The organism is Coleofasciculus sp. F4-SAH-05 (genome assembly GCF_040222985.1).
In the GTDB taxonomy this organism is placed as follows: Bacteria; Cyanobacteriota; Cyanobacteriia; order Cyanobacteriales; family Coleofasciculaceae; genus Coleofasciculus; species Coleofasciculus chthonoplastes.
This window is the reverse complement of record NZ_JAVKBY010000064.1, coordinates 1-50332: the sequence shown is the minus strand read 5'-3', so window position 1 is coordinate 50332 and position 50332 is coordinate 1. Positions and strand designations below refer to the sequence as shown.

Annotated in this window: 41 protein-coding genes and 1 pseudogene; 27 read left to right on the top strand and 15 right to left on the bottom strand. The window is 46.1% G+C overall.

Annotation, left to right across the window (positions count from 1 at the left end):
• Positions 1-428 precede the first annotated feature (428 nt).
• The gene (locus RIG27_RS08130) at positions 429-1379 is read left to right on the top strand and encodes a hypothetical protein (RefSeq protein WP_446344075.1); all 951 of its coding nucleotides are present in this window, start codon (positions 429-431) and stop codon (positions 1377-1379) included.
• A gap of 170 nt (positions 1380-1549) precedes the next feature.
• Here RIG27_RS08130 and RIG27_RS08125 read toward each other — a convergent pair whose 3' ends face one another.
• The 5 genes from RIG27_RS08125 to RIG27_RS08105 form a co-directional block, all read right to left on the bottom strand.
• A complete protein-coding gene (locus RIG27_RS08125) occupies positions 1550-2317 on the bottom strand; it encodes a DUF928 domain-containing protein (protein WP_446344073.1) in 768 nt (255 codons plus the stop codon).
• 13 nt (positions 2318-2330) lie between these two features.
• Positions 2331-4661, bottom strand: coding sequence for a CHASE2 domain-containing protein (locus RIG27_RS08120; protein ID WP_446344071.1), 2331 nt, complete (start codon positions 4659-4661; stop codon positions 2331-2333).
• 139 nt (positions 4662-4800) lie between these two features.
• On the bottom strand, positions 4801-5715 hold the full coding sequence (locus RIG27_RS08115) for a DUF1822 family protein (RefSeq protein WP_446344069.1): 915 nt from the start codon (positions 5713-5715) through the stop codon (positions 4801-4803).
• A 47-nt stretch (positions 5716-5762) separates the two neighbouring features.
• Complete coding sequence (locus RIG27_RS08110) at positions 5763-6413, bottom strand: sigma-70 family RNA polymerase sigma factor (RefSeq protein ID WP_446344067.1); 651 nt, start codon at positions 6411-6413, stop codon at positions 5763-5765.
• Between the two features lie 155 nt (positions 6414-6568).
• Entirely contained in the window at positions 6569-6766 is a 198-nt protein-coding gene (locus tag RIG27_RS08105) for a hypothetical protein (protein ID WP_446344065.1), read from the bottom strand.
• A 29-nt stretch (positions 6767-6795) separates the two neighbouring features.
• On the opposite strand from RIG27_RS08105, the gene RIG27_RS08100 reads away from it, so the two are divergent.
• Positions 6796-7074 (top strand): hypothetical protein, encoded by a 279-nt coding sequence (locus RIG27_RS08100; protein WP_446344063.1) that lies wholly within the window; start codon positions 6796-6798, stop codon positions 7072-7074.
• A complete protein-coding gene (locus RIG27_RS08095) occupies positions 7040-7258 on the top strand; it encodes a DUF6812 domain-containing protein (RefSeq protein ID WP_446344061.1) in 219 nt (72 codons plus the stop codon). Before RIG27_RS08100 ends, RIG27_RS08095 begins: the two co-directional genes overlap by 35 nt.
• Here RIG27_RS08095 and RIG27_RS08090 read toward each other — a convergent pair.
• From RIG27_RS08090 to RIG27_RS08080, 3 genes are all read right to left on the bottom strand, one after another.
• A complete protein-coding gene (locus RIG27_RS08090) occupies positions 7215-8282 on the bottom strand; it encodes a tetratricopeptide repeat protein (RefSeq protein WP_446344059.1) in 1068 nt (355 codons plus the stop codon). The two genes, RIG27_RS08095 and RIG27_RS08090, sit on opposite strands and share 44 nt — an antisense overlap.
• A gap of 243 nt (positions 8283-8525) precedes the next feature.
• A complete protein-coding gene (locus RIG27_RS08085) occupies positions 8526-9002 on the bottom strand; it encodes a Z1 domain-containing protein (protein WP_446344057.1) in 477 nt (158 codons plus the stop codon).
• A gap of 301 nt (positions 9003-9303) precedes the next feature.
• Positions 9304-10434 (bottom strand): tetratricopeptide repeat protein, encoded by a 1131-nt coding sequence (locus RIG27_RS08080; protein WP_446344055.1) that lies wholly within the window; start codon positions 10432-10434, stop codon positions 9304-9306.
• A gap of 497 nt (positions 10435-10931) precedes the next feature.
• On the opposite strand from RIG27_RS08080, the gene RIG27_RS08075 reads away from it, so the two are divergent.
• The 4 genes and pseudogenes from RIG27_RS08075 to RIG27_RS08060 all read left to right on the top strand — a co-directional run bounded on the left by RIG27_RS08075 (position 10932) and on the right by RIG27_RS08060 (position 12849).
• Positions 10932-11321 carry a hypothetical protein gene (locus tag RIG27_RS08075; RefSeq protein WP_446344053.1) on the top strand — a complete coding sequence of 130 codons (390 nt, stop codon included), beginning with the start codon at positions 10932-10934 and terminating at the stop codon, positions 11319-11321.
• A 160-nt stretch (positions 11322-11481) separates the two neighbouring features.
• A pseudogene (locus RIG27_RS08070) lies at positions 11482-11646 on the top strand (PP2C family protein-serine/threonine phosphatase); the annotation flags it as partial.
• A gap of 197 nt (positions 11647-11843) precedes the next feature.
• Positions 11844-12437 carry a DUF6272 family protein gene (locus RIG27_RS08065; RefSeq protein WP_446344051.1) on the top strand — a complete coding sequence of 198 codons (594 nt, stop codon included), beginning with the start codon at positions 11844-11846 and terminating at the stop codon, positions 12435-12437.
• A 58-nt stretch (positions 12438-12495) separates the two neighbouring features.
• On the top strand, positions 12496-12849 hold the full coding sequence (locus tag RIG27_RS08060) for a slr1659 superfamily regulator (protein WP_446344049.1): 354 nt from the start codon (positions 12496-12498) through the stop codon (positions 12847-12849).
• A gap of 1093 nt (positions 12850-13942) precedes the next feature.
• On the opposite strand, the gene RIG27_RS08055 is transcribed toward RIG27_RS08060, so the two are convergent.
• Positions 13943-15901, bottom strand: a complete 1959-nt coding sequence (locus RIG27_RS08055; RefSeq protein ID WP_446344047.1) for a BamA/TamA family outer membrane protein — start codon at positions 15899-15901, stop codon at positions 13943-13945.
• 287 nt (positions 15902-16188) lie between these two features.
• Between RIG27_RS08055 and RIG27_RS08050 the strand changes: the two genes are divergently transcribed.
• From RIG27_RS08050 to RIG27_RS08005, 10 genes are all read left to right on the top strand, one after another.
• A complete protein-coding gene (locus tag RIG27_RS08050; RefSeq protein WP_446344045.1) occupies positions 16189-17982 on the top strand; it encodes a sodium:solute symporter family protein in 1794 nt (597 codons plus the stop codon).
• Between the two features lie 51 nt (positions 17983-18033).
• On the top strand, positions 18034-18198 hold the full coding sequence (locus RIG27_RS08045; RefSeq protein WP_446344043.1) for a hypothetical protein: 165 nt from the start codon (positions 18034-18036) through the stop codon (positions 18196-18198).
• A gap of 383 nt (positions 18199-18581) precedes the next feature.
• Positions 18582-19073: a GNAT family N-acetyltransferase gene (locus RIG27_RS08040; RefSeq protein ID WP_446344041.1), complete on the top strand. Its 492-nt coding sequence runs from the start codon at positions 18582-18584 to the stop codon at positions 19071-19073.
• A gap of 144 nt (positions 19074-19217) precedes the next feature.
• Complete coding sequence (locus RIG27_RS08035; RefSeq protein ID WP_446344039.1) at positions 19218-19976, top strand: HEAT repeat domain-containing protein; 759 nt, start codon at positions 19218-19220, stop codon at positions 19974-19976.
• 5 nt (positions 19977-19981) lie between these two features.
• Positions 19982-20191, top strand: a complete 210-nt coding sequence (locus RIG27_RS08030; protein ID WP_446344037.1) for a hypothetical protein — start codon at positions 19982-19984, stop codon at positions 20189-20191.
• Positions 20192-20399: 208 nt separating this feature from the next.
• A complete protein-coding gene (locus RIG27_RS08025) occupies positions 20400-21905 on the top strand; it encodes a pentapeptide repeat-containing protein (protein WP_446344035.1) in 1506 nt (501 codons plus the stop codon).
• Between the two features lie 118 nt (positions 21906-22023).
• The gene (locus RIG27_RS08020) at positions 22024-23814 is read left to right on the top strand and encodes an AAA-like domain-containing protein (RefSeq protein ID WP_446344033.1); all 1791 of its coding nucleotides are present in this window, start codon (positions 22024-22026) and stop codon (positions 23812-23814) included.
• 416 nt (positions 23815-24230) lie between these two features.
• On the top strand, positions 24231-25412 hold the full coding sequence (locus RIG27_RS08015) for an aldo/keto reductase (protein WP_446344081.1): 1182 nt from the start codon (positions 24231-24233) through the stop codon (positions 25410-25412).
• A 215-nt stretch (positions 25413-25627) separates the two neighbouring features.
• Positions 25628-26431: an EAL domain-containing protein gene (locus tag RIG27_RS08010; protein ID WP_446344031.1), complete on the top strand. Its 804-nt coding sequence runs from the start codon at positions 25628-25630 to the stop codon at positions 26429-26431.
• A gap of 121 nt (positions 26432-26552) precedes the next feature.
• The gene (locus tag RIG27_RS08005) at positions 26553-28334 is read left to right on the top strand and encodes an autotransporter domain-containing protein (protein ID WP_446344029.1); all 1782 of its coding nucleotides are present in this window, start codon (positions 26553-26555) and stop codon (positions 28332-28334) included.
• 7 nt (positions 28335-28341) lie between these two features.
• Here RIG27_RS08005 and RIG27_RS08000 read toward each other — a convergent pair whose 3' ends face one another.
• Entirely contained in the window at positions 28342-30621 is a 2280-nt protein-coding gene (locus RIG27_RS08000; protein ID WP_446344027.1) for a CHASE2 domain-containing protein, read from the bottom strand.
• A gap of 80 nt (positions 30622-30701) precedes the next feature.
• Entirely contained in the window at positions 30702-31523 is an 822-nt protein-coding gene (locus tag RIG27_RS07995) for a DUF928 domain-containing protein (protein ID WP_446344025.1), read from the bottom strand.
• A 311-nt stretch (positions 31524-31834) separates the two neighbouring features.
• Between RIG27_RS07995 and RIG27_RS07990 the strand changes: the two genes are divergently transcribed.
• The 3 genes from RIG27_RS07990 to RIG27_RS07980 all read left to right on the top strand — a co-directional run bounded on the left by RIG27_RS07990 (position 31835) and on the right by RIG27_RS07980 (position 36412).
• Positions 31835-33583: an NAD+ synthase gene (locus RIG27_RS07990; protein WP_446344079.1), complete on the top strand. Its 1749-nt coding sequence runs from the start codon at positions 31835-31837 to the stop codon at positions 33581-33583.
• A gap of 103 nt (positions 33584-33686) precedes the next feature.
• A complete protein-coding gene (locus RIG27_RS07985) occupies positions 33687-34376 on the top strand; it encodes a PEP-CTERM sorting domain-containing protein (protein WP_446344023.1) in 690 nt (229 codons plus the stop codon).
• Positions 34377-34555: 179 nt separating this feature from the next.
• Positions 34556-36412: a response regulator gene (locus tag RIG27_RS07980; RefSeq protein ID WP_446344021.1), complete on the top strand. Its 1857-nt coding sequence runs from the start codon at positions 34556-34558 to the stop codon at positions 36410-36412.
• Here the strand turns inward: RIG27_RS07980 and RIG27_RS07975 are convergent.
• Positions 36409-36756, bottom strand: coding sequence for a hypothetical protein (locus RIG27_RS07975; protein ID WP_446344019.1), 348 nt, complete (start codon positions 36754-36756; stop codon positions 36409-36411). The genes RIG27_RS07980 and RIG27_RS07975 overlap by 4 nt on opposite strands.
• Positions 36687-37421 carry a WecB/TagA/CpsF family glycosyltransferase gene (locus tag RIG27_RS07970; protein ID WP_446344017.1) on the bottom strand — a complete coding sequence of 245 codons (735 nt, stop codon included), beginning with the start codon at positions 37419-37421 and terminating at the stop codon, positions 36687-36689. The genes RIG27_RS07975 and RIG27_RS07970 overlap by 70 nt, the downstream gene beginning before the upstream one ends.
• A gap of 501 nt (positions 37422-37922) precedes the next feature.
• Between RIG27_RS07970 and RIG27_RS07965 the strand changes: the two genes are divergently transcribed.
• Positions 37923-39146, top strand: coding sequence for a U32 family peptidase (locus tag RIG27_RS07965; protein WP_446344015.1), 1224 nt, complete (start codon positions 37923-37925; stop codon positions 39144-39146).
• Here the strand turns inward: RIG27_RS07965 and RIG27_RS07960 are convergent.
• Positions 39143-39307, bottom strand: a complete 165-nt coding sequence (locus tag RIG27_RS07960) for a hypothetical protein (RefSeq protein ID WP_446344013.1) — start codon at positions 39305-39307, stop codon at positions 39143-39145. The genes RIG27_RS07965 and RIG27_RS07960 overlap by 4 nt on opposite strands.
• Here RIG27_RS07960 and RIG27_RS07955 point away from each other — a divergent pair.
• The 6 genes from RIG27_RS07955 to RIG27_RS07930 all read left to right on the top strand — a co-directional run bounded on the left by RIG27_RS07955 (position 39288) and on the right by RIG27_RS07930 (position 49839).
• The gene (locus tag RIG27_RS07955; protein WP_446344011.1) at positions 39288-40496 is read left to right on the top strand and encodes a U32 family peptidase; all 1209 of its coding nucleotides are present in this window, start codon (positions 39288-39290) and stop codon (positions 40494-40496) included. The genes RIG27_RS07960 and RIG27_RS07955 overlap by 20 nt on opposite strands.
• A gap of 142 nt (positions 40497-40638) precedes the next feature.
• Positions 40639-41349, top strand: coding sequence for a tRNA1(Val) (adenine(37)-N6)-methyltransferase (locus RIG27_RS07950; RefSeq protein ID WP_446344010.1), 711 nt, complete (start codon positions 40639-40641; stop codon positions 41347-41349).
• A 341-nt stretch (positions 41350-41690) separates the two neighbouring features.
• Positions 41691-42464 carry a carboxy-S-adenosyl-L-methionine synthase CmoA gene (gene cmoA / locus RIG27_RS07945; protein WP_446344008.1) on the top strand — a complete coding sequence of 258 codons (774 nt, stop codon included), beginning with the start codon at positions 41691-41693 and terminating at the stop codon, positions 42462-42464.
• A gap of 309 nt (positions 42465-42773) precedes the next feature.
• Positions 42774-46343: a helicase-related protein gene (locus RIG27_RS07940; protein WP_446344006.1), complete on the top strand. Its 3570-nt coding sequence runs from the start codon at positions 42774-42776 to the stop codon at positions 46341-46343.
• Positions 46340-46945: a hypothetical protein gene (locus tag RIG27_RS07935; RefSeq protein ID WP_446344004.1), complete on the top strand. Its 606-nt coding sequence runs from the start codon at positions 46340-46342 to the stop codon at positions 46943-46945. The genes RIG27_RS07940 and RIG27_RS07935 overlap by 4 nt, the downstream gene beginning before the upstream one ends.
• Positions 46942-49839 carry a DUF1156 domain-containing protein gene (locus tag RIG27_RS07930; protein WP_446344002.1) on the top strand — a complete coding sequence of 966 codons (2898 nt, stop codon included), beginning with the start codon at positions 46942-46944 and terminating at the stop codon, positions 49837-49839. The genes RIG27_RS07935 and RIG27_RS07930 overlap by 4 nt, the downstream gene beginning before the upstream one ends.
• 403 nt (positions 49840-50242) lie before the next feature.
• Here RIG27_RS07930 and RIG27_RS07925 read toward each other — a convergent pair.
• The coding region (locus tag RIG27_RS07925) for a zinc ribbon domain-containing protein (RefSeq protein ID WP_446344077.1) at positions 50243-50332 on the bottom strand (90 nt) is incomplete at its 5' end.

Below are 50332 nucleotides of genomic sequence, written 5' to 3'. Positions count from 1 at the left end.
CAATCTTTTTCCATAAATACGTCTTGAACTATATAATTATTCTCTACCTTGTCTACTTTTCTTCTCTACCTTGTCTACTTTCCTTCCTTGTCCTCCTTGTCTTGTCCCCACCCTCAAGTAAAAAACCTACACCTGTCAGGGAGAGGGGCTGGGGGTGAGGGGTTGAGCTTAAGTTGACACCAATGACCGACGTGCGCCCTTTATTCAATAACGCCTTTGAACCCAAAGTTTTCAATACGTTCAGTCGATTCAAAAATAGTTCCTACCTGAATATCGGTGGGTTAAGGCGGATTGTTCATTAAAAGATGAGTACCTTAATTAAACTCCCGCCTAACCCACCCTACGACATTTAAAATAAGACTCTTTCTTTGATAGAATCTTTGGGTACCTAAAGTTGAGTATTTTCAGCGTCCATGTTTACCCAAACCATGATTAATCGAATCGCTACCCCATTCGCTATCAGTGGATTCATCTTATCCATTCTTACCAATACCGCCACCGCCGCCACGACGCTAGACAATAATGATAGCGTTAGGGGGTTTATCCAAACCAACTCTTCCAGCTTCCGCTATCGCAACGACTTGATCCCCAACGCCCCGATGGAAACCGCTGCTGGTGAAGAATACCGATTTAATGCCCAACAAGGAGATACCGTTCGCATCAATGTTAAGCCCGAAGACAGCAGTAGTCTCTCACCCATTTTAGTTCTGAGTTCTTCACAAACAGGAAACCAAGTCCTCTACAATGACAAAACCAATCTTTTGGTTTATCAAGTACCCATGAGTGGCGAATATAAACTTCTGGTATTAGGTCGAAATAACACCCGAGGCAGATATACGGTGTCCATTTCAGGAATTACACCTGGACTTATTGCCGACAATCCCTCAAATCAAACTCCAGATGAACGGAAACAATTATTACAAAATGATTTTGGATTGAGAGTCTTGGAAAACTGTCCATCGGCGACGGGTTCGTTAGTGGTTGTGTCGTTTCCGGAATCGGATCAAACCTATACCTATTGCGCCAATCCTAACCGTTTCCTCCAAGCTGGACAGTATACCTACGACGCAAGTACGGAAACCTTAAAGCCGGGACGCCCGGGAACTCAAACCGCCTCAAATCAAACGACCGATCCCCGCCAAGAAAAATTGGAAGACGAGTATGGATTAAATGTACTAAATACCTGTCCTCCAGCAACCAATTCTTTAGTCGTTATCTCCTATCCCGAAGATGGACAAACCTATCGCTATTGTGCCGATCCTAACCGGGTTTTTCCGGCAGGTAACTATACTTACAATGCCAGTACTCAGAGTTTAAACCCTGTTAAAAAACCAGAAGCTTGTACCGTACAAGTCGGGGGTATTTGTATTGTTCGGTAACGGATAGCAAAAACTGTTCTTGTTTCTAGTGCAAGAAGGCAGAAATAACGCCAGCAGCTAATATCTTCCCCAGCTTCCAGACGTAGCATGCTACGTCTCTACATGCTTCCTCAGCTTCCCCGGCTTCCAGACGTAGCATGCTACGTCTCTACATGACTCTCCCAGATTCCCTATTCCCGGTTTCCTAAGATTTCATCAGAATCGCCAATGGGTTGAACTGAACCTGCGATCGGTTCTTTTTTGAGTTCCTCCAAATCTATGGCTCTTAATAAATAACGCCAAGCCAGAGGAAATTCATAGATTTGGACTAAATCGACTGAGATATCGTACCAAAGACGATTATCTCGATAAAATTCTATCCGATCCATCACCCAAGCCGTTGCTATCTTAGTTTCTAAACGCTGAGGATCAAGCCGTTCAATCACGCCTTGATGCCAAATGATTTTAGATGAATCTGTCGGATCATTAGTTGCACAATAAAGGGTGAATTGCCAACTATACTGTTTATTAACGTCTAGGGGATTGGCTGTCGTTGGTAGGCTAATCCTGACAAATCCTGGTGTTTCCGGAAGCTGGAAATTAACCTGATAGGTTCGATTTCCTTGCTGTAAATCTTCTAGAAAGAAAGCTCCTCGATTAATCATGTTACTCTGATAGGGAATATAAAACCAAAATGTGGGATATTCTTTTAAGGTAAAGCCGGAAAACTTGACGCCGGAGTCGGTAATGGGTAATAACGGTGTAAACGGTTGTTCAGTCTGTTCACAAGGTCCACGAGTTCCGGCAGGTTTGCGATCATCATTCGGTCTATCCCGAACGGGTGGATCTTGTTTAATATTTGCTATTTTTTGAATAGGATGTGCTTGAACCAGTGGTCGATGAATTGTCAATTCAAGAACTGTTATCGCCAAGATTAAAGCAAGTTTGCGTGCAATCATAGGTTTAAGGGGTTTAATCGGATCGCGGCGTTTTAAATGCCTGGTAAGCCACCAGACTTCCACTTGTCGCGAATACAGCTAGCGTTGCTGGAACCATGGGTAATATATTGCCAGTTTGAATGAAAATAAACCAGCTAATACCATTAATCATTATCATAGAGACTCCCACTGCTAATACCAGGCGTAATAGAGAATCCCGATAGTACCATGCGATCGCACCTCCAATAACTGACCCAATCCAAACACAGACGAGCTCCCCCCATAGAGGCAAAAACGCCAGCAAGGGGCGTTCTCCCACAGCCGCATTAATAATCTGACTAACCATCTGACTATGCAGGAATAGCCCCCGCATTTCATGATTACCCGGTGTTCGGAATTCATCTTTAATTGTCGGATCGGTAATGCCAATTAAAATTATTTTATCCTGCAAAAAATCCGGATTCACGCGATTGGCAAAAATATCACTCAGCGTTACTCGTTCTACCATGGTTTTTGGCAATTCTGGGGAACGATAATTAAGTAAGACTTGAAACCCTTCTAATCCGATACCACGCTGGTAAAATCCGGGGTTGGCATTTAAATTTGTTAACGTCACTGAACCCAATTTCCACCGATCTTCGGAAATAAATTCAGGTGAGATTCCCTCGGCTTGCAGATAGTGTAGGGCTAATTGAAAACTCAGGGAATAGAAGGTGGAACAAGAGGATACGGCTGGCGGTTTCATGGCGATGAGATGACGCCGAACAATCCCATCTGGATCAACAACAATATCAGCAAATCCTAAGCGTTCCTTGGGGACTTCAGGGGGCGCAGCAACGCCTTCGGGGATTTGGGGAGAGGGGATAACACAGATGGGAATCACGCGATCGCTCTTTTGCAGATATTTTACCAATTCATCCCGCCCTTCCCCCTCGGGGCGATCGCGAAAGATATCTAAGCCGATGGCGCGGGGTTGATAGGTTTGGAGTTTTTGCAATAGTTTCAACAAGGTGCGATCGTGTAGCGGATATTCACCCCCTAAATTGTTGATATCTTTAGCCGTTACCTCAACCATCAATAACCGAGGATCAAGGGATGGCGGGGGACGCATTTCCAAGAGTTGGTCAAAGGCTTGCTGTTCAGTCGATTGTAACCAACCTAGCGATCGCACTCCCATGACTAAACTGGTAACCATGACACTCGCACCCAGTACCAATTGCCAACCTCGCCGTTTCCGCTGAACGGGTTTGGCGGTAGTGTCGTTAATCCAGTCGTTCCAGGTTGGCGGAACTTGGGTAGGATTCTGGACAATTACGGGTAACCAACTCGCACAAGGGAATTGACTCTCTAATCCCTGCAATCTTTCTCTGGCGTCTCTGACAGCTAAATAGAAGGGTTGACCTTGAGCAAAGGCAGTGAGAAAATACTTCAAGAACTCTTGCGCCACGCGATCGGGAACTAATTCCCGCATGACAATCATTTGTGGAATCTGGATATCATCTAGTTGTCGGGCTAAACCTAAGCCATCGCATGAGTTGAAAATAGCCAGTTTTAATCCTCGTTCTACGGCTTTTCTTAGCGCATACCAGAGTTCATTAATCGTTAAACTATCGGTTTGATTAATATAAATCCGCCCGGTTTCCCCTTCGGTTTCACTATGTCCGGCAAAAAAAATGATGTCCCAATGGTTTTCCCAAAGTTGGTCATTAATCTCTCGGCGGCTTTTTTCGACTAAAAATTTAATATCTGTATGGGGTAAACTTTCAAGTAATTTGCGATCGCTTTCAATATCAATTCCCTGGCTATGACCAAGAATGGCTAAAATTTTTACTTTAGACGTGCGGTGATTTGAGGTGAATTGGGGAGGACGTTCAAACTGAGGATCAGTTAACGCCAGTTCCGCTTTCGGATAATGGTCAAAAAAATCCCACAAATGCCAAGGAAGTTTTTGTAAGTGCGGATCACTGGTGGATACTAGGAAGCGAATCGTATCCTGAGGACTAAGGGCTTCCCGTAACCGTCGATCCAGGGGGCGAAACCCTTCCCCATCTAACCAGGTTCGCAAGCGATCGCCTAATTCATTGGCGGAGTCTTGACAGTCTCTCAGGCGCTGGCTTACTGAACCATCATAGATAATTTTTTTCGGTTTAATTCGATAGGGGGCGCTAATGCACCGATACTTATGCTGCCAATGAGACTGGATGCGATCGGCAAATTCAGGCGCTGCATTTAATACCCCTTTGAGTTCAATATCTGGGGGGGATTCATCCCAACCAATGGCTAATGTGACCCGAAATCCATGGCTTTGAAAATCACCATCAAGTTTCAAAATTACTAATTTTTTGTGGGTGGTGTCATTTGTCATTTTTCAGGGAACAGGGAATAGGGAACAGGTACTAACGATGAATATAGCTATTTTGTAAAACTTAAAACTGGGGCGGGTTTAGTGTCAGGTTTAGTGTCATCAGGGTTAGGTAAGAAATGATAGTAGTCGAAGGGTCTATTCAAATGATAAAGGTTTCCGTCATGCTGATATCAGCTAACGATACCCTAACTTTGAAGCATTCTCCGGGTTCTCCACTAAACTGTAATTGAATTTGCTTTGTGCTTCTGGCTTCAGCTTGCATTACGCTTTCTCCCCTGTCATCCAGAATCATCAGTCGCAAATTTTTAGGCAGATAGGTTTGACCGTTAGTTGGATAGATTTCAACCGAAATATCCAGTTCTGATCCGGAGTTTGGTATCAAATTTATGACTAATATGACTTGTTCATCATCATATCGTCGTCCTAATGTCAGCCGCTTCCCGCGTGTGATTTTTAGATCGGATGGTTCGGATAAGTGGGTGGCTATTTGCGTATACGTTCTAAAATTAAAAGCGAGTTCTGTTGGCGAAGAGTCGAATAATGTTTCGACAGTCTGCCAACCGGCATCAAAAATATTTTGTAGCCATTGACTAAGTTGTATCGGTTGTTGAGATGGGTTAAGATGGTCTAATAAATGTTCCAGTGATATAAGTTGACTTAGGGGGACTTCCTCGGTTTTAACGCTGGGTAAAAATCCCAGTAACTTGGCTTCAGTTAAGGCTTGATTGAATTCAACTGCTACATAACCAATCCGGTCAGACCAAACTTCTGCGGGGATATGACAGCTAGCGGCGTTGGGTAAGACGGGACGGCATTCCAATTTGCCAAGATCTTTAATCAATAAGTCGGCTGTATTAGTCAGGGTTTGCATGATTGGATTCCAACTATCACTCGCCTGCCAGTTTGTCGGAATTTCTAGGCATTGTAGAGAGGTCTTGACCGCATAAACGGCTAACGTATTTAGGTAAACTTGTTTTGCCTTTTGGGGGCAATGCTTTTGGTGAAACTGTTGAGCGATTTGATGGGCTTCTAACGTCAGGGGTACGGTCAGCATTAAGGGTTCATTCGTGGTGTGGAACATTGTATTCTGTGCCTCAGTGATTATGATGATAAGTATTCTCTTAACTTGGGGCTAAATTTAGTTAAACAACGCTGGTAGAAACTGCTTAAGGTTGAAATATTAATTCCTAGTTCTTCAGAAATTTCTTTCCAGGAATAACCGGATAAAAGTTTCAAAGCTAAAAATTGGAAGTTGGCGGCAGGTTGATTTGACGTATAGGTTTGATTAAAGAGTCCTTCGGGGTCAGTTTCTAGATAGTGAATGATTTCTTGCGATAGGGAAGGTGTCAACTGGGGATTTATTTCGGCTGAATTGTTTTTCTCTAAGTCATCCAAGGTTAAACGTTTGACTCGTTTGGCATCGATTCCTTTATGCACGGTTGGCATAATGGAACGACTAGCTTCCATGAAGAATCGCTGCTTGAGTAGAAAGTTTACCCATTGTAAAACTTCAAAATTGGGGTTATAGTCATCAATCCTTTCGCAAATATAACAAAATAAACGTTGCTTGGCTTCATCATAAATATCCTCATAAAATCCGTGGAATTGTCCGGGATAGGGACGAGTCAGTTTACAGGACTGCTGAATAGCACCTAATAGCTTGGCTAAAGCTTGCTGTCGTTGTTTACTGCGGGGAGGATGCTGCTGTGCGTCCTGTGCCAGTTGCTTTAACTGTTGGTCTATGGCATTCATAGATAACGATAGGGTTCGTACATCAGTTACCTGAGATTGCGTTGATACACCGATTTCACTCTGTTCATAGAGGTCTCACGAACTCAGGGGCGATTTTATGCAAGGTGGAACAAATCTTTACAAAAGTTTAACAAAAGCGGAAGGGAGAGTAGCGGCTAAGGAGCTGAGGGAGCTGGGGAAGCTGGGGGAAATTGTGTAGGGGCGGGTTTCACTACTATCTTTTCGGTTGCACCCATAAGTAACTCGCACCATCTCAAGGGTAGCGAGTATGACCAATGACCAATGACCAATGACCAATGACCAATGACCAATCGCTTATGTAAAGATTTGTAACAAAAATCCGACTTTTGCATAAAATGCACCGGCTGAACTTGAGAACCTAATGAAAGGTAAGATGGGGGCTAGAATCATGTTGATTCGTGAGATTGTTCAACAGGCACTAACGACACGCTATCTCACCAGCGAAGCCGAAGACCAACTGCGACGCTTACTCAGAAGTAAATACGACTCACAAGACCTCCGGGCATTCATGCAGTTACAAAATGCTGTAATGGAGGGTCAGGTGCAACAAGAGTCCCGCCCTTTTTTCGATAACTTCTTGATTTTCAGGGATGATAATACGGTAATTGTTGATTTGGCAGGAGTTTCAAAATCCAGGTAAATTGACCATTAATATACCCTTAAATGGCTATAGTTCCAGTTCCATTATTTCGGATTTATTGAATAGTTCTCGTAATTTTATTACCCTCACGGATGTAGAAGTGTATAGTGAGAATCAGCCGTGTTTTAACCCATTTAGTGTCAATAGATTAATTTATGAAACCGCTGATCATGCCGAATACTAGCCAAATCAGAGTCATTTTCGGCTAACTCTCGGTATTGATCAGGATTTAGATTGAGGGTTTTTTGCAGATTTTCGATAGCTAGGTCAACATTACCCTGCAAAGCATAACAGCAAGCTTTGTTATAAAAAGCATTAGCATTGTCGGGTTGAAACTCTATCGTTTTGTCGAAACTAGCCAAGGCTTCTGGGTAGTCTCCCAATTGTAAAAGCGCATACCCTCGATTATACCAAGCCTCATATTTGTCGGGCTTAATTTTCAGGGCTTCGTTGTAACTCGCTACGGCATCTTGAAAGTATCTTAAGTTCACAAGGGCATTGCCCCGATAATACCAAGAACTGGGTTGTTGATACTTAAGTTTCAGCGCTTCATTATAACTCGCCACGGCTTCTGGAAAACGGTCAAGGCGATACAGCGCCCCTCCTCGGTTATTCCAAGCTTCGTAAGCATCGGGTTTAATTTTTAGGGCTTCGTCATAGCTAGCGATGGCTTCTTGGAACTGTTGTAAGTGTACCCAAGCATGTCCTTGATTGTACCAAGCTTCGTATTTATCCGGCTTAATTTTTAGGGCTTCTTTATAGCTAGCGATGGCTTCGATAAAGCGTTGTAAGCTAAACAGAACATTTCCTTGGTTGTACCAACCTTGATGCAGGTCTTGTTTAAGATTTAGAGCCTGATCATAGCTAACCTTTGCCGCTTCATATTGTTTTAAATTCACCAGCGCATTGCCCCGATTATACCAGGCGGGATAAAAGTCGGGTTGTAATGTTACAGCCTTGTCATAGCTGGCGATCGCCTCTTGATGACGTCCCGCCTTATCCAGGGCGATTCCCCGGTTATACCACAGTTGATATAAGTCGGGTTCACGTTCTAAAACTTGGTCAACTGTCGCGATCGCTTCTTCAAACTGTCCAGACTGGATCAGTACAATACCCAAGTTATACCACGCTTCATGGGTGGTGACTTCCAAAGGACGGTTGTAGCTAACGTTTGCGGCTTGAGGGTTTTCTAGAAGGAGAGTACTCATCGATGTTTTTTGGCTATGAGAGGCTTTTAACCTGGGTTCACAGGTGGCTGCGTTGAGGGGGAACGTTCTCACGATTCTCGATCTCGATTGAGTGCAATACATAAAGGAGTCGGGAAAGAATCAGGGTTTAGGGTTTAGGGTTAGCAATCAGAAGCGCGATCGTTCATGGCTTAGGGTTGTCTCCTCACTTGTTTAATCAACGCCTTTACTTGCCTATTCTTCCCCAACTCCCCCAAATCCGGATCAGTTTTGGAATCTGGATCGTTTTCCTTGAGCTTTTAATTGCTTCAGTACTTGTTTAACTCGCTTGTCTTCCCACTTGCACCCACGAACAGGATTACTTCTCGTGTGAGACAGTATCTTAATCAAGACATCAATGTCTACTTCATAATATTCATTATTGTCCTGATATCGAGCCAGAAGCTTATTTAGCTTTTCTGTGTCTTCCCTGACATCTGACGCTTTATAAAGCGGTGCGGCTGGAAAAATATGAGAGCCAGGGGCGAAGGCATCAATTTCGGCTGGATTCAAAACGTTAGAACGAGTAGGCTTTAGTTTGCGACCCACCCAAACGGGTTTAATCTTAATATTCTTGGGATCATCTCCAATTGCCTGACGTATTCCCTCATCAGCTTCATGAATTGCTCGGAAGTCTTTTAGAATATGCTCAGGCAAGAAAAGACGAGTCACATTTTTAAGTTCTTGGCGATAACCATACATCCGTGCGTGCTGATAATACTGAAAATTCAGGATACTGACTCTGTAATTTATCTAGGGCTGACGTTTCCTGACGGCTAAACGTGAAAGACCATGCCGACTTCGGTTTTTTGGAAACCTTGAACAGAATAGCGGACTTACTCTTTTTATTTTCTACTAAATATATCGATGGATGTATAAAAGAGGAATGAGTAATTGTGAGCGGCTGCCCAGAATTCAGTAACCGCAAAAAGGCAGCGCCATAAAGGAATTCTTGATCGCTAATCATTGATTGTTCAGATGAGTGATCATTCTGACGTGCTTATCACTTCCCCTTCCCACCTCCAATCATCTTCTGAAACCGCTTATTTTTCCGCAACCGTTCCAAATCCGGGTCAGTTTTCGCCACGGGCAGATATTTCTGTGGATTCACCTTAATCGCCTGTTCAATATAATTCACCGCTAACGTCACCTTACCCTGGGCGGCATAACAATACCCCTTGTTATAAATCGCGTTAACATGATCAGGATTCACTTCTAAAGCCTTGTCAAAACTTGCCATCGCCTCCCGATAGCGTCCCATCTTGACTAAAGCATAGCCGCGATTGTCCCACGCTTCATAATTTTCAGGCATACAGTCTAACGCCCGATCATAACTGGCGACAGCTTCTCGATAGCGTCCCAATCGCCGCATGATCAGTCCCCGATTATTCCAGCAATGGGTTTCGTTGGGGTCGAATTCTAAGGCTTTTTCGTAACAGAGTAATGCCTCTTTTTCACGACCCAGTTTGGAAATGACGATTCCTTTATTAACCCAACTCCCGATATGATCCGGTTTAAGTTCTAGGGCTTTGTTAAAAGACGCGATCGCATCGTCTCGTTTCTGGAGTTGCATCAACAAACAGCCTTGGTTGTACCAGATTTCTGGGTGATTAGGACTAATTTGCAAGGCTTTGTCGAAACTATTGAGGGCGGCTTTGTAGCGTCCGAGATTGGTTAAGACGTTACCGCGATTACTCCAGGCTTTATCGTAATTGGGATTACAGGCGATCGCTTGATCGAAACTGGCGAGGGCTTCTTTGTTGCGTCCCAGAATCATTAGGGAAGTTCCGCGAGAGTTCCACGCTTCGGGATGGGTGGGTTCTCGTTCGATCACTTGATCAAAACTCGCGATCGCGGCTTCATGCTTTCCCCAATCTGACAAAACTATGCCTCGATTCAGCCATATACTCGCATCCTGGGGATTTAACACCCCCGCTTGGTCAAAACTCGCGATCGCCTCTTCATATCGCTGTAGATGTCCCTGGGCGAGTCCCAGCCCCGTCCAAGCCTCCCCATTTTCAGGGGTAAGCTTTACCGCATCCTGGAAAAGGGCGACGGCGGCGTCAAAATCTCCCCCCTGCAAACAGCGCATTCCTTGTTGAATGATGAATTTAACCGCTTTGGGATCAGTCATAGAAGTAACCTGGGTGATAAGCTGTTCGGCATTTAAACCTTAATGTCAGTTCTTAGGGAAACGAGCTAAGCTAACCATTTCGCGGTATCGCGTAGGTTCTTAGTCGCCCCGACGCAAGCCTCAATGGTCACAGTCGATCTCCCTCTATCTTTGCAAATCTTTACAATTTTGTATTATTTTATACCTATTCGTTAAGATAGATATACGTTTATAATAATTCTAAAAATCTGAGTCAGAGTAGTGGCAACGCCCCCAAAGGGGTTGAGTCTTCTACGCCCTAGAGCGCCGGTCAATTATTATGAGAAACCGGGTTTCTCGTGAAGATGACAACTTTCATATCAAGCTTTCACCCAAATAAACCTGGTTTCTTGACCGATGTCCTAGCCAATGCCGTTAGAAATTTAAAGGAATTGTTTATGGCAAATAGCGCCACTAGTCAAAGAAAAGCTAATAGTAAAACTAATAGCAGTACCCCTAAAAAAAGCGAGGAAACAAGCATGGCAAAAGATAAGGAAACGCAATCAACAAAGCTAGCTATTCAAAAGCAACAAGCCGGGGGAGTTTCTCTGGTTGAACCTTCAATCCCTCTACCGGGAAATCGTCCCATAGCCACCAGTTCGCTAAAAGTGAGTGATCAAGGTTCAATAAGGGGGATGCGTCCGGTGGATACCAGCGATTTACAAATTGTTGGTACGCTTTCATCCATGGGTGATCGCCCGATTACAGCAAGTAAGATGCAAATCAGAGATGTCATGGTTGTGTCTGGAAATCGTCCGATTTCTGTGAGTACCCTGCATCTTGAGAACACAGAAATGATTCTGGGAAACCGTCCCATCGCTTCCAATGTCATGGAAGAAGTTGATGAAATGATGGGTTATCTGGATTAACTGTTAGTGAAAATCTATCGTCCAGCTTTTAGATACGTTGCGTGCAACGTATCTAAATTTTTTTTTGTCACCCTCTCGCCAAACGTCCGAGACAGTTTTTTCCATAACTGACTGCCATATCTTTCAGATAAGCGCGACAGTAAGCAAGAAATAGATTTAGGAGGAATTAGATATTGCGGAGTTTATGGAACCTGTTGACGAAGTGGGAGTAGACTATTATGATATTCTTGATTACGATGACGTTGTGACTATTGGTATTGGTGATGTGGCGGGACATGGGTTAGAAAGTGGTGTGTTCATGCTGATGGCACAAACGGCAATTAAGTAGGTAGGGACAATTGAAGTTAACGGTAGGGCTGGTCATACTCGCTTCCCTTGAGAAGCAAACTACGTTTTATGTAAGGGTTTGAGGCGTATTTAAAAAACTTAATTTAGTTAAGTTTATTTCCACCAACCCAACCCTTATAACATTATTAGACAAATTATGAAAAAAATAATAACTTTTGATTGGACATAATGGCTATGCATAAGATATTTGGAGAATTTCAAGAAAATTTACCTAATGAACAAGAGTTTTTAATTCTTGGCTTCTCACCGAGTTCCATACCCATTCAGCAACGCTGGCGCAACAATGGTTTGTCGGCTGACTTTGTTGCTGATTACTTGACTACCTTTTTTCCCGCTATTTACGAAGCTCAAGACCCTGAGGGAAAGCGAGTTGAAATAAAAGGAGCAGTGAGTTATATCGCTAATGAATTACTGGAAAATGCGATGAAGTTTAATGATAATAATTCATCCTATCCAATTAAATTTGGGTTGCATATTTTAGATATTGCGACCCAAATAACTTTAGTTTTATTGGCAACTAATAGTGTTTCTAAAGAATCTATTAATAAGTTCCAATCTTTCATTCAAGAATTACTCGAATCCGATCTAGATGAACTCTATATCCGCCAGTTAGAAAAAAGTGCTGAAGATGAAACCGGGGGAGCTTCTGGACTGGGGTTATTAACCATGAAAAATGATTATTTTGCCAAGTTAGGTTGGAAATTTGAAACCGTTCAACAAGAACCCGATGTGGTTACGGTGACAACGATGGTGCAACTTAAGGTATAGACTCAAACCCTTAAAGAAGTATTATCAATGATTTGTAGTTTTAGGAGCTAAATTATTCATGGAAAAGCAAAACGTTCAGGGTGAAAATTACCAAGTAATCGGTGATCCAGAAACAGAAACTGTATATTTTGAAGGGTCACTGCGACTGGGTGGAATGAAGGAGTACGAACCGATCATTAAAATTCTCGATGAGATGATTCAGCAAGACCCTTCCTTGATTACGTTAAACCTGCGAGAGCTAGAATTTCTAAATAGTTCGGGAATTAGCATGTTGTCTAAATTTGTCCTGAATGTACGCAAAAAGAAGACTATCGGGATCGAAATTCAAGGCTCTGCAAAAATTCCTTGGCAAGGAAAATCGTTAAAGAATTTACAGCGATTAATGCCAGGATTAAAGTTGGAATTGGAATAATTATAGCCCCGATTTATAACATGCATTGGTGTTCTCGTAGAGGCGACCCGCCGTACCCAATTAACATCACCCAACCCTTAATAAGCTGGGGTCGCCCTGCACCGAGTATCGGGAATTATCTAACACCTTGTACAAATGTAGGGGCGACCCGCCGCATCCAATTAACATCACCCAACCTTTAACTTGCTCGGGTCGCCCTGCACCGAGTATCGGGAATTATCTAACACCTTGTACAAATGTAGAGGCGACCCGCCGTACCCAATTAACATCACCCAACCATTAATAAGCTGGGGTCGCCCTGCACCGAGTATCGGGAATTATCTAACACCCTGTACAAATGTAGGGGCGACCCGCCGTACCCAATTAACATCACCCGACCTTTAATAAGCTCGGGTCGCCCTGCACGGGGTATCGGGAATTATCTAACACCTTGTACAAATGTAGGGGCGACCCGCCGCATCCAATTAACATCACCCAACCCTTAATAAGCTCGGGTCGCCCTGCACCGAGTATCGGGAATTATCTAACACCTTGTACAAATGTAGAGGCGACCCGCCGCATCCAATTAACACCACCCAACCTTTAATTGGGGTATCGGGAATTATCTAACACCCTGTACAAATGTAGGGGCGACCCGCCGTACCCAATTAACATCACCCAACCTTTAATAGGCTCGGGTCGCCCTGCACCGAGTATCGGGAATTATCTAACACCTTGTACAAATGTAGGGGCGACCCGCCGCATCCAATTAATATCACCCAACCTTTAATAGGCTCGGGTCGCCCTGCACGGGGTATCGGGAATTATCTAACACCTTGTACAAATGTAGGGGCGACCCGCCGCATCCAATTAACACCACCCAACCTTTAATAAGCTCGGGTCGCCCTGCACCGAGTATCGGGAATTATCTAACACCGCATTTAGAAAAGGGCGAGTCGATACAAGTTAATTCTCACACTGCCTACTATGTGCAGCGACTCGCCCCTACAACCGCGATAATCCCAATAATCCCGATAATCCCGATAATCCCAATAATCCCAATAATCCCGACAAAGGTAACTAAACCCGCCCTTGTTGGACACCATTTTAAGGCTTAAAATCGTTGACCCAAACCAAACTGGACTCGGCTATCTCCTTGGTCATTAAATCCTAAATCGGCGCGAATGATACCCACAGGGGAATTGACGCGCAATCCCGCACCGTAACCGAACCCACTTCCCGGTTTACCCCGCACCACACCCGGTTCTCCTGGTACGGTTTCACTCGAACCCAAATCCGATGCAAAGTCAGCAAAAACAACCGCGCCTACTGGATTGAAGATGGGAATCCGATACTCCGCCGACGCTAACACATAACTGCGCCCTGTTCCGACATCCCCTGTACCGTAACCTCGCACCGAATTTTGACCGCCGAGGTTAAAGGCGTTGTAGGGGGGTAAATCACCAATCGTGGTTCCTCCCTGAACGTTAAATGCCAAGACTTCTTGACTATTGCCATTAAAGACATCAACGGGAACGTACTGAGAGTAGTTTGCCTCCAGCCGATTCATCAAAATACTACCATTACCAATGGGTACAGACTGTTCCGTACTCAGACGCATCACAGAACCTTGGGTGGGATTGACAGGATTGTCTCGTTTATCCCGCGTCACTCCGGCGGAGACGGTAACTAAATCATCAATTCCGTTATCACTGAAGGAGAGACGATTCCCGAATTCATCAACCGCATTCACTTCGCCGTCACTATCGCGGATACTGGTGCGGGTATAGTTGACGCCTACCGACGCATCCCATTCCTGATTCACGGGTTTGGATAAGCTGACACCACCGCCAAACTGTCCTTCACGGGGATCATCCCCATTCGCGAGATCAACATCACCATCGAATGTTTGGGATACACTACGACGCCGAAACGTATTCACGTTATATCCCGGTTGTTCTGGATTACTGGCACGATACGGTCTACCATAGTTGCCATCAAACTGGAAGTCGCGACGGCTAAACTGTATATTCAATCCCAGTTTCTGGTTCACACCACCAAGATTAAAGTCGTTATAGCTAAGAGTGCCAAAAACACCGCTATCATTGCTATATCCTGCGCCAGCATTTACCCCACGAGCTGATTTTTCAATCAGGTTATAAATAACATCGACATTTCTCGCATCACCATTGAGGGAAATGTCCACCGTCTCAAATAATCCCAATTGGTAAAGCTGTTGCAAGTCTTGGCGGACAACCTCTACATTAAAGACTTGACCGGGTTGTAGGTTCAATTCGCGATCAATGAAATCCTCGCGAGTTCGTCCGTCTGTGGGTTCGCCTTCTTCATCGAGGAAGCGGAAATTAACATCACTGACGACGCCTTCGGCTACTTCAACTGCAATTACCCCATCGGGTGTCGATCGCACGTCTAAAACCTGTGCCAAGATATACCCATTGTCTTCATACCATTGTTCTAACTGTTGTAAGCCTTGACGTAGGGTAGCTGGACTAACGGGTTGACCCAATTGAGAATTGAAAATAGAATCAGCTATGTCTGGGGTAAGAATCTGGTTACCGGAAAGTTCTAGCGATCGCGCGATAACGGGTTCAACCTGATAAACTACCTCCCAGCCAGTGGAGTTAGCGGTTGGCGTGACACTGGCGTTGGCAAATAACCCTGTATCTAAAATCCCTTGAATATCCTGATCCAATTGACTTTGACTCGTTTGACCCCCTGGACGAGTTCTAATCGTTTTTAAGACAAGCTGCTGCAATTCTTCCGACACACCAACGACTTGCACGTCTGTAGCGAGAACAACTAAATCGTTATACCGTTGAGATTGATTTAGGGTGGGAACAGATTGGGCAAATTCTGGGGTTGGCGTCGCTTCTGGAGAGGCGACAGTTCTAGGGGATGGCGTGGCTGAGGTGGCTTCTGTGGGGACAACATAGTTTCTGGTTTCCGATGGTGGGTTAGTTGTCGGGGAATCTGGAGTCGCGATCGCTGGCTGAGTTAACTCGCTACCCACCAGCACAGCCAAAGTGGAAAAAGCAACATATCTATATAGCATAAAATTAGCCTCAATCGTCCGTTCGTTAGTGAAAATTGTCTTACGTTTGGTTAACCTGACCGAGGCTAAACCTGTGGAGTTCCAACCGATGTGCCACCTTTCTATCTGACACAATCTGTGTAGGGGCGGGTTTCACTATTATCGTTTTTTACCTCACCCAGATATGAATAAACCCGCCCCGACTAAGTTGAGAGAGGTTGATCAAACATGAAAATCTAACCTCTAAAATTATCTGACCTAAAAGCGATGTATCATATCAAATTCAGGTCAAACGTTATCGCAAAAGTATGCAACAGGTTGATTGGTTGATAGTTCTGCTCTACCTGATTGGCTCAATGGGCTTAGGGCTGTATCTATCTCGCAAAGCCTCAGGGAGTTTGGTGGATTTTTTCGTCTCCGGGCGATCGCTTCCTTGGTGGTTAGCGGGTACAAGTATGGCAGCGACGACGTTTTCTATTGATACACCCCTTTATATTGCTGGGGTTGTGGGTAATCGAGGCATTGCCGGAAACTGGGAATGGTGGAGTTTTGGCATCGCCCATTTGGTGATGATTTATATCTTTGCCCGATTGTGGCGACGTTCGGAAATTGTCACCGACGCGGAATTGACTGAACTGCGTTATGGCGGAAGAACAGCCGCAATTTTACGGGGAACCAAAGCATTTTTATTTGCCGTACCGATTAATTGTATTGCTATTGGCTACGCTATGCTTGCCATGATTAAAGTGGTGGATGCCTTGGAACTTTGGCAGAGTTTGGGGATTGAACCGGGGGAAAATCTGAAAATTTTGAGTGTGGTTGGTGTTAGCATTTTGGTTTTAATTTACTCAGGTTTTGCGGGGCTTTGGGGTGTGGTAACAACCGATTTTTTCCAGTTCTTTTTAGCACTATTTGGGGCAATTGTTGTCGCGATCGCAGCGGTGAGTCATGTCGGTGGAATTCATGTCCTTGTGCCAGAAGTACAGCGGATCACTGAACAAGATATTTTATCCTTTTTCCCCATAACTGATAATTTCCGCTGGAGTGAAACGGCGGGAATTACCGCGAGTACCTTTTTTGCCTATATCTTTCTCCAGTGGTGGACATTTCGTCGTAGTGATGGCGGCGGGGAATTCGTGCAGCGTCTAGCGGCGTCTAAGGATGAAGCGGAGGCAGAAAAAGCCGCTTGGTTATTTAATATTCTCCATTATATAATCAGAACTTGGCCCTGGATACTCGTGGCGCTGGTGGCGATTGTCGTCTATCCCGATTTATCCGACCGAGAATTGGGTTATCCGAAACTGATGCTAGATTTCCTTCCCCCGGTGATGTTGGGGTTAGTGGTTACGTCTCTACTGGCTGCGTTTATGAGTACGGTATCTACATCGATTAACTGGGGCGCATCTTATTTAACCAATGATCTGTATCAGCGCTTTATCAGACCGAATGCTCAACAGTCAGAGTTGGTATTAGCGGGGCGGATTGCTTCAGTGGTGGTGACGGCATTAGGGGCGATAGCGGCGTTCTTTTCTCAGGATGTGGCAACCGTATTTCGGTTAGTGATTGCCATTGGCACTGGTCCTGGCTTAGTCTTAATCTTACGCTGGTTTTGGTGGCGAATTAACGCCATAGCTGAACTGACGGCAATGGTGGGTGGGTTTATTGTTGGGTTAACCACCAGTATCGTCCCGATTATTCAGATTGAGGAGTTTGGTTTGCGTCTATTGGTGACGACAGTTATTACCAGTGTGTTATGGATTACAGCCATGTTAGTGACGCCGCCAGAATCGGAGGCAACTCTAGATGAATTTTATCGTCGGGTGCTTCCAGCCGGTCCCGGTTGGCAACGTCAACAGGAAAGTACGGGTTTATTACCGATTCAAAGCCTGGGACAGGATATTAAACAGGTATTTGCCGCCATTTTATTGTTGTTTGGTACGATGTTTGCGATCGGAGGATTTCTGCTGCTACAACCCCTGACGGGTTGGGTATCCCTGATCATCGCTGTGGGTGGGGCAATGTTGCTGCGTCAGCTTAATCGGAAAAAAGCTGACCGGATACCTAGACCGGGATTAGAGGATCAAGACGATAATTCCAAGTAGTTATAAGATAGATAACAATGGCGTTACAAATCTTTATCCAATTGGATACCTATGTCTATTTTCCGTCAGTATATTGCCCCTTTTCTGATCGTCTTAGTTTTTGTCGTCGCGTTACTCGCCGTTAGCGCTCGTATCTTTTTGCCCAATGATATGGCAGCACCTGCACCTATTGAAGATGCCAATTCAGTAAGTATGAGGGAATTGGGGATGTTTTGAGTATTGAGTGTGTAGGGGCGGGTTTAGGGACTTCGCGCAAGCTGTTCATGATAACTGTTGTTCAAAACCCGCCCTGACTCGTGTGGAATTTTGAGTTTTAACCCTTCGCTTCGCACCGCTATCAGGGAAAATGTATCATTGCTTCCAGACGCGCCATGGCACGTCTCTACATTGCTTCAAGAGCACCCTACCCTCCCACAAGACTTATTCAGCAGCCCCTAATTCCTTGTCCCCCTCTGCTCGCCATCGTTCCACCTTACCTTTCACCTGAAAAAGGGCGGGTTTAGTTCAGTTGAGGTTGTCTGCGAAACGTTATCGGTAAAACCCGCCCCTACAACCACACCCCTGCTCCCTTATTGCTTGCCTCAACTCCTCTTTATCAGATGCGTACATCATTAATCCCGGGCTATCAGCTACGAGTTGGCTCTCGACTAGAAAAGGCAACCTTGTTGAAGTTTCTCCAACTGAGTTATCAAGAGCTTTTCCCGCAACAGCAGGATTTTTCTCATTTAGAAGAAACAATACGGCGGTATTTTTGTCAAGACACACCGTTATGGTGGGTAGACTTAGCCAATCCTGAGGGTGACGCCGCACCATCAAATCAACCTGTCGCTGGTTTATGGCTGGGAAATGCCATTGATCAGGTGAGTGGCGATCGCCACGCCCATGTTTTTTTACTCTACGTGATGCCAGAGCATCGGCGTCGGGGTATTGGTTCGGCACTGATGTATCATGCTGAAAACTGGGCGAGAGTTCGGGGCGATCGCCAAATTGGGTTGCAAGTTTTTCAGACTAATCCATCTGCGGTGCGCCTTTACGATAAGTTAGGGTTCCAAACCCAGTCCCTTTGGATGGTGAAACCGCTGTCTGGATAAGAGTTCTGATTGTTGACGCTTCACTTTTTTCCAGGGCATACTTTTGAGTGCGAGAATGTTCAAATGGATAAGTTGACCAAGGAAAAATAACAAATAACAAAGGACATAGGACAAATAACCGCTGAATAAGATATTTTTTTAAGTATGTATGATAATAACGAGCTAAGATTAATCGAGGCGGCAGGTGAGCTAGACAGCCCTCTGGATGAAATCGAGCCAATTGATGATCACTCAGAAGAGAATCAACCCGATCCAGAAGAGATGCTGGCTCTGCTAACCGCCCCAGAAACGCCCCAACGGATGCTGGCGGCGCGGGCTTTTTGTGAACTTCAAGATGAACGGGCTATTCCTCATCTGATTCATCTGTTAAACGATGTCTGTCCGTTGGTACGGGTGAGTGCGGCTTATGCATTAGGACGCAATCCTGCTCCAACAGCCGTAGATCCTTTAATTGGACAACTAAACCGGGATTGGAATGGGTATGTGCGTAAAGGGGTGGTTTGGGCATTAGGCAATTGTCGCGATCGCAAAGCATTGCCCAGTTTGATTGATTCTTTATGTACAGATATCTCTGCTGTGCGTTTGTGGGCAGCAAGTTCCCTGGCACAAATGGCGAAGTTAGACTATGACGATATCATTGCCTGTATTCCGCCGTTAATCACCGCCTTAAAGCAAGATCCCATGGCAGCAGTACGCAGTAACTGTGCTTGGTCATTAGGACAGCTTTGTCGAGAACTACCCTCTAATGCTATCTATGCGGGTGCGGTTGACGGTTTAATTGAAGCCTTTGCCGAAGATGAAGATATGGGCGTGCAGGAAGATGCGAAAGCTGCCCTGTTGAGAGTGGGCGATCCCCGTGCCTTACAGATGATTGAGGAAATTGAGCTAGACGGATTGTTTTAGGGGATTTGTCATTGGTCATTTGTCATTCGTCATTCGTCATTTGTCATTTGTCATTTGTCATTCGTCCTTTGCTTCCCCATCTTCCCCATCTCCCCCATCTCCCTCTGCTCCCCCAGCTCCCAGACGCGCCATGGCACGTCTCTACATTGCTCCCCCAGCTCCCAAAAGATTTAAGAAACGGTGGGGATAAGTCCTCACCGTTTGTTTTAATGTAGGGGCGACCCGCCGCATCCAATTAACACCACCTAACCCTTAATTTGCTCGGGTCGCCCGCCGCCCAGTATCGGGAATTATCTAACACCGTGTACATTGGCATAATTATAGGCAACCTATTCACCAAACCCTTATTATGGAAGCATTTCAGTTAAGTGTGTTTCTTCTATCTATAACGGATGTGTAAAGCGGAACTTGTCTAACGATTTTATGTCTCCACAGACGAATGAAGACTATCTTGCCTTACTCAGGCAAGGGGTGGAGGTATGGAATGCGTGGAAAGCGCACCACCCGGATATCCGACCCAATCTCTGCTTTGCTACGGGCAAGGGCGTTGCCATCCAAGGGGCGAAACTCAGTGGCGTTGATTTGAGTCGGGCAAATCTAAGTCAGGCAGATTTGAGTAAAGCGGATCTGATTGGTGCAAACCTGAGTGAAGCATATTTGAGTGAGGCATATTTGAGTGAGGCGGATTTGATTGGTGCAAACCTCACGGCAGCCGATCTGAGAAATGCGGACTTAATTAGTGCCAATCTCATTGGTGCGAACCTGAATAACATCTATCTTAGTGGTGCTGATTTGACGAAAGCCAACCTCAGTGGTGCTGATTTAGTGGGGGCAAAACTGATTGGCGCTAAACTGAGTGGCACCAATCTGAGTGGGGCGAATCTGAGTGGGGCGAATCTCAGTGGTGCCCACCTTGTCGGTGCAAACCTGAGGGGGACGAATCTCAAGGGTGCTAATTGTAGTCAAGCCAATCTGCGGAGCGTCAATTTACAACGCTGCAAAGCCTTCAACACCGATTTTCACCAAGCCATATTTACCGCCACCTGTCTGGAAGACTGGCACATCAATAGCGGGACAAATTTAGCCGAGGTGATTTGTGAGTATGTTTACTTACAAACCGATCAACACGAACGCCGTCCCCATCAGGGAACGTTTGCCCCGGGAGAATTCACCAGGGTTTTTCAAGTTCCCTTAGAGACGGTTAATTTAATTTTCCGCAATGGTATTGATTGGCAAGCATTCTTTGCCGCCTTTCACGCCTGTCAAGCCCAGGATGGGAGTAACATCCTTACGATTCAATCCTTAGAAAATCGCCCTGATGGGGTATTAACCATCCGGATTGCCATTCCTATCGATGCCAATCGGTTGGAGGTTGAGCATTTCCTTAATCGCGAGTACGATGCCCAACTTGAGGTGATTGATCAAGACTATCGTTATCAGTTACAGGTGAAATATGAGCAAGTTGCTACCTATCGTCACCAGAGTGCCAATTTAACTGAGATTCTGCAACGGTTGGCGGAGAAAACCGTGAATCCCGGTCAAACGATTAATGTAGAGGCAAGACGGTTAGTTGAACCCCTCACGCCTTACCCGTCTAATCAGGGTGAGTCTGTGGAAAATTGCCCCTCTGGAAATTCTGCGATCGCACCCGCTTATACCCTAGAACAAAAGCAACAACTGACCGATACCGCGACCAAAATTCAAAAGTTACTCCAACAGCTTGATCAAACCTATCCCACAAATACGCCTCTGGAAAAACAACGGGTGGTGATCGAGGTGCTAGAGAGGATTGAGCAGAATCCGATATTGAAAGCTTCAGTCGTTGAAGGCTTAAAAGGCGTGCAGACTGAGGTATTAAAAGAATTGATTGATCATCCTTTAGTCAATGTACTGCTGGCAGCGTTAGAAGAGTATCAGAAAATAATGTAAACGCTATATTAGGCTTGCGATCGCATCCCTCCCCAAAAATCCGCAAACAGTGGCTCATATCGACTTTTACAGGGACTGGCATTTATGATCAATGCAGGATCACAAGCTGGTTTAAACAATGCCGCGATCGCTCCAAGTTCACTCTCACTCCGTTTCCCGCGTTAAATCGTCCCTTTTACGGAATGGCTTTCCCAGTCAGAAGCTTTTGGCTGAAGCCTTGAGTATCTCCCAATCCACCGTGAGCAACTTCCTCAACGGCAAACCCGTGGATTACATCAATTTCGTGGAACTTTGCGCTGCATTAGGACAGGAATGGCGGGATATCGCTGATTTAGAGACTCTATCTCCAGCTTCGGAGGTACGGGAAATTAGAGCTAAAGTGCTGATGAGTGGATACCCGCCTCATTTTAATCTGACAAGAACAATACAACAGGCAATTTGTCAAGCGGGTCATGACGTTTTTTTGGCGCAGCAAAATTCTGCCCTCGATAACTACTTAAAGCTATCCGATTACTTGCTGCTGCTATTATCCCAAACCACTGCCGTTAGCGAAATGGTACTAGAGCAAGTTCGGCTGGCTAAAGCATTACACCACATCACGCCCCAAAAACCCGCAATTTTGCCAATTTTAGTGGACGTTTGTCAGAATGGAAACGGCATCAGTACGCCCTTACCCTTCGATTTACTCGGCTATTTACAAGGTACTCAACCGTGGCACTGGCGTTGCCATGATGATCCAACAATTCTCGCCTCAGAAATTCTCCAGGTTCTAAGCCTTGGGCGCACCACGTTACCGACGGATCATCAATTGGCGATTTCTTGGAGTAAACTCACTCCCCAACAGCAAAATAGTACCTCTCTCTATCTGCCTCTCCCTGTTGCTGCACCGGAATTACCCGAAGGACAAGTTGATATTGACTCTACCTTTTACATTAATCGCCCGCCCATTGAATCGGTTTGTTATGAAACCATAACTCGACCGGGGGCATTAATCCGGATCAAAGCCCCCCGACAAATGGGTAAAACCTCTTTGATGGCGCGAATTCTGCATCATGCTGAACAACAAGGATCTCAAACCGTAGCCTTAAGTTTACAACTGGCAAATCAGCGGATATTGGCGAATTCCCATAGGTTCTTAGAATGGTTTTGTGCCAGTGTCAGTTTAGCCTTGGGGCAACTCGATCCCGATCAACTGGCAAAATATGCCCAGTTAGCGGATATGATTGGCAGCAATCAAAGCTGTAAAGCCTATTTTGAGCAGTATTTACTTCCCCATATTTCCACCTCATTGACATTAGGATTAGATGAAGTTGATCGAGTCTTTGCCTCTCCAGAAATTGCCGATGACTTTTTCGGGTTATTACGAGCATTGCATGAGGAGGCGAAACGGCGCGAGATTTGGCAGAAATTCCGGTTAGTGGTGGTACATTCTACGGAAGTATATGTTCCCTTGGATATGAATAAATCGCCCTTTAATGTAGGATTACCGATTGAATTGCCAGAGTTTAATCAGGAACAGGTAATGGAGTTAGCCAGACGCCATGGATTAGAATGGTCGATAGAAACGGTAGATTCTCTTGTCACCTTAGTCGGTGGACATCCTTATTTGGTGAGACTGGCACTTTATCATATTGCTCGTCAGAATATGACATTAGAACATATCTGGCAAACAGCGCCTACGGAAGCGGGAATTTATAGCGATCACTTGCGCCGCCATTTGTGGAATTTGCAAACCTATCCGGAATTATTGGACGCCATGAAAGCCGTAGTGATGGCATCTCAGCCAGTACGTTTACCCTCTCAACAGGCGTTTAAATTAAACAGTATGGGACTGGTAAAACTCTTTGGTAATGATTGCACGCCGAGGTGTAAATTGTATCAGCACTATTTTCGTGATCGCTTAGCTTAAATGTGGGGAACAGGTGATTATAATCGCCAACCTGACTTTTTATGGCATATAAATGTTGACTCTTGGCAACGCTTTTCGGGTATGGCGCGTGAGTGTGTAGGGGCGGGTTTCACTACTATCTTTTCGATTGCACCCAAATGCGACTAAACCCGCCCCTTTCCCAGGGTTTGTCGGAGGGTTCATATCGAAGATTGGAGGGCGCACGTCGGAGGGCGCACTGACACGCCCCGTGCGCCCTTGCTTCAGTATTAAGTTATGTAAACAAGTCTTACACTCTTACAAAGGACGAATGACGAATGACGATCACCACCGCCCGCCTTTAACTGTCCCTACCTACTTACCCAATAGGATAGTCTATACATTAGGTTAATCTGCGAGACTACCCTTTAAACCGTTGACTTCTAATCATACTTATGATGCATTACAGACGATTTGGACGCACTGAATTACAAATGCCAGTATTCTCCTGTGGCGGAATGCGCTATCAATTCAAATGGAAAGATATGCCCGCCTGGTTAATTCCTCAAGATAATCAACGTAACTTAGAAGCAACCATTCGTCGCTCGATTGAACTAGGCATTAATCATATTGAAACGGCGCGGGGTTATGGTACGTCAGAAATGCAATTAGGCAAAATTTTGCCAAAATTACCCCGTGAGCAATTAATTGTCCAGACAAAAATTAGTCCTAAATCAGATGCCAAAGAATTTCGGCGTCAGTTTGAGCAATCGTTGAAATTCCTCAACCTTGACTATGTTGATTTGCTGGGAGTTCATGGCATAAACACACCTCAATTACTCCAGGATAGCATTCGTCTTGGAGGCTGTATGGATGTAGCGCGTCAGTTACAAGCCCAAGGCAAAGTGCGGTTTATTGGCTTTTCTACCCACGGTGCTACCGACGTAATTATCAAAACCATTGAGACGGATCAGTTTGATTATGTAAATCTGCACTGGTACTATATCAATCAATTTAATTGGTCAGCAATTCAAGCCGCTACTCGTCATGATATGGGCGTTTTTATTATTAGTCCGTCGGATAAAGGGGGAATGCTATATAAACCGCCACAGCGATTAGTTGAACTTTGTAAACCCTTGAGTCCAATGGTATTTAATGACTTGTTTTGCCTGTCTCATCCCCAGGTGCATACCTTAAGTTTAGGTGCATCTCGCCCCAGGGATTTTGAGGAACACCTGAAGGCGGTTGAGTTATTGGATCAGGTTGATCAAATATTACCCCCGATTGTGGCACGATTAGAAGCCGCCGCGATCGCACGACTCGGTGAAGATTGGTTCAAAACCTGGCACGTCGGTTTACCCAGCCACGAGGAAACCCCTGGTGGTGTGAATATCCCCGTAATTTTGTGGCTGAGAAATTTAGCGATCGCCTATGATATGGTTGAATATGCTAAAATGCGTTACAACCTCTTAACCAATGCGGGACACTGGTTTCCGGGTGCCAAAGCCGATCAGATCAGAAAATTCAATCTCCAGGTATGTTTACACAACAGTCCCCACGCTGATACAATTCCTACTTTACTCGAAGATGCGGATCAGCGCTTAGGAGGTGCAACCGTTAAACGCTTATCCCAACAATAAACCGATAGCGATTCGACTTGAGTCGTAACGATTTTGGTGAGTTAAAAAAACCCTTAACTGGGAACAGAAGATTCCCTAACTCATTGAGAATTGCTACATCAATTTGTTTCGCCCCTCATTCACGCTTAACTGTTATCCCTATAACCTGTTCTCAAATCACCTTTCTGGTAGCATTTAGGTAAAGAGGAGCAGGTGGAAATTTGGAGGTGAAAAATGTGCGAGAACATATCTATCAAGAACCAGCCAGTCGTCAAGCCTTACAAACTGCCCTTATAGAAGATCGGTTTTGCTTATATTTTCAACCAATTTTCCCTCTCCTTCATAGAGACGAGGGTCATACTCACAAGGAAATTTTAATCCGAATGGTGGGAAAAGATGGTAGGATTATCCCACCTAATTATTTTCTTCCCTGTGCTGAAGAATCTGGGTTAATGCCATCCATTGATCGTTGGGTTCTGGAATCATTTTTCAATGGCATTTACCACCCGAGTAAATGTATGGGCTGTTGGGCAAGGGATTATTATTGTGGGTGTATTATTGCGTTTAACCTGTCTGGTTCCAGTGTCAATGATGACAGCTTTCTCGACTTTCTGGAAAATGCCGTGATGAATCATCCGGTTCCCCCCAGCAGTTTAGTCTTTGAGATTACTGAAACGGTAGCCTTAATCAACATAGATAAAACCCGGCAATTTATCCAGCGTTTACAAAACCTGGGTTGTCAGTTTGCTTTGGATGATTTTGGTACAGGTATGTCCAGTTTAGCCTATCTTAAGGAATTACCGTTAGATTTTGTCAAAATTGATGGTATGTTTGTGCGGGATGTGGTGCAGAATCCTATCTCTGAAGCGATTGTTTCTGCTATTGTACAAATGGCTAAGGCGAAGCAAATTAAGACGATTGCCGAATACGTGGAAAATGTGGCAATTCTGGAACGATTGCAGGCGTTAGGTGTGGATTATGCCCAAGGGTTTTACTTAGGTAAGCCTACCCCGATTCTCAAGCGAACGCCTATTTTCTAGATGAAGGTAGAAGGGCAGCTTCAGTTTTTTTATTAGGGGTCATTTGCCGGATATAATAGTATTAACGTTTCAGGAGCAGATTGGTGCTTAAGTCAGTGCTATTCAGCTTAGGGTAATATTCATGCAAAAACAAGCTCTAGCGATCGCATCTGTTTTATTATCTACCCTGTTGCCGATCGAGGCTTCGGCACAAAACTTTGAGGAGTTTTACATCTTTGGCGATAGTCTGTCAGACGTTGGCAACCGATTTGAACGATCTGAAGGTCTCTTCCCTCCTAGCCCTCCCTATTTTGAGGGACGTTTTACTAACGGTTTAGTCTGGGTGGAAGTTCTGGGATTGGAATTAGGACTTGATCACAATCGAGCTAATAACTTTGCCCTTGGTGGGGCAACCTCAGAGGACGTGCTAGAACAGGTTATTGAGTTTACCACCACAACCCAACCACTCGATGCTAATGGGCTTTATACCGTTTGGGGCGGTGCCAACGACTACATCGACGTAGTTCCAGGCACAAACCCAGCAGATATAGACACGACAACCACGGTCAACAACATATCCAATGCGGTGAAAACGCTGATTGCCAACGGCGCTGAAACGATTATCGTAGTCAACCTGCCAGATTTGGGAAGGACGCCTCTAGGATTAGCCTCTCCCCTTGCTGCCGACGCCTTCACCGCCGCCGTTAATCAATATAACCGCAACTTAAATGCCGCTTTGCAAACATTAGCTCAAAACCGTGAAGTTCAGATCGTACCGCTCGATGTCAATCCTCTGGTTAATGAAATTCTCGCCGAGCCAGCCAGATACGGCATAACTAACGTGACCGAACCTTGCTTAAATGAGGCAACCAATACGGTTTGTCCCAACCCCGACGAGTATTTTTTTTGGGATGACATTCATCCTACTGCTGCCGTTCATGAGTTGTTTGGAGAAGCGGTTTTGGCAGTACTGATTAGTCCTCAAACCGTTATCCCCCAAGCCGACATTGCCTTAAGCGTTGCTCGCAGGCAGACTCAAACGATTGACGCTCGGCTCCAGTCCCTGCGAGGTGTCCGCGAAACTCCCCCCGAACAACGATTTGGTGCATTTGTCAACGGTGACATCAACTTCGGCGATAAAGATACCAGCAATAGCGAACCGGGCTATGATTTCACGACGACAGGGGTTACTGCTGGCGTTGATTACCGCGTCACGGGCGACCTCGCGCTGGGAGTTGCTGTCAGTCGCCTCAGCAATGACACCGAACTTGATCATGACCTTGGCGAGGTTGAAGTTGATGGTTATGCCGTTTCTATCTATGGCAACTATAATCGGGGTAACTTTTATACGGATACCCTTGTCAGTTATGGTTGGAATGACTATGAGATAACCCGCCAAATCGAATTCGACAACCGCAGGGCTACTGCTGACCCGGACGGAAATCAACTATCGGTCGATGTGAACGGTGGTTACAATGTCAGAGCGGGCAACTTGTCTTATGGACCAACGGTAGGAGTTCGCTATGATCGCGTGGAAATTAATCACTACACAGAGGAAGGTGCGGGTAGCCTCAACATGAAAGTCCAAGACCAAGAAGCAGAATCGGTGGTTCTCAGTGCAGGTGTTCAGGCGGCTTATGGGTTCAACGTTGGCAACACTACAGTGACACCCAATTTCCGGGCACGTTACGAACACCAGTTCGCCAACGACAGCCGCGAAATCGAGACGGAACTCCTCACCCAACCGGGCATTCCGATCCGGGCGACTACAGACGACCCCGATCGCGATTACGTGAGATTAGGGGCTGGAGTGGACGTGCAGTTTTCCCCGAATTTTTCCGGCGCGATCGATTACGAAACGGTCGTCGGGCGCGAAGACTACACTGACCATGGGGTTAGAGCTCAACTCCGCTACCAATTTTAACGGTGTTCTAGGGTTTTATTGCCTGTTCTTGACTTTCGCCCTGACGTTGACGCAGTAACTTATAACGATTGGATAACACCGTTTCTACAGAGGGCGGTAAAAACGTAAAGTGAATATAAAACGAATGATCATCACTGAGTTTATCTAACACTTTGGCATAGATATCCTCACTCACTGAGATTAATTTATCCCCGATAAATAAATTAATCTTTATATTCGTAAAAGGCTTGATAAATTGTTCTGATTTAATCTCGCCACCTTTGGCAGAAAGTTTTACTAAAGTTCCTCGAAAAAATATATCGCTGACATGCTTGCCTTCCAAAAACGTGTAGTGTAAAGGAATCGGATCGACCAATGACAGAAATTGTTCTTCTGGTTTAGCTAAAAACAAATAGTAAGGCTTGCCAATTCCGCTCACATCATAAATTGGAATAGGTTGGGGCAATCCTTTGGGTTGAACCCGCATCTTTCCATTAATTCTCACCCCAGATCCAGCCGCATTGAGAGTAGACTGAGAAATCAGAATTTGACTGTCTGTCGTATAAGATTCGATGCGATAGGCTAAATTAACCTGAGAGCCCACTACTCCATATTTTGTCCGTTTCGAGGAGCCAATATTTCCAACTACAACGTCCCCCGTATTAATCCCAATGCCCATAGTCAACGGAGGTAAACCCAGAAGCTTCATGCGTTCGTTAACCGATGTCATTGCCAACTGCATCGCCACCGCACAAGCGATCGCGCGACGGGCGTCATCGTCACGAAGCGTCGGCGCACCAAACAGAACTAAAATTCCATCCCCAAGAAATTCATCAATTGTTCCCTGATATTCAGTAATCACATCCGTCATCGTGGCAAAATAAAAGTTGAGAATATTCACCACCTCTTCTGGCGTTAAACGTTCAGTTAGGGCAGTAAACCCCCTTAAATCTGACGTTAAGATGGTAATCATGCGCCGTTCGCCACCCAGTTTAGCCCCTTCAGGATTTTCTAAAACATTCGCAACAACTTCATTGGTGAGATAACGACCAAAAGTTTCGCGGATTTTAGCCACTTGATGGGCAAGATAACTCGTAATCGCAATCACTGAACCCGATAAAGCCAAAACAGGTGGAATCACGGGAATCCACCATCCGATTAAAAACGCCCCATAAGTACTACCAAATACAATACCCCCTGCGAGGATCAGTCTCAAAAATCGTTGGACAAATACCCGCCGCCTTTTCCCCTGATACCGTCCCTGCCAGGTGACAATAGCGCCTACAGTAGACCAGAAAAAAATCCATAAATTTTCTTGCAGTGGAAACCACGTTTGAATTAGGGGGCGTTCTTCTAAAGCCGCACTTAGGATTTGACTGGTAATATTGGCATGTAATTCTACCCCAGACATCCGTTCTGGCAAAGCGAACCAACTGCTACTGTAGGGTGTGAAAATCCAGTCTTGAAAACTCTCCCCGACAAAGCCAATCAGAATAATGCGATCGCGTCCCCAATCGGGAGGGATACGATCCTCCAGAATATCATGCAATGAAATCGTTTCAAAGTGTTCCTTGCTCCCTCGATAATTTAATAAAATTTGGTAGCCACCGTCATCCGTGCGAACATAACCCCCATCGTTCTTTTTGAAGCGAGAAAACGTGCTTTTTCCTAACTGCCAAGTATTGGGTTCGCCCGGTATAGGTTGGGGGCTAATTCCTTGAGCATCCAGATAGAGAAGTGCTAGATAAAATCCGAAACTGGGAATAACGTCTCCATTGGTATCTTCAACTTGTAAGAGTGCCCGTCGGATTTTCGTATCGGCATCAAAGATGACATCATTAGCGCCCACTTGCCCTTTCGCTTTCAACGCAGGCGGGGCGGCGACAGCATCTTGGCGCTTATCCCCAACCACTTTCTCAATCCCCACCAGATTAGGGGTTGTTTCAAAGAGGCGAACTAATTCCTGATAACCCGGTTGTACGGGTAAATCCCGATAAACATCCAAACCAATGGCTTTAGGGTTATGGGTTTTGAGTTTAGCAATAGCTTGGGCATAAATTTGATCCGGAAGAATCGAGCGAGACAGTTGCCCAATTTTTTTCACATCCGCCTCATCAATCCCCACGATTCCAATTCGCTGATCCAAGGGTTCGGCAGGACGCCAACGCATATACTGGTCATAAGCTGCCCATTCCCAAGTTTGCAGCATCCCCATCCACCGCAGGAAAATGATCAAACCTGTAACTGTTGGGGTAATGATCCAAACGCCACGCCATTGCCAAAGCCACCGCTTAGAGAATTTATACATTTGACCCTTCACTTCGTTGGGCATGGTGCATGAGTGGGTAGGGGCGGGTTTCACTATTATCGTTTCTTGCCACCCGGATTTTACTCAACCCGCCCCGACTTAGGGACTTGCTCCTCAGCATCTTGAGTCTCAACCGAACAGGAGTAAACTAAACAGTCAATTGAAATATTATCCAACTCCACCGATGTTAATAATTCTTGCATCTCATCGGCGATCGCGGAGTCATTAGGAAATTGCTGATAGAGTCGAGCTAAAATCATCAGCGTTTCTGCCCAAATCCTTTCTTGAGCATAGTTAGAGGCTTCGTCTTGGAGACGTTTTTTGATCCCTTCGGGTTCATTAACGAGTTGATCAAGAAGAGTTTTCAGTTCTTCGGCTGGGGTGATTCCCCTCTGAAGAGGTTGACGCTGAATCCACCCTCGAACAAAATGATCCTTACTGCGATCATCGGGGTTACACACTAAGGCAAATGTCCAAAGATACCGTTTTTCCGTTGCCAGAGATATGTGATCGGGAAGCTTAAGTTCTACAATACCGGATCTATGGGTTAGGGGTATCCTCGTATAATAAATTTCCTGGTTTTGCTCGTCTAAAAGTAGAAAATCGGCTGACTGGGCTTTCGTGGGGGGAACATACCAAAATAAGCTAGGGTTGGGGGATATGGTGGTAATTAGATTATTCATTGGCGTTAGCGCCGTTAATCGTATAGTTCCGGTAACACAAGATATCCCCCGTTGTCCGCCCCCGCCGGTTCTCTCAGGGGCACCAATATCTTCTCCTTCAGGAAACTTTAAACTAATATCGAACGACTGTGCTTTGAGTCGAGGTGCGGCGAAAGCCAAGGCTAACCCGAATGTGAGAGTAACCGCACCGAGATAGGTAAAATGCTTGAAACCACCCATGGTATAACCTTCTCCTAATCTAATTCTGAGATCTATTGCCACAGTCGCTTTAAATTCGTATATATGACGGTTACGCCAACCCTCCGTTCCGAACGGGGTTGTTGGTCACTCAGAAAAAGCCTGTGATTCAATTTAAGTTCTCCCACCCCGGGCGAGACTGTTTTAATATACTGCTTGTCTATATTTTATGTTGGTTGGGGCGGAAGTTTGAGGGAATTGACCTCCTGGGTGTGCCTGGCATCAGACCAAAGACTAATGACTAACGAACAATGACGTGTTAGCGTTAGCCTAGCAAGCTTATTGTGTCTCCCATGAAACTTGCGATCGCACAACTCAATCCCACGATTGGCGACTTAACCAGCAATGCCCAAAAAATCCTTGATGCGGCGAATCAAGCAGCGCGTCAGGGTGTCCGCCTCTTATTGACGCCGGAACTCTCCCTCTGTGGATATCCGCCGCGAGATTTACTCTTAAATCCCAGTTTTATGGAGTCCATGGCAGACTGTCTGGACAATTTAGCCCAGCAGTTACCCTCAACTCTAGCGGTTTTGGTGGGAACGGTGACAGCGAATCCTAAAGCGGAGAGTTCGGGAGGTAAACCTTTATTTAATAGTATTGCCCTGTTGGAGGGCGGTAAGATACAGCAGGTGTTTCACAAGCGCCTGTTGCCCACCTATGATGTCTTTGATGAGAACCGTTATTTTGAAGCTGGAGTCCAGAGTAATTCCTTTACCTTAGAGGCAGAGTCAGCTACCCCGATTAAAATTGGCGTGACGATTTGCGAGGATCTCTGGAACGATGAGGAATTTTGGGGAAAGCGCACGTATCAGTTCAATCCGATTACCGACTTAATCCAGCAGCAGGTTGACTTAATTGTGAATCTTTCCGCCTCGCCCTATAGTGTGGGCAAGCAACAACTGCGGGAAGCTATGTTGCAACATAGTGCTAAGCGTTATCAGCAACCGATTCTCTACACCAATCAGGTTGGGGGAAATGACGACTTAATCTTTGATGGAAACAGTGTGGGATTTAACCGCGCCGGGGAAATGGTTTGTCGCGCCTCGGCTTTTGCTACCGATATTTTGGTGGTAGAGTTTGATCCACTCCAACGAGATTTACGCCAGAGTGCGATCGCACCCGCCCCAGACAGTACCAACGCTCAAATCTGGTTCGCCCTAGTTCTAGGCATCCGAGACTATGCCCGTAAATGTGGCTTTAAACGAGTGGTGATTGGTTTGAGTGGGGGAATTGATTCATCCCTCGTCGCTGCTCTTGCCACGGAAGCCTTGGGCAGGGAAAATGTACTGGGTGTTCTCATGCCATCCCCCCATACGTCTGAACACTCGATCGATGATGCCCTGGCGTTAGCCAAAAATTTAGGGATTAAAACCCATACCTTACCCATTAGTGATTTAATGCAGGGGTATGACCAAACCTTAGAACCCCTATTTGCCGGAACAGAATTTGGCACAGCGGAGGAGAATATTCAAGCCCGGATTCGGGGAAACTTCTTAATGGCGATCGCGAATAAGTTTGACTATCTGCTAATCTCAACGGGGAATAAGTCAGAGATGGCAGTAGGATACTGTACGCTCTATGGGGATATGAACGGTGGATTAGCCGCGATCGCAGATGTTCCCAAAACCCGTGTCTATTCCCTCTGTCAATGGCTTAATTCCACAAAAGCCAGCCAAGCCACCTCAGCGCAATTAAAAGAGCAATTACCCGATACTCAACCAGAAATTATTCCCGCCAATGTCTTAGCCAAACCTCCCAGCGCTGAACTCAAACCGAATCAAACTGACCAAGACTCGTTACCGTCTTATGACATCTTGGATGATATCTTACAACGCCTGATTCATGACCATCAATCTGCCCAACAAATTATCGACGCCGGACATGATCCAGAAATCGTCCATAAAGTGATGCGAATGGTAGCACGGGCAGAATTCAAGCGCCGCCAAGCACCACCAGGATTAAAGATTACGGATCGGGCATTTGGTACCGGTTGGCGGATGCCCATCGCTAGTCGTTGGGTGGCTGTGAAAAAATCTATCTAACCAGAGAGTTTAAACTTTACAGGGAGATTGATGTATATTATTGAATCTATATTATACTGAATGGCACAGTAATCTTTTGCATAACAACCACGAACACTAGACTATGTATCTCAAAAAAACATCAACAGTTCTCGGATTAGCCGTTGGCAGTTCCTTAGCTCTGTCTGCCATGCCAGCCGAAGCAGCGACAGTCGAGTTTGGCAATAACGGTATCTTGTTTGATACGGATACCAAAATCGACTTTGACTTCATTCAGTCTCAAGGTAAGTTCCAGTCTACCTTGTTTATTGTAGAAGCGGCAAATCCGACAGACATGAGTAATCCTCTGTTTGTGGAGAACGAGCCTTATGATAAGACAAGTCCCGACTTTCTTGGAACTTGTCCAACCAGTGTCACGTCGCCCACGGGTGAATGCCAAAACTGGTTTACCTTTAAAGCTGGCGTCGAATACAGTTTGGCTCTCTTCTCCGGGAATAACAAGCCAGCCGGAACCAATGGGTTCGTTTATTCTACCGATGATCTAAATAATCCGGTAGGGCAGCAAGCATTTGTTTTCGATGGTGTCGTTCTGCCTGAGTATACAGGACCAGGAGACATTTTCGCTGATCCGCTTTTAGGTAAAGTGACGATTGCTTTCGATGACAAAGGCAATGCGAAGGATGAAGATTACCAAGACTTTATCATTACCGCTATGGTGACTGATATCCCTGAACCAGCAACCTTAGCAGGTTTAGGATTAGTCGCTGGTTCATTAGCACTGATCCGTCGTCGCCAACGGAACAAAAAGTCTTAGTCAGATTGTCGTTGCGTTTATCGTCAGTAGGGGTTTGGTTACCAAACCCCTTTTGGTTCCCAAGACCCTACTATTAAATTTTATTGAGGATTATGTAATTGTTCGTCAAGAATCCATGAGAAAAAGGTGAAGATCAAAGGAAATACAGCGTAATCCCATTTCCCAAATCCCCTTTTCCCATGAAGATTCTAATAGTAGATGATGATCCAGCGACAGCTTCACCCCTAATTGAAGCACTCACCGCCCATCACTACACCATTGAAGCCGCAACTAATGCTGAACATGGACTGGAACTCGTTCAAACCTCTCACTATGACTTAGCTGTCTTGGATGTTACCCCCCAAAACCTAGATGGTATTCATCTGTGTCAAAAACTGCGCCATCAAGGTTATCAAATGCCAATTCTCCTCGTCAGCCCCAAAGGAAGTAGCGCCGATCGCATTCGCGGATTAGAAGCAGGTGCGGATGATTATGTGATTAAACCCTATGATCTGTGCGAATTGATGGCGCGAATTCGGGCATTATTGCGGCGGCGTCACTCCACGGTATCAAAGGTGTTGACTTGGGAGAAGCTGCGGCTAGAACCGGATACGGCTGAAGTCACCTATAAAGGCGAATTATTACACCTAACGCCTAAAGAATACGGATTGTTAGAACTATTCCTGCGTCATCCTCGACGTATTTTTAGCCGTGGTGCTATCCTCGATCACATCTGGTCGAGTGATGAATTTCCCGGTGAGGAAGCCGTAACCACCCAAATTAAAGGGTTGCGACAAAAGCTGAAAGCGGCTGGGATAAAATTTAATGTAATTGAGACAGTATACGGCATAGGGTATCGCCTCAAAGATGCACCCACTCAGGAACAAGAGGACAAACAAGTCAGGGAAAAAGTAGCAGATGGCACGTCTGAAGCGAAACTCATGGCGGCAGTTGCCAAAATTTGGCAAAAGTTCAAAGAAAGCCTCCCGGAAAAAATAGACGTATTTAGGCAAGTGAGTATAACTCTGGCGACAGGAACCCTGAATCAACAACTCTGTGAGAATGCCAAAATGGAAGCCCACCGATTAGTGGGTTCATTAGGATCGTTTGGTTGTGCAGAGGGTTCTAAAATCGCCCGCGAAATTGAACAGCTCCTGCAGACTCCAATCCAAACAACGCCGCAAGATGCCCATAAGCTAAAGCATTTAATTGACTCCCTGCAACAGGCGATCGCAACTAAACCCACCCTTGAGCAGGTTACACCCCCCGCCTGTGATCCGTCCCCAGCTTCCACTTCCCCAGCCCGACTATTAGTCATTGACGATGATCAGATCCTCAGTCAACATATAGAAATCGAAGCAAAAGCCTGGGGATTGCAGGTGGATAGCGCCCCCCATCTCCAAGCCGCCAAACGAGCGATCGCACTCCATCCTCCCGATGTAATCTTACTGGATCTCACCTTTCCTGACACCCAAGAAAACGGCTTTGAACTCTTAGCAGAACTCGCTAACCAACACTCAGACATTCCCGTTTTAATCTTTTCCAGTCAAAACCACTTAAGTAGTCGAGTCAAAGCCGCCCGTTTAGGCGCTGCTACCTTTTTACAGAAACCCATGACTCCCCCAGAAATTTTGCACGCGGTGACTCAAGCAATTAATCAGCAGAAATCGGGGGAAGCTAACGTCTTAGTCGTGGATGATGACCCACAAATCCTAGCCCTGCTGCGTCATTTACTACAACCTTGGGGACTAAACGTCACCACTTTGGCACATCCCCAACGCTTCTGGGATGTCCTAGAAGCTGTATCCCCCGATTTACTAATTTTAGACGTAGAAATGCCGGAATATAGTGGCATTGAGTTATGTCAAGTTGTCCGTCATGATTTACGCTGGAGTAAGTTACCCGTGTTATTTCTTTCCGCCCATACCGAAGTGCAAACGGTACAGCAAGTTTTTACAGTTGGTGCAGATGACTATATCAAAAAACCCATTGTGGAAGCTGAACTGATTACCCGTGTGCTAAATCGTCTAGAACGTCGATCCAGTAATAGCAGTTAGTGCAATACTGCAAGGGATAGGAAGATGGGGAAGATGGGGGAGATGAGGGAGATGAGGGAAGATGGGGAAGATGGGGGAGAATTTACAAAGGACGAATGACAAATGACGAATGACAAATGACAAATGACAAATGACGAATGACAAATGACAAATGACAAATGACAAATGACAAATGACGAATGACGAATGACAAATGACGAATGACGAATGACAAATGACGAATGACGAATGACAAATGACGAATGACAAATGACGAATGACGAATGACAAATGACTAAGCCAAACGTTGTCCAATCGCTTTGAGGGCAAACTGTGGTAACACCATCATCCGCCGCCAGCGCCAAGGTTCTTGATAGAGTCGATACAGCCATTCCAAATGATTATTCCGCAACCAGATAGGCGCACGGGATTTAACCCCAGCCCAGATATCAAAGCTACCGCCAACGCCAATCCAAATCGCTTGAGGACATAAATGTCGATTTTGGGCAATCCACAACTCTTGACGGGGAACCCCTAAACCGACAAAAATTAATGGCGGTTGTTCTTTCGCCAACCTGACTTTGAGTTGATCTTCGGCTTCTGGGGACAGATAGCCATCTTCAATTCCGGCGATCGCCAGTTTCGGGTATTGTTCTTGCCATATCTTCGCTGCTGTTTGGGCAATACCCGGTTGACCCCCATAGAAAAAAACTGGATAAGACTCACCCAATTCTCCCGCCTGTCGCAGTAACGATTCTGCCAACTCAATTCCCGGACAACGCTGCTGTCGGATACCGTGGAGGAGTAAATAAAGGATGACACCCGCACCATCCGGGACAACTAATTCTGCTTGTTGGATTGAATGTGCCAAACCTGGATTACACTCCGCCTGCATCACCATTTCTGCGTTCAATGTCACCACATGACACCCTAGGTTTAGAGTAAGGCGATTACCCAGCCAGCGATCGTACTCTTGGAGTCGGTGAACAGGTAGTCCCATGACAGGGAAAGGCTTCGGTGTCTCACACATAATCAGTTTGTTGCTTATCCTCCCATCAAATTAACACTTAGCTTATCCGGCGATAGGTTCCCCACGCTCTAATCTTCGATTGAGCGTGGGATGAATCGCCAGCTTCTGGTTAAGCTTGAGCAAGCGGCGGCGAAAAATGAGAAGAGACGCGATACTTCGCGCCTCTGAAATCTATCTCTACTGGAATTGTCTAACTAGATGGCTCTTTTGATCAAGCGATTTGGGTAGAAGCCAAGTGGTGTGAAGGGGCATTCCCATTACCCTTGAGTCCACTTGTCTGTTACTTCTGTTATAAGAGAAAATCTGTAAAGATAGTAACAACTTGAGTCGATCCATTGTAAAGCTTTCAACAAGATTATCATTGGTCTTATGGTCTTTGTCCTTGGTCATCGGTATGTCCTGCCTCATTCTCATACTCAATCGGGGTTAACTAGTTATCTGGATGCGATCGCGCCACGAATGTTAAATTAGGGCTGTTCCCGCTTATCCTTAAACCCAGACATGTTTAAACCTGAACTCCTCGCCCCAGCGAAGAATCTGGAACGGTTAAAAGTCGCCATTGCTTATGGTGCAGATGCAGTGTATCTAGGGGGACAAAACTATGGATTGCGGGCGCGTGCGGATAATTTTACGGATTCTGAGTTAGCCCACGGTGTAGCATTTGCCCATCACCATGATGCCAAAATTTACGTCACGCTGAACGCCTTTCTCCACGATGCAGACTTTCAGGGACTCCCCGACTATTGCCAGTTTCTAGAATCCATTGGCGTTGATGGGGTAATTGTTTCCGATTTAGGCGTTATCCGAGTGGTTAAAACGAGTTCAAATCTCCATATTCACCTTTCCACTCAAGCCTCTTGTCTCAATTCCTATAGCGCCCGTTTGTGGAAAGAGATGGGAGTTAAGCGCTTAATTGTTGGTCGAGAACTCAGTATTACGGAAGCGGGTTTAATTGGAGAAGAATCCGGTATTGACGTGGAGATGTTTACCCACGGTGCAATGTGTATGGCGTATTCTGGTCATTGCACAATCTCTAATTTTACCGCAGGTCGCGACTCTAATCGGGGCGGATGTATCCAATCCTGTCGATTACCCTATCACTTACAACGTCAGGAGCAGCAAGCTGATGATTTAGTCAGCTTCATGTCGTCCAGAGATTTGTGGGGAATTTATCAGATTGGCGAGTTTTTTAACCATAATATTTGCTCATTAAAAATAGAAGGACGGATGAAATCATCGTTCTATGTCGCCCTAACCTGTAAGGTTTATCGCCAATTAATTGATGCTTATGCTGCTGGGAGATTAGATAAACAGTTACTCAGCCAAGCCGCAGCCGAACTGCAATCAATTCCTAACCGAGACTATTTTTCCGGTTCCTTAGAAACACCAGCCGATAAAGATTCAGTCTTTGGACAGTTATCGGGAATTAATACAGGAACCCACTCTTATTTAGGCATGGTTATGGATACAACGCCGCAAGAGATTATTTTACGGTTACTTGAACCGTTAGCTGTCGGGGATGAAATTGAAATTATCCCGTTTCAGGACAAGCCGATACCCTGGCAAGTTAATCAGCTTTTTTCGATGACAGGTGAACGCTTAGAGTCGATGCGAAAGGACAGTCTTGTGCGCTTACCCAAACCGGATGACTCCGTGCGATCGCACAATATCACCAAATTAAATGTCGTTCGATTCACCCGTTCCCCTGTAACCGTTGCTAGTTAACAATGTGGTAATGGATTTGGCAGGATTGCCATAGTGGTTACGAATGACAAATGACAAATGACAAATGACGAATGACGAATGACGAATGACGAATGACAAATGACGAATGACAAATGACGAATGACGAATGACAAATGACAAATGCAATTTAATACCTTCATTTCATCAATTAAAGATTTAGAACGCTGTGTTAATGCGCCCCATCTACATGAGGTATTATTAGAACCGATAGTATTAGCGCGACAGGGACAATTATCAAAAGCGAAGGTACATGATTTAGCCAAAAAAGCGTGGAAAAAACAACTACGCTCGGTACTCATCTGGGATGTGTTAATGCCAGAACGGGTAATGAGAACCCTTTGTGATCAGCTAAAGGATTGGCAACTCAGTCTTTTTGGTGCAATTCGTGTGTGTGATCCGGGCGCGGCTTATTGGCTGAAAACCCATTTTCCTCAGATACCTATCCAGTTAATTGTTGAGACAGGAAATCACAATCTGGAGGCGTTGCAAGGATGGTGCGAGATTTTTTCGGATTCCTTGGAACGGTTAGTCTTATCGATTGAACTACCGGAAGAAAAGCTAATTGAATATTGCCAAACCTTACCCGTTCCCTGTGAATTGCTAGGTGTGGGACCCATTCTGTTATTTTACTCGCCGCGATCGCTCTTGGTAAACCCGTTGCTGGAAAGCCAGAATATAGAAGCAACAGAAGACATCGATTCGCTATACCGATTCAACCCCGACTCCCCTCTCTACCTAGAAGCGACGGCGGCTTTTGCGGATAACCCTAATCGCCATTTTCCGACATTAGAAACTGCTCATGGAACGTTTATGTTTTTAGACAAAGATCAGTTTATCCTGGATCAGTTAGATGGGTTACGTGAGGCGGGTTTACATACAGTCCGTTTGGACTTACGCCATCTGAGTCAGGAGGACAATGTTGCTATTGATATTGATGAAATTTGTCGCCAGGTGTTAGAAAATCCGACCAAATTACGGGAAACTTGGTTCCGAGAAACACGCGCTCCTTTTTTCAAAGCGAATCGTACTACCGCCTTGTTTACCCGGATGAAATCAAAACTATCTGAATACCGGAATGATGCCTGTCTAGCGGAAGTTATGGCTGGAGAAAGTGGCAAATATGTGGTTTTTTACACCTGGCGTTCCTTCGAGATTTCCCAGATTCAAGGTATGGTTTTACCAACGGGTGAAGAAATTGTTCCCCAAGACGTTATTTTTCGTACCGTGAACGGCGAATCGGTTGATAGGTTTGAACCCGAACAAATTTTAGTGACTAATTGGATCAAAAAAGCTGTTCCGGGTTCGTTACTTCTGGGGAAAATGTCTTGATTAATTCAGACATGTAGGGGCGGGTTTGACAGATAACAGTTTGCCACAAACCGATAACTTAACTAAACCCGCCCTTCTAGAGTGCGATACCTGGGTTAAATTGAAAATTATGACGTGAGGCTCTTCGCCTATTTAGCAGAGAATGTCTAATCCTTACTTTCGCTTCAAGCAATTCACCGTCTTTCACGATCGCTGTGCGATGAAGGTGGGAACGGATGGTACACTGTTAGGGGCATGGACGGATATCACAGGCGTGCAAAGCATTCTGGATATCGGCACAGGTACGGGTTTGGTGGCGCTGATGTTGGCACAGCGATCGCAGGCGTATATCGATGCGGTGGAAATTGACGCAGAGGCTGGCATTCAGGCGCGGGAGAATGTAGCGCGATCCCCGTGGCGCGATCGCATTCAGGTGTATCAGGGTTCTGTGCAAGATTATGCCACGACTTGCTCAAAGCGGTACGATCTGATTGTGTCTAATCCTCCCTTTTTTGACAATGCCAGTAAAGCGTCACAAAAGGCGAGAACCGTCGCACGACATAGTGATTCTCTCAGGCAATTGGATCTATTACAAGTGGCAGAAAAGCTTATGGGTGAGAACGGTAGGCTTGCTGTCATTTACCCCACTGAAGTAGCCCAACTATTCCAAGAAAAAGCCGAAGCCTTTGGTTTTTTTTTCCACAGGAAACTCTCTGTTAAACCGACCTTAGCCAGTCAAACTAAACGAATTATACTGGAATTGGGGAAATATCCGTTATCCTCTCAGGAAAACATCCTTACGATAGAAGCCACCCGACGGGTTTATACCCCTGAATTTATTAGCTTGATTAAAGAATTTTACCTGAAATATTAATTTAAATATCTATATTTGGGATTATAAGTTAATTTGTATAACCATAGACATAAGCCTGAATGCTCTGGAAGTTCCGTTAGTGGTGAGGAGGGCGGGTTTTGTTGTTCCGTTTTCGGTGAGGAGGGCGGGTTTTGTTGTTCCGTTAGTGGTGAGGAGGGCGGGTTTTGTTGTTCCGTTAGTGGTGAGGAGGGCGGGTTTTGTTGTTCCGTTAGTGGTGAGGAGGGCGGGTTTTGTTGTTCCGTTTTCGGTGAGGAGCCGAATTTAGTCCCTAAACCCGCCCCTACGATTGTCCCTAAACCCGCCCCTACAATTGTTACTAAATCTGCCCCTACGATTGACTGATGAATTACGACAAACTCGATCCAGAACTCTATCCCACAAAACTTTATCTGAGTCCTGAAAAAGATGAACTCTTTGAAAAAGGAGTGTGGCCCAAGCCGTTTGTTTTCAACCAGGATGTAGTCAATGTTTTCGATAATATGATATCCCGTTCTGTCCCTCTGTATCAAGAAGTACTAACCTGTGCTGCTCATTGGGCGAGAGAATATTATCAACCGGGAACGCGGATTATTGATGTTGGCTGTTCTACGGGAACATTTCTGGAACTACTGGGGCGTTTCTTGAAGCAAAACGCTACGCTGGTTGGGATTGATAATTCTCAACCTATGCTAGAGAAAGCAGAGCAAAAGTTAGTTAAGATTAAACAAATACATAAGATTGAATTCATCTGTGACAAGGCAGAAAACTGCTCATTTGATGATAGTAGCGTTGTTGTGATTAACTACACCTTGCAATTTTTGCCGCTACAGGTGCGCCAACTCTTGCTGCGAACTATCTACGAAGGATTGGTGCCAGGAGGCTTACTATTCGTCAGTGAAAAAGTCAAATCACCCTATCCCCAATTTCAAGAGACCATCACCCGACACTACGAAGCTTTTAAAGCTCATAATGGTTATGCCCGTACTGAAATCGAACGTAAAAAGGAGGCGCTAGAGAATGTTTTAGTGCCATTGACAGAAGCCCAGCAGGTACAAATGTTGTATGATAGTAGTTTTAAGCAAGTCGATTCACTAATTAAATTACATAACTTTATTTCCTGGGTTGCTCTTAAGTAAGAGGTGATTTATACGCCCATAAACTAATAAGCTGTCATGCATTTAAATTTGGTATTAGTAGCGAGCAAGATGCAAAGCCTGCGGCATGGCTTCGCTTAACGCACTACCATCCTTGCGCCATTATTGACATTAAGGTTTAAATGCCGAACAGCTTAGTAGGCTTGACATCAAATAAACTAGACGTTAATTTAGACTTTAGCTATAACTGAACAGTTGATTCCGATTTAGCCAGACGCTCCCCTGGGAGCAACCATGATGCCATTGGGAACCTGATTTGTCTCATCGGTTCTATTCCGGAAAACTCTGAACATGGCTCAACTTGAAGACCTCACTCGTGGTGCAACTGTTAAAGGTATCTTACCCAATCACCATGTCACTGTCATTGACGCCAAGTGGCACGGCAGTGATGTGATTGAATTAACCTATAAAGATGCTAGTGGACAACCTCATACCGAACTCCTCTTTCGAGACCGAGAGCCGACATTAGATATCATCACGGAAGGGCAACCTTGGAGTTTTGACGGTGATGGCGCATTACTTCGACTCGTCTCAGAAGCCCATCGCATTCGGCTAGCTCATCTATTTGACCCACTGCTGGCTGTCCATACCTCCCTCGTCGAACCCCTCCCTCACCAGATCACAGCCGTCTATGGGGAGATGCTCACCCGTCAGCCGCTGCGGTTCCTCTTAGCGGATGATCCGGGGGCGGGGAAAACGATTATGGCAGGGTTATTTATCCGGGAGTTGCTGATTCGGGGGGATTTGCAACGCTGTCTGATTGTCTGTCCGGGGAGTCTGGCGGTACAGTGGCAAGATGAACTGTTTCACAAGTTTCATCTGCCCTTTGAGATTTTAACGAATGACCGCATCGAAGCGGCTCGCACGGGGAATGCTTTTGCCGAAATGTCGTTGGTTATCGTCCGGCTGGATAAGCTGAGCCGGAATGAGGATTTGCAAGCTAAGCTTGGTCAAACGGATTGGGATTTGGTGGTGGTGGATGAGGCGCATAAGATGTCAGCCTCGTTTTTTGGGGGAGAAATTAAGGAAACCAAGCGCTACAAGTTGGGTAAGCTGCTTTCAACGCTGACTCGTCACTTCCTGCTGATGACAGCGACTCCCCATAATGGTAAGGAAGAGGACTTTCAGCTTTTCTTGATGCTACTGGATGGCGATCGCTTTGAAGGGCGTTTCCGGGATGGGGTGCATGCTTGTGATACCTCGGACATGATTCGTCGCTTGGTTAAGGAAGATTTGCTCAAGTTTGATGGCAAGCCTCTGTTTCCAGAACGTCTGGCACATACCGCCCAGTATTTGCTGTCTGATTTGGAAGCGGTTCTCTATAAGCAGGTGACAGATTATGTGCGAGAGGAATTCAATCGGGCTGAAGCCCTTGCCAATAATGGACGCAAAGGCACCGTTGGCTTTGCCTTGACTATATTGCAACGTCGCCTTGCATCCTCCCCCGAAGCAATTTATCAGTCCCTGCAACGGCGGCGGGAGCGGTTACAGAAACGTCTACGAGACGAGAAAATGCGATCGCGCGGATTGAGTTTGGAATTGGAGTTTGGACTGACTATCGATTTGGAAGACTGGGACGATGATTTTGAGGAGTCTTCTACTGAGGAGCGGGAAACGACGGAGGAAGAGGTCATTGATCTGGCGACAGCCGCTCGCACTATTACTGAACTGCAAGCCGAAATCGATCACTTGGGCGAACTGGAAAATCTGGCGCTGCGGGTGAGGCGCAGTGGCAAGGATCGCAAATGGGAGGAGCTATCGAAACTCCTGCAAGATCAGGCAGAAATGTTTGATGCTGGGGGTTATCGGCGTAAGCTGGTGATTTTTACTGAGCATCGAGATACGTTAAACTATTTGACGGAGCGCATCGGCACGCTGTTAGGTCGTCCTGAAGCCATTGTTACAATTCATGGCGGTATGAGTCGAGACTCTCGTAAACAGGCAGAAGAAGCCTTCAAGCAAGATCCAACCGTCGAAGTCTTGATTGCCACAGATGCAGCAGGTGAAGGGATTAACCTGCAACGGGCGCATTTGATGGTGAACTATGACCTGCCTTGGAATCCCAATCGTCTGGAGCAGCGCTTTGGGCGGATTCACCGGATTGGGCAAACGGAAGTCTGTCACCTCTGGAATCTGGTGGCTGGGGAAACCCGCGAGGGGGATGTGTATCTGGCGCTGTTGCAGAAACTGGAAAAGGAGCAAAACGCGCTCGGCGGTAAGGTTTTCGATGTCTTGGGGAAAGCGATCGCGGGGAAGGAATTGCGGGAACTGCTGATCGAAGCGATTCGTTATGGCGATCGCGAGGATATCAAAGCGAAGCTTAACCAGGTGGTTGCCGATCGCCTCGATCAAGGGCGGCTACGGGAATTGCTAGAAGAACGTGCCTTGGCGCGAGACTCTATGGATGCGACGAAGGTGCAGCAAATCCGAGAGGACATGGAACGGGCAGAGGCGCGGAAACTTCAGCCCCATTTTATTGCTTCCTTTTTCTTGGCAGCTTTTCAGCGTTTGGGGGGTACGATTCGCCAACGGGAACCCAAGCGCTATGAGATTACCCATGTCCCGGCGGTGATTCGTAATCGCGATCGACAGATTAGCATCGGTGATCCGATTCTGCGGCGCTATGAGCGGGTTTGCTTTGAGAAGGAACTGATTAGCGTTCCTGGAAAACCCCTGGCAGATTTCATCTGTCCCGGTCATCCCCTCCTGGATGCTACCCTTGACCTGACTTTAGAACGCCACCGTGATTTGCTGCGACAAGGAGCCATTTTAGTGGATCAAAATGATCCGGGTGAAGCGGTACGTGCCTTGGTTTACTTAGAGCATTCCATCCAAGATGCTCGCACAGAACGGGAAGGTCGGCGTCGGGTTGTTTCTCGCCGGATGCAGTATGTAGAAATTGACACCACCGGACAGGCTAAAGGGGCAGGTTATGCTCCCTATCTCGACTATCGACCCCTAGAGGAAGCCGAAAAACCCCTCGTGGAATCGGTTCTGGGTTCTGTAGGGCTTCGAGATGAAATTGAAAGTAAAGCCACCAGCTATGCCATTGCCAACTTGGTTACTCCCCATCTCCAGGAGGTGGGGGAACGTAAACAGGAGTTAATTGAAAAGACGGTTCGGGCGGTTAAGGATCGGCTAACTAAGGAAATTAACTATTGGGATCAACGGGCGGCAGATTTGCGGTTACAGGAACAAGCCGGTAAGCCCAATGCCAAGCTCAACTCGACAAAAGCCCAGCAACGGGCAGATGAGTTAGCCGCACGGCTGCAGAAGCGTCTGTCTGAATTGGAACAGGAACGCAAGCTGTCCCCGATGCCGCCTGTGGTGGTTGGTGGGGCGCTGGTTGTGCCTATCGGACTGTTGCAACGGTTGCAAGGCAAACGGGATTCGACTGCCACAATGTTTGCCAGAGAAACCAAGCGGGTAGAACAGTTGGCAATGGAAGCAGTGATGGCAGAGGAACAAGCATTCGGTTATCAGCCTCAGGATGTTAGTGCCAAAAAGTGTGGCTATGACATCGAATCAGTTGTACCTGGAACCGGGCGGCTGCGGTTTATTGAAGTCAAGGGCAGAATAGAAGGAGCGGATACTGTCACGGTCACCAAAAATGAAATCCTTACGGCTCTGAATCAGCCAGATAATTATATTTTGGCGTTGGTGCAGGTTCCCCCTAATCGAAAATTCCCGGAAGGGGATGCGTTTGTGGTTCGGGAAGCGAGGGGAGAGTATAAGTTACCAGGAAACGGCTGTGTGGTGCGTTATGTGAGGGAACCGTTTCAACGGGAGCCGGATTTTGGTGCGAGTAGCGTGAATTACCACTGGCAGGAGTTATGGGAACGGGGGGAGCAACCGAGATGAGTTATCGAGAATTCACCTGGTCCAAGGCGAAGCAAGATTTTAGCTTAAAGACGATTGAGGGCGATCGCTTTTTTCCGGTTCTCCCGGAAGTGCAACCCAGTTCCCTCTTGCAGGAAATGCTTCAGCGTAATATTCCTTGGGCGATCGCGGTTGGCAATGAAAAAGCTCGTTCTGAAGCGATTATTAATCCGATTCTGTTGGAGGTTCAGCAAGTCTTAGAGCGGAAAATCAGCGTTTTTTCAGGAGAAGAGTTCAATGTAGATCCCAAAGCTGGACTCAATGGCATCTGTGACTTTTTAATCAGTCAATCACCCGAGCAAATTGTGGTGGAAGCCCCGGTTTTGGTCGTGGTGGAAGCGAAAAAAGACGACTTGAAGCGAGGGATGGGACAGTGTTTGGCTGAGATGGTGGCAGCGCAGCGCTTTAACCGGGCGAATGAACAAGCAATTCCCACGATTTATGGCAGTGTGACGACAGGAACGGCTTGGCGGTTTCTTAAGTTGGAGGACAGTATAGTAACAGTGGATTTGACGGATTATCCGGTTCCCCCGGTTGAACAGGTACTCAGTATTTTAGTGTGGATAGCCAATAACACCCGATGAGAAAGAAGCTGATTGAAGTTGCCCTGCCTCTAGAAGCCATTAATGCAGAATCGGCTCGTGAAAAGTCGATTCGCCATGGGCATCCCTCAACGCTGCATCTGTGGTGGGCGAGGCGACCATTGGCAGCTTGTCGAGCCGTGTTATGGGCGTCTTTGGTCGATGATCCGTCCAGTTGGTTGGATAAGTTTCCCACAGAAGAAGACCAGAAGCGGGAACGGCAGCGACTCTTTGATATTTTAGGGCGAATTACTATCGAAACCGATAAGAAGGGGAATCAAAAGCAAGTGGTGCGCGGTTTGGTGTCCTGGGATGATATCAAAGAACCGGCAATCATTGACGAGGCACAAAAGGAAATTGCCCGATGTTTGGCTTGGGATAGAGGGGAAGAACCGCCAACGAAGCCAGAGGCGGTACGGGACTATATTGCTAAATATGCGCCGCCTGTCTATGACCCTTTTGCTGGGGGTGGCTCGATTCCTTTGGAGGCGCAACGGTTGGGATTAGAAGCTCATGCCAGCGATTTGAATCCGGTGGCGGTGTTGATTAATAAGGCGCTGATTGAAATTCCGCCTAAGTTTAAAGATTTATCGCCTATTAATCCAGAAAATCGCCAGAAAAAGGGGATGAATGTTTGGAAAGGGGCGCAAGGATTGGCGGCGGATGTGCGGTTTTATGGGCAATGGATGCGGGATGAAGCATTTAAGCGGATTGGGCATTTGTACCCGAAGGTGGAGTTACCAAAGGAGTATGGGGGAGGAAAAGCAACAGTAATCGCATGGTTGTGGGCAAGAACGGTGAAGTGTCCGAACCCGGCTTGTGGCTGTCAAATGCCTTTGGTGCGGAGTTTTCAGCTTTCGACGAAGAAGGGGAAAGAGGCTTGGGTTGAACCGCAAATTGACCGAGAGCAGACGCCGCCAGCGATTCGGTTTGAGGTGAAAACTGGGAAGGGAGAAGTTCCAGAAGGAACGGTGAGCCGCAAAGGTGCAGGGTGTATTGCTTGTGAAACGCCTGTGCCGTTTGACCATATTCGCAGTGAGGGCAAGGCGGGGCGGATGAGTCAGCAGTTGATGGCGATTGTAGCTGAAGGGCAAAGTGGGCGGGTTTATCTTGCTCCTACTGAGGAACATGAAAAAATTGCCAATTCTGCTCAACCCGAATGGAAACCAGATACCGATTTACCAGAACAAGCATTAGGTTTTCGAGTCCAGCTTTACGGTATGGTTAAACACGCCAATCTCTTCACCGATCGCCAACTTGTTGCTCTAACCACCTTCAGCGATTTAGTCAGTGAGGCAAGGGAAAAGGCGACGCAAGATGCTATCTCTGCGGGTCTGTCTGATGATGATGTGCCGCTGAATGATGGCGGGACTGGGGCAAGGGCTTATGGAGATGCGATCGCAACTTATTTGGCTTTTGGAGTAAGCAAGTCATCTGATTATTGGTCAAATATATGCACTTGGAGATCTGACTCTAAAAACTTGGGAGTGGGTCATGTTTTTTCCAGACAAGCTATTCCTATGGTTTGGGATTTTGCAGAAGGAAATATTTTCAGTGATTCATCAGGTAATTGGCTAAAAAACCTTGAATGGGTAATTGGTGTCTTAGAAAAAGTTCCGTCCTCGATTTTAGCTGAAGTTAGTCAATGTGATGCACGATCTATCGAAACCCAAAAATCTAAGCTTGTTTCAGTAGATCCTCCTTATTACGACAACATAGGCTACGCTGATTTAGCTGATTTCTTCTATGTCTGGCTACGTCGAACTATTGGAAAATTTTATTTAAATATTTGTAGCACTCTCCTTGTTCCAAAATCTCAAGAATTAGTTGCTACACCCTATCGTTTTGGAGGAAGTAAACAAAAAGCTCAAATATTTTTTGAAGAAGGGTTAGGCAAAGCCTTCAATCGAATGCATGAAATCTCCCCTGCAGACTATCCCCTCACAATTTACTATGCTTTCAAGCAATCAGAGACAGAAAAAAAGGGCAAAAGTGATGAATCAGTGGCTTCTACAGGTTGGGAAACCATGCTAGAAGGCTTAATGAAAGCTGATTTCAGTATTGGCGGAACCTGGCCGATGCGAAGTGAATTGAGTAACCGCATGGTTGCCAGTGGCACCAACGCCCTCGCCTCCTCCATCGTCCTCGTTTGTCGCCCCCGCCCCACCGACGCACCCAAAACCACCCGCCGCCAATTCCTCACCGAACTCAAACGCCAACTCCCCAAAGCCCTGAAAACCCTGCAACAAGGCAACATCGCCCCGGTAGACCTCGCCCAAGCCAGCATCGGACCCGGTATGGCAGTCTTCTCTCAATACGCCGCCGTCCTCGAAAACGACGGTTCCCCCATGCGGGTTCGCACCGCCCTACAACTGATCAACCAAATCCTCGACGAATATCTCACCGAACAAGAAGGCGCATTTGACAGCGATACCCGTTGGGCGCTCACCTGGTTCGAGCAGTATCAATTTAACTCAGGACAGTATGGTGATGCTGAAACCCTTTCCAAAGCCAAAAATACCAGTGTTAGTGGCATGGTTGATGCGGGAATCCTAGAGGCAAAGGGCGGCAAAGTTCGCCTGCTCAAACGGGAGGAGTTGAAGTCAGACTGGAATCCCAATAGCGATAGCCGGATGCCCGATTGGGAAGTCACCCAATACCTCATCCACGAACTCGACCAAAAAGGCGAGATGGGAGCGGCTGAAATGTTGGCGAAATTAGGCGAAAGAGGCGAAATTGCCAGGGATTTAGCCTATCGACTCTATAGCTTGTGCGATAGAAAAGGTTGGGCAGCCGAAGGCATTGCCTACAACAGCCTGGTCATCTCTTGGCCCGAAATTACCCGCTTGGCAAGTGAGTTTCAATCTCAGCCCATCCAAGGCGATTTAGGATTTTAGGTTTGAATTTGGGAATTCTAGAGGTGAAAATTAATGAAAGTACAAATCTTTTTCCCACTCTTCGAGAAGGACAAAGCCCTACATCCCCCAGAGGGGAGCCGGAGTGAGAGTTCAGGACTTGAATCCGTTACATAAGACCTACTCAAAACTGATCAACCGTAGTCAAATCTAACCTTGATGCTTACTTCCTGCTTCACTCTGGCAGTGTCGGCACTCAACCCTTCGACTCCGCTCAGGGTCAACACCTCGGCTACGCTCGGTGTTGACCCTTCGACTCCGCGGAAATTGAGCCTGTCGAAATTCAGGGTCAACCCTTCGACTCCGCGGAAATTGAGCCTGTCGAAATTCAGGGTCAACCCTTCGACTCCGCTCAGGGTCAACCAGTCCACAGGCACTTCCCCACCTAACTGGCGGCTATTTCCAAATTAAAGGATGCGTTCAGATCTCGGTCACATTTAAATCCACAGTTGTCGCACCGGAAAACCCGTTCAGA

What these genes read in the sequence shown, in the direction of transcription:
- RIG27_RS08125 (WP_446344073.1), bottom strand. Translation starts at nt 2,317, where the DNA reads ATGATTGCACGCAAACTTGCTTTAATCTTGGCGATAACAGTTCTTGAA.
- RIG27_RS08065 (WP_446344051.1), top strand. Translation starts at nt 11,844, where the DNA reads ATGCATAAGATATTTGGAGAATTTCAAGAAAATTTACCTAATGAACAA.
- RIG27_RS07995 (WP_446344025.1), bottom strand. Translation starts at nt 31,523, where the DNA reads ATGGGTGGTTTCAAGCATTTTACCTATCTCGGTGCGGTTACTCTCACA.
- RIG27_RS08000 (WP_446344027.1), bottom strand. Translation starts at nt 30,621, where the DNA reads ATGTATAAATTCTCTAAGCGGTGGCTTTGGCAATGGCGTGGCGTTTGG.
- RIG27_RS08040 (WP_446344041.1), top strand. Translation starts at nt 18,582, where the DNA reads ATGCGTACATCATTAATCCCGGGCTATCAGCTACGAGTTGGCTCTCGA.
- RIG27_RS07970 (WP_446344017.1), bottom strand. Translation starts at nt 37,421, where the DNA reads ATGTGTGAGACACCGAAGCCTTTCCCTGTCATGGGACTACCTGTTCAC.
- RIG27_RS07990 (WP_446344079.1), top strand. Translation starts at nt 31,835, where the DNA reads ATGAAACTTGCGATCGCACAACTCAATCCCACGATTGGCGACTTAACC.
- RIG27_RS07950 (WP_446344010.1), top strand. Translation starts at nt 40,639, where the DNA reads ATGTCTAATCCTTACTTTCGCTTCAAGCAATTCACCGTCTTTCACGAT.
- RIG27_RS08025 (WP_446344035.1), top strand. Translation starts at nt 20,400, where the DNA reads ATGTCTCCACAGACGAATGAAGACTATCTTGCCTTACTCAGGCAAGGG.
- RIG27_RS08050 (WP_446344045.1), top strand. Translation starts at nt 16,189, where the DNA reads ATGCAACAGGTTGATTGGTTGATAGTTCTGCTCTACCTGATTGGCTCA.
- RIG27_RS07930 (WP_446344002.1), top strand. Translation starts at nt 46,942, where the DNA reads ATGAGAAAGAAGCTGATTGAAGTTGCCCTGCCTCTAGAAGCCATTAAT.
- RIG27_RS08115 (WP_446344069.1), bottom strand. Translation starts at nt 5,715, where the DNA reads ATGCTGACCGTACCCCTGACGTTAGAAGCCCATCAAATCGCTCAACAG.
- RIG27_RS08055 (WP_446344047.1), bottom strand. Translation starts at nt 15,901, where the DNA reads ATGCTATATAGATATGTTGCTTTTTCCACTTTGGCTGTGCTGGTGGGT.
- RIG27_RS08120 (WP_446344071.1), bottom strand. Translation starts at nt 4,661, where the DNA reads ATGACAAATGACACCACCCACAAAAAATTAGTAATTTTGAAACTTGAT.
- cmoA (WP_446344008.1), top strand. Translation starts at nt 41,691, where the DNA reads ATGAATTACGACAAACTCGATCCAGAACTCTATCCCACAAAACTTTAT.
- RIG27_RS07940 (WP_446344006.1), top strand. Translation starts at nt 42,774, where the DNA reads ATGGCTCAACTTGAAGACCTCACTCGTGGTGCAACTGTTAAAGGTATC.
- RIG27_RS08080 (WP_446344055.1), bottom strand. Translation starts at nt 10,434, where the DNA reads ATGACTGATCCCAAAGCGGTTAAATTCATCATTCAACAAGGAATGCGC.
- RIG27_RS07980 (WP_446344021.1), top strand. Translation starts at nt 34,556, where the DNA reads ATGAAGATTCTAATAGTAGATGATGATCCAGCGACAGCTTCACCCCTA.
- RIG27_RS08075 (WP_446344053.1), top strand. Translation starts at nt 10,932, where the DNA reads ATGGCAAAAGATAAGGAAACGCAATCAACAAAGCTAGCTATTCAAAAG.
- RIG27_RS07955 (WP_446344011.1), top strand. Translation starts at nt 39,288, where the DNA reads ATGCAATTTAATACCTTCATTTCATCAATTAAAGATTTAGAACGCTGT.
- RIG27_RS08100 (WP_446344063.1), top strand. Translation starts at nt 6,796, where the DNA reads ATGAAAGGTAAGATGGGGGCTAGAATCATGTTGATTCGTGAGATTGTT.
- RIG27_RS07985 (WP_446344023.1), top strand. Translation starts at nt 33,687, where the DNA reads ATGTATCTCAAAAAAACATCAACAGTTCTCGGATTAGCCGTTGGCAGT.
- RIG27_RS08045 (WP_446344043.1), top strand. Translation starts at nt 18,034, where the DNA reads ATGTCTATTTTCCGTCAGTATATTGCCCCTTTTCTGATCGTCTTAGTT.
- RIG27_RS08130 (WP_446344075.1), top strand. Translation starts at nt 429, where the DNA reads ATGATTAATCGAATCGCTACCCCATTCGCTATCAGTGGATTCATCTTA.
- RIG27_RS08060 (WP_446344049.1), top strand. Translation starts at nt 12,496, where the DNA reads ATGGAAAAGCAAAACGTTCAGGGTGAAAATTACCAAGTAATCGGTGAT.
- RIG27_RS08015 (WP_446344081.1), top strand. Translation starts at nt 24,231, where the DNA reads ATGCATTACAGACGATTTGGACGCACTGAATTACAAATGCCAGTATTC.
- RIG27_RS07935 (WP_446344004.1), top strand. Translation starts at nt 46,340, where the DNA reads ATGAGTTATCGAGAATTCACCTGGTCCAAGGCGAAGCAAGATTTTAGC.
- RIG27_RS08085 (WP_446344057.1), bottom strand. Translation starts at nt 9,002, where the DNA reads ATGTATGGTTATCGCCAAGAACTTAAAAATGTGACTCGTCTTTTCTTG.
- RIG27_RS07965 (WP_446344015.1), top strand. Translation starts at nt 37,923, where the DNA reads ATGTTTAAACCTGAACTCCTCGCCCCAGCGAAGAATCTGGAACGGTTA.
- RIG27_RS07960 (WP_446344013.1), bottom strand. Translation starts at nt 39,307, where the DNA reads ATGAAGGTATTAAATTGCATTTGTCATTTGTCATTCGTCATTCGTCAT.
- RIG27_RS08020 (WP_446344033.1), top strand. Translation starts at nt 22,024, where the DNA reads ATGCCGCGATCGCTCCAAGTTCACTCTCACTCCGTTTCCCGCGTTAAA.
- RIG27_RS08005 (WP_446344029.1), top strand. Translation starts at nt 26,553, where the DNA reads ATGCAAAAACAAGCTCTAGCGATCGCATCTGTTTTATTATCTACCCTG.
- RIG27_RS08110 (WP_446344067.1), bottom strand. Translation starts at nt 6,413, where the DNA reads ATGAATGCCATAGACCAACAGTTAAAGCAACTGGCACAGGACGCACAG.
- RIG27_RS08105 (WP_446344065.1), bottom strand. Translation starts at nt 6,766, where the DNA reads ATGCAAAAGTCGGATTTTTGTTACAAATCTTTACATAAGCGATTGGTC.
- RIG27_RS08090 (WP_446344059.1), bottom strand. Translation starts at nt 8,282, where the DNA reads ATGAGTACTCTCCTTCTAGAAAACCCTCAAGCCGCAAACGTTAGCTAC.
- RIG27_RS08035 (WP_446344039.1), top strand. Translation starts at nt 19,218, where the DNA reads ATGTATGATAATAACGAGCTAAGATTAATCGAGGCGGCAGGTGAGCTA.